We start from the raw sequence: 50960 nt of genomic DNA, 5'->3' as shown, positions 1-50960 counted from the left end.
TGTTTCTGAGAGAATGTTTTCGCTTCCTTTCTTGCGGATTTATAATTTTTTCTATAACTTGCCACTGTTTATCAGTAAGGTTAGTTGAGTATTGTTCCATAACTCTAATTGATTGACACTCATAAAGCTACAAATAAATCTCCAATTAACCTACTGATTTACAATATATTATTCATTGCAATAACATTTATCTTCAATAAATTTTAAACAGCTTCTGAGTCTTTTCTGTTTCGATAACTACGGGTTGTTCGTCACCACCGCTACGGCAACCGTCAGCTCTGCTACTGAAACAACAGGAACATTTGATGCCACAGTGCCCGACCATACGCGCATCATCCATTTTGTGGCCAACCAAAACATGTCGGAGTTTCCCGAAAATGCGTTCTCCGGAAAATCGGAGACAGAAGTAATGGCCCTGCTGCAAGGCTCGTCCGGAAAAATGATTTACTGGGCACGTTTTGCTTGCAACAAGGAGAATACTGGAGATAAAATAGACAAACAGTTGCAAGCAGCCGGTAATAGCATCCGGCTGATTCGTAACCATGCACGGATTTCCGTGAATGAAACGACTCAGAATAATGTTTTCACCGTGACCGGATTTAAAGTCTACAACACGAATGGTTTCGGTACCGTGGCTCCCTATCATCCGGAAAAAGGATTCGATTTCTCTTGGGATGAAATAAAGAGTGTCCCCTTCGTCACCCTTCCACTCAACCGTGCCAAGATGGATGACTTCCAGGATGTCACAACAGAGCTGAGCCAATATGTATTTGAATGTGAAAACAACCTTGACGATCCGGTCAGTGTAATCATTCGCGGACATCACCAAGGTGAAACACAAGACAGTTATTACCGCGTGATGCTGGTGGATGAAAATGGTGACCAGCTTCTGATATGCCGTAACCACCATTACATCGTAGGCGAGCTCTCCTACGGCCAGCCCACCTTTGGCGAAGCATTGGAAGCCGCTGCCACCAACAACGTATGGATAGCCATTTCCGACGAGGTGACCGCAGTGGAAGACAACAGCTACCGCCTTTCCGTGGCGCAGACTTCTTATGTTCTCGACAGCGAAGAGGCTACCGGTCAGGGTTATTCTCTTGCATATACTGTGGAGGCAAAGAACGGCACGCCACTTACCGATGCCGATAAGCCGGACATCACTTGGCTGGAAGGAAACACCGTGGCGCAGCCAAGGATAGTGAATGACTTCAATCCTGCCACCGGCGCGGGAACCGTTACCATCACCACTTATGCCCTGGGAGAGAATGTGCACCGCCTGGAAGGTACCCTGCTCGTAAAGAAAGGACGGCTGCAACGCAAAATCAAGGTCATCAAGATAAAGAAGCAGTCGTTTGTGCCTGCATGGATGGGGGCTCAGCTTTATGGCAAGATTACCGACCTCAGTAATCGCCCCAAGGCTACAGCCGTGTTCACCATTCCCGAAAGCTGTCCGGACGAACTCTTCCCCATGCGCGTGCTGATTTCGGCAAACGAACTTGATGTCCGCTCTGCTTCGGGCATGAAGCTCGACATCATCCGCAAAGGAGAACCCGGTTATGGAGAAGACAATGGCTGGGGATATAAGTATGTGTATACTGCAACCGCTTCGGGCGGGCAGCGGATTTACTTCGAGAGTATCCTTAATCAGGCGGAAATGGCTGAACGCAAAGTTGTCATCGAGGCAGCGCATTTCGAGCCTGTGGAACTGAAATTTCATTTCTCTGAGAAGAACAGAGCCATCACCATGCCTAAGTTGTCTCAGTATAATGCCGGAGCCGGCGGTAACGGTCCTAAGGACGAGCCTATCTACTATCGCATGGTTCCGCAGAAGAAGAAAGCCCGGGTAGTGTTCTATATGGAGTTGCATGAAATGGGTACTGACTACACACCTCAAAATGCTATCAATGCCGGTGAGTCCGATGAATTTTTAGTGTACAACAGTAATTTGTTTCATTACAACGACGATGAATATGCTGATGCCGGTCTTGGGTCTGCTGACAAGTTTGATTGTGAGTTCTTTCATGATGAGGCTACCGCGTGGTCGGATAAACAAGTTAATATGGGGCAGGTATGTATGTTTAAGGCGCGTAAGCCCAATATTACTCCCGAACTCGGAGATGGTGTGTATCAGATTTATATGTATACCACCAAAGCAAAGAGTGCGGAGACAGTCCGCATTGCTTCCAATCTGCCTACTTTGGACGCGGTATTGGAGAGAGACGGTAATACCACAGGAAGTGATATGGATGACGACGGCGTAATAATTGGACCTGGTAAATACAAGGGAAACACTTACCGTAGCACCATTTTTGAGCTTGCCAACTACAGTCCGTTCCGTTTTGCTGCGGGCGTCAACTGGAATAAGCAAGGATTTATTGAAGAAGGTACGGATGACGCCGCAACGGGCGATGTGCCCGAGAAGGTGACTGATTTGGAATGGAGTTATGAACCCGGCCGTGAAGTCGATATCGAGTTTGATATCACCAGTTTCAGGGGAATGAAGGATGTTAATGAACAGGAGTATGAGTCTGTCGATCCTTTCGGCCAACAGTTTGACATATTTATTGATGCTCCGATGCTGGAAATAGATGAGAACCGCTTAGGCAATCTTGGTGGTAAACTGAGAAAAGACTCCAAAGTGTCCGGTCGCTTTATTTATACCGTGGATGCCAATCGTGAGAAGGAACGCACTTATGGTCAGGCAGAAGCTTACCGGAAAGACGAAATGGGAGGAGTGGATCAGAGTGGTGAGCGCAAACGTCTTCCGTTCAAAGTGAAGAGTGCCGTGAGTGCCGGTGACATCACCGTTTCGTCCGATGAAGACATGGTAGTCTATTTTGCCAAGACATTCCGTGTAAGCAATCGCCCCATCTCGGGCTCATTACGCTACAAATTGGCCGATGGAATAGTGCAGGATGTACCTCAGCATACCTTTGTGCCTTTTGAACGTACCGGCAACAATAGCCGCATCGGTGCAATCACCGTTGTGGGGAACGGCAAATATGAATTGCGCTTGCGTAGAGAGTATGATTTCAACTGGTATACACATGAAGTGGAATTGCGTTGCGAGATTAGCGGAACTATCTATAGTGCAAAGGTTCGGAACCTGGCTACTTTGTTTAGTAATCCTGATATTGTCCTCGAACCGGTTTCGGCAGGCAACTAAAGTTTCTAAGTAATAGCTCTTGTTTTCAGGCACCCGTCGCGCAACAAGGACAGGTGCCTGAATATTTATGTTTCTCTTCTTAATCCCTATAAACACAGCTACTTATGAAAACGTTACATACCCTTTTCCTGGAGTCTCTATACTGTCTGGCAACCGCTTTTTGTCTGCAAGCCCGGGCGCAGCAGGCTTCCTCGTTCCGGTTGCCCGATGTGCCTGCCGTCCTTGCCACACCCGAAGAACGGGCCGCTTATTTGTCGTGCCACTATTGGGACCATTTCGATTTCTCCGATGTCTCTCTCATCGACCGCCCGGAAGTCACCGAGCAGGCTTTTGTCGACTTTATCGGCATCCTGCCTTATACCGACCGGGCGGACACTGCCCTGGAGACCTTGTTGCATCGTGCCTCTGTCGGGAAGAAAATGCTGCGCCATTTCATTTTGTTGGGCGACAAATACCTTTATGAACCCAACTCGCCCATGCACAACGAAGAATTGTACATCCTGATGCTGCGTGCCCTGCTGGCCAATCCCGCACTGGACGAAACCGAGAAAATACGTCCGCGCCACAGGCTGGAGACAGCACTGAAGAACCGGCCGGGACATACGGCTGCCGACTTCGGCTTTGTCTGCCGCGACGGCCGTCGGATGCAACTGAATACCGTCTGTGCCCCTTATCTTATTCTTTATTTCAACGACCCTGACTGTGATGATTGCCGCCGTGCCAAAGAGCGCCTTGTCACCTCGCAATCCTTGAACAGGCTGATGGATTCGGGTAGCCTCGCCCTGCTTTCGGTATGCGTAGGGGGCAAGACGGCCGCCTGGCAGCAAGCCGCCTTTCCTGCCCGCTGGATAGATGGCTATGACGAAGGACGGCAACTCACCCGCCGGCAGGTGTACGACCTGAAGGCGATGCCTACCCTATATTTGCTTGACAGCCGGAAACGGGTTATCCTTAAAGATACCTCTATCGACAAGATTGAAGAGTGCTTACGGCATTCTGTCCGATGATGTCCTCTGACTCCTGTAGATAAAAAAGCCGTGATATTTGTAGCGTTTCATTTGTTCGTTTCATAAATAAGTCGTTACTTTGCATAAATTTTAAAGAGACTATGCAATCGCAGGAAATGAGAAGCAAATATAACCTCCGTTCGAATGAATTTCATTCGGGGACCGTCGGTTTCTCTTTTTTCGAGGAAGATATTTTTAGTTCTTTGGTAATGCGTTAATCCTTTATTGGGTGACGCATTTTTTTTTGTGTCCGAACGTGAAGAAGAAAAATAATAGACAACAACAAGAGAATATGGAAAAGAATTTAAAGAAAGTGCTTGTCTTGGGCTCTGGTGCGCTCAAGATTGGTCAGGCCGGAGAGTTCGACTATTCCGGTTCGCAGGCGTTGAAGGCGTTGCGCGAAGAAGGTATCGGTTCTGTGTTGGTAAATCCTAATATTGCCACTATCCAGACATCGGAAGGTATTGCCGATCAAGTTTATTTCCTGCCGGTGACTCCCTATTTCGTGGAAGAAATCATCAAGAAGGAACGTCCCGACGGAATCCTGTTGGCTTTCGGCGGACAGACAGCATTGAACTGCGGTACGGAACTCTATCAAAACGGCATTCTTGAGAAATATGGCGTGCGTGTGCTGGGTACTTCCGTTGAGGCAATCATGTATACCGAAGACCGTGACCTCTTTGTGAAGAAGCTGGATGAGATTCCGATGAAGACTCCGAAAAGCCAGGCTGTGGAAGGCATGGAAGATGCGCTGAAGGCAGCCCGCGAAATAGGCTATCCGGTTATGGTGCGCTCGGCGTATGCTCTGGGTGGACTGGGAAGTGGCATCTGTCCGGATGAAGAATCCTTCATTAAACTGGCCGAAAGCTCTTTCGCTTTTTCTCAGCAGATATTGGTAGAAGAGTCTTTGAAGGGGTGGAAAGAAATTGAGTTCGAGGTAATCCGCGATGCCAACGACCACTGCTTCACGGTGGCAAGCATGGAAAACTTCGACCCGCTGGGTATCCATACGGGCGAGTCTATCGTAGTGGCTCCTACTTGTTCGCTGACCGACGAGCAGGTGAAGATGTTGCAGGAACTTTCTACCAAATGTATCCGCCACCTGGGCATTGTGGGCGAATGTAACATCCAGTATGCGTTCAATGCCGAAACAAACGACTATCGTGTCATCGAGGTGAACGCACGATTGTCCCGTTCTTCTGCATTGGCTTCCAAGGCTACCGGTTATCCGCTGGCATTTGTGGCTGCCAAGATTGCTTTGGGCTATACGCTCGACCAGATTGGCGAAATGGGAACTCCAAATTCTGCATATGTTGCTCCGCAGCTTGATTATCTGATTTGCAAGATTCCGCGTTGGGACTTGACGAAGTTCGTAGGCGTCAGCCGTGAAATCGGCTCCAGCATGAAGTCTGTGGGCGAAATCATGTCTATCGGCCGCTCTTTCGAAGAAATCATTCAGAAGGGGCTGCGTATGATTGGCCAAGGAATGCATGGTTTCGTGGGAAATGAAGGCGTGGAATTCGAAGACCTGGATTATGAACTGTCTCACCCTACTGACCTGCGTGTCTTTGCCATTGCTGAGGCTCTGGAAAAGGGATATGCCATCGACCGTATCTTTGAACTGACCAAGATTGATCCTTGGTTCTTGGGCAAGCTGAAGAACATCGTAGACTACAAGCAGAAACTTTCTCAATATAATAAGGTGGAAGACATCCCTGCCGACGTGCTGCGTGAAGCAAAAGTGCTTGGCTTCTCCGACTTCCAGATTGCCCGCTTCGTGTTGAATCCGCAAGGCAATATGGAGAAGGAAAACCTTGCCGTACGCGCCCGTCGTAAGGAGTTGGGCATCCTGCCTGCCGTGAAGCGCATCAATACGGTGGCTTCCGAGCATCCGGAACTGACAAACTACCTCTACATGACGTATGCGGTTCAGGGCTACGATGTGAACTATTACAAGAATGAAAAGTCTGTGGTCGTACTTGGCTCGGGCGCTTACCGCATCGGTTCGTCCGTAGAGTTTGACTGGTGTTCGGTGAATGCCGTTCAGACGGCCCGCAAGCTGGGTTACAAGTCCATTATGATTAACTATAACCCCGAAACCGTTTCTACGGACTACGACATGTGCGACCGTCTGTACTTTGACGAGCTCTCCTTCGAACGCGTGCTCGACGTTATCGACTTGGAGCAGCCGCGCGGTGTCATCGTGTCAGTGGGCGGACAGATTCCAAACAACCTGGCAATGAAGCTTCACCGCCAGTCCGTTCCCGTGCTGGGTACTTCTCCCATCTCCATCGACCGTGCGGAAAACCGCAACAAGTTTTCTGCTATGCTCGACCAACTTGGCATCGATCAGCCGGCTTGGCAGGAACTCACCAGCCTGGAAGATGTGAAAGGCTTTGTGGAGAAGGTAGGATATCCGGTACTGGTACGTCCGTCTTACGTACTCTCCGGTGCTGCGATGAACGTATGCTATGACGAAGAAGAATTGGAAAACTTCTTGAAGATGGCTGCTGAGGTATCTAAGGAATATCCGGTGGTTGTATCCCAGTTCTTGCAGAATACCAAGGAGATTGAGTTCGATGCTGTTGCCCAAAACGGTGAGGTGGTAGAATATGCCATCTCCGAGCACGTGGAGTTTGCCGGTGTGCACTCCGGTGATGCTACGTTGGTATTCCCGGCACAGAAGATTTACTTTGCAACGGCACGTCGCATCAAGAAAATCAGCCGTCAGATTGCGAAGGAACTCAATATCTCCGGTCCTTTCAATATACAGTTCCTGGCACGCAACAACGAGGTGAAGGTTATCGAGTGTAATCTCCGTGCGTCGCGCAGCTTCCCGTTCGTATCGAAGGTGCTGAAGCGCAACTTCATCGAGACTGCTACTCGCATTATGCTGGATGCTCCTTATACACAACCGGATAAGTCGGCATTCGACATCGACCGTATCGGTGTGAAGGCAAGCCAGTTCTCTTTCTCCCGTCTGCACAAGGCAGACCCGGTATTGGGTGTAGACATGTCATCTACCGGTGAGGTGGGCTGTATTGGAGACGATTTCTCCGAGGCGTTGCTGAATGCCATGATTGCTACCGGATTCAGAATCCCTCGTCGCGAGAAGGGAGTGATGTTCTCCTCCGGAGCCATGAAGTCTAAGGTCGATTTGCTGGATGCCAGCCGCATGCTCTTTGCCAAAGGTTATAAGATTTATGCTACGGCAGGTACTGCCGCTTTCCTTAATGCTCACGGCGTGACGACAGAAGCTGTTTACTGGCCGGATGAACGCCCGGATGCGGAAAACAATGTGATGACGATGATTGCCGACCATGCCTTCGACTTGATTGTCAACATTCCGAAGAATCATACGAAACGCGAGCTGACCAATGGCTACAAGATTCGTCGCGGTGCCATTGACCACAATATTCCGTTGATTACCAATGCTCGCCTGGCAAGTGCCTTTATCGAGGCATTCTGCGAAATGAAGCTGGAAGATATTCAGATTAAGAGCTGGCAGGAGTACAAATAAATTGTTTGTTCTGTAAAACGATTGCAAGAGCGGAAAGCCGAAGGGGTTTCCGCTCTTTTGTTATACTGGGCTTATTTCCCTGTCTTGGCTTAGGGTTGAGTCTCTGTATGAAGCAAAAGAAGAAACTTTATCCGATAGCATAGCCGTTGGCAATCCGGCAAAGGTAATCCGGAAAATGAAGCAAAAAAAATAATAGTATAAGTATTTGAAAATCAGGGTATATTATTAATTGGCTAAAAAAATATCGAAAAATATTATGCAAAAGTTTTGGTAATATCAAAATAAGCTGTATCTTTGCATCGCTTTTGAAACGGAAGTGTACGGGCGTTTAGCTCAGCTGGTTCAGAGCATCTGCCTTACAAGCAGAGGGTCGGCGGTTCGAATCCGTCAACGCCCACCAAAATCCAAAACACTTTCGTTCATCAAAAGGGCGTTTAGCTCAGCTGGTTCAGAGCATCTGCCTTACAAGCAGAGGGTCGGCGGTTCGAATCCGTCAACGCCCACTGGAAATTTTGTTCGAAAGTGGTCTTGCAAGCGATTGTAAGGCCATTTTTTTTATCCATTGACTTCCTTTTCTTAAAATCTTTATCCTTTATGTCTTGTTACTCAGAAAAAAGCAGTAATTTTGCAATCCGATAATTATCATCATAAATACGACGTATGAAACTTGATTTACTTACCGCAATCTCTCCGATTGACGGTCGATACAGAGGCAAAACGGATGTTTTGTCTGCCTATTTCTCAGAATTTGCACTGATTAAATACCGTGTACAGGTTGAAGTGGAGTACTTTATCACGCTGTGTGAGTTGCCTTTGCCGCAGTTGAAAGGGGTGGATAAAGGTGTTTTCGAAACCTTGAGAAACATTTATCGTAATTTTTCTGAAGCCGACGCACAACGCATTAAGGACATTGAGAGCGTGACGAACCATGATGTGAAGGCTGTGGAGTATTTCTTGAAAGAAGAGTTTGACAAATTGGGTGGTATGGACGACTATAAGGAGTTCATCCATTTCGGCTTGACTTCACAAGACATCAACAATACGTCTGTTCCTTTGTCTGTAAAGGAAGCGCTGGAGCAAGTGTATTATCCCCAAATAGAGGAACTGATAGCGCAACTCCGCACTTATGCGGAAGAGTGGGCTGCTATTCCCATGCTTGCCAAGACGCACGGACAACCGGCTTCGCCTACCCGTTTGGGTAAGGAAATAATGGTGTTTGTCTACCGTCTGGAACGCCAGCTGGCAACGCTGAAGGCTTGTCCAGTGACAGCAAAGTTCGGTGGCGCTACGGGTAATTATAATGCCCATCATGTGGCTTATCCGGAATATGACTGGAAGGTGTTCGGCGATAAGTTCGTTTCCGAAAAACTTGGTTTGGAACGCGAGGAGTATACTACCCAGATATCCAATTACGATAATCTGTCTGCTATTTTTGATGCCATGAAGCGCATCAATACGGTGATGATTGATATGAACCGTGATTTCTGGCAATATATATCTATGGAATACTTCAAGCAGAAGATTAAAGCCGGTGAAGTGGGCTCCAGTGCGATGCCGCACAAGGTGAACCCGATTGACTTTGAAAATGCGGAAGGAAACTTGGGCATGGCGAATGCCATTCTTGAACACTTGGCGGTGAAACTGCCGGTTTCCCGTTTGCAGCGTGACTTGACGGACTCTACTGTAGTCCGAAATGTGGGTATGCCGTTCGGGCATATCATTATTGCCATACAAAGTTCCTTGAAGGGCTTGCGCAAGCTGCTGCTGAACGAGCCGGCTATCTACCGTGACCTGGACAACTGCTGGAGTGTGGTGGCCGAAGCTATCCAGACCATCCTGCGCCGTGAGGCTTATCCGCATCCCTATGAAGCGTTGAAAGCGCTGACTCGTACCAATCAGGCCATTACGGAAGTGTCCATCAAGGAATTTATAGAAGGGCTGAGTGTAAGTGAAGAGATAAAGAAAGAATTGCGGGTGATTACTCCCCATACTTATACGGGAATTTAAGTAACCACAGAGGTGTGCCGGATGAATTTTAACTTTTTAGTCCGGCAATTGTTATAGAAACATATAAAATTCAAGGTATAATAGAGACAATGAATGGCCGTGAGGCCAAGGTTTAATTTTATTCGAATAAAAAACAATGAGTACAGAAAACGAAATTTGGCGTGATGCTTCTTTCTCAGAGGAGAACTCAGGTGCCGGCCGCGATGGTAACCAATTCAGCAAGGAGGGTGGCTACAGCCGCCCGGCTTACAACCGTGATAATGGCGACCGTCCTTATCGCCCTAGATTTAACAGTGAGAACGGTGATCGTTCGCAGCGTCCTTATAACAGTGACCGTCCTTATCGTCCGCGCTTTAATGTCGGTGCAGACAATGGTGACCGTCCGCAGCGTCCTCGTTACAATAACGATAATGGCGACCGTCCCTATCGTCCGCGCTATAACAGCGAAGGCGGTGACCGTCCGCAACGTCCTTATGGAAACAATTCGGGCGACCGTCCCTATCGTCCGCGCTATAGCAGCGAAGGTGGCGACCGTCCGCAACGCTCTTATAACAGTGACCGTCCGCAGCGCCCGCGCTATGGCAATGAAGGTGTTGACCGTCCGCAACGTCCTTATAACAGCGACCGCTCCTACAACAGCGACCGCTCTTATAATACAGACCGTCCCTATCGTCCGCGCTATAACAGCGAAGATGGCGACCGTCCGCAGCGTCCTCGCTACAATAATGAAGGTGGTGATCGTCCTTATCGTCCGCGCTTCAATTCGGGTGGTGGAAGACCGGGTGGATACGGTAATAGAGACAGCTATAGCCGTCCTATCCGTCGTTCAGCCGATTATGATCCCAATGCTAAGTACAGCAAGAAGAAACAGATAGAATATAAGGAGCAGTTTGTAGACCCGAACGAGCCTATCCGTCTGAACAAATTCCTGGCTAATGCCGGTGTCTGTTCCCGTCGCGAGGCTGATGAATTCATCACTGCCGGAGTTGTTTCTGTAAATGGAGAGGTGGTGACGGAATTGGGAACCAAGATTAAGCGTGGCGATGAAGTGAAGTTCCATGACCAGACGGTCAGCATCGAACGTAAGATTTACGTCCTGCTGAACAAGCCGAAAGATACAGTGACTACTTCGGATGATCCTCAAGCACGTCGTACGGTGATGGATTTGGTGAAAGGCGCTTGCAATGAACGTATCTATCCGGTAGGTCGTCTGGACCGCAATACTACAGGCGTATTGCTGCTGACAAATGATGGTGACCTGGCCTCTAAGCTGACGCATCCCAAGTATCTGAAAAAGAAAATATATCATGTGCATTTGGATAAGAATCTGACAAAAGCCGATATGGAGCAGATTGCAGCCGGTATCCAATTGGATGACGGGGAAATTCGTGCAGATGCCATCAGTTATACGGATGACTTTAAGAAAGATGATGTCGGCATCGAAATTCACTCTGGTAAGAACCGTATCGTACGTCGTATTTTCGAGTCGCTGGGATACAAGGTGATGAAGCTGGATCGTGTTTATTTTGCCGGTTTAACCAAGAAAGGCCTGCGCCGCGGTGAATGGCGTTATCTCACGGAACAAGAGGTGAACTTCCTGCGCATGGGATCTTTTGAGTAATATATATAATAAGGTATAATAACTGTTTTATGGAAAAGATTAGTAGAACAAAGATTATTGACCTGCTGAAGTGTGAGGATTTTGGCGCTATGGTCAATGTGAAGGGATGGGTTCGTACCCGCAGAGGTAGTAAGCAAGTAAACTTTATCGCGCTGAATGACGGTTCTACAATAAATAATGTGCAGATTGTAGTGGATTTGGGCAACTTCGATGAAGAGATGCTGAAAGAGATCACTACCGGTGCTTGTTTGAGTGTAAACGGTGTGCTGACGGAATCTGTCGGTTCCGGCCAGAAGGCCGAAGTACAAGCCCGCGAAATCGAAGTGCTGGGAACTTGCGATAACACGTATCCGTTGCAGAAGAAAGGTCATTCCATGGAGTTCCTTCGTGAAATAGCTCATCTGCGTCCCCGTACCAATACGTTCGGTGCGGTGTTCCGTATTCGTCATAACATGGCAATTGCCATCCACAAGTTCTTTCATGACAGAGGATTCTTTTATTTCCATACCCCAATCATCACGGCTTCCGATTGTGAGGGTGCCGGACAGATGTTCCAGGTGACTACGAAGAATCTGTATGACTTGAAGAAAGATGAGAACGGTTCCATTATTTATGACGACGACTTTTTCGGGAAGCAGGCCAGTCTGACGGTTTCCGGGCAGTTGGAAGGTGAACTTGCTGCTACTGCATTGGGAGCCATCTATACATTCGGTCCTACATTCCGTGCCGAGAACTCCAATACTCCCCGCCACTTGGCGGAGTTCTGGATGATTGAGCCGGAGGTGGCGTTCAATGATATTACGGACAATATGGACTTGGCGGAAGATTTCATCAAGTATTGCGTGCGGTGGGCTTTGGACAATTGTGCCGATGACGTGAAGTTCCTCAATGACATGTTCGACAAAGGGTTGATTGAGCGTCTGCAAGGTGTCTTGAAAGAAAGCTTCGTGCGCCTGCCTTATACGGAAGGTATCAAGATACTGGAAGAGGCTGTTGCCAAAGGACATAAGTTTGAATTTCCGGTATACTGGGGAGTTGACTTGGCTTCCGAACATGAGCGCTATCTGGTGGAAGACTACTTCAAGCGTCCGGTTATCCTGACTGACTACCCGAAGGAAATCAAGGCGTTCTATATGAAACAGAACGAAGACGGCAAGACCGTGCGTGCCATGGATGTGCTCTTCCCGAAGATTGGAGAAATCATTGGCGGTTCCGAGCGTGAATCGGATTACAACAAGCTGATGACGCGCATTGACGAACTTCACATCCCGATGAAGGATATGTGGTGGTATCTCGATACCCGTAAGTTCGGTACGTGTCCCCACTCCGGGTTCGGTTTGGGCTTTGAGCGTCTGTTGCTGTTCGTGACGGGCATGACGAATATCCGTGATGTCATACCGTTCCCGCGTACGCCGCGTAACGCTGAGTTTTAGTTCTCGGAACATACGGATTATATAAGACCGCACAAACATTTTGTTGTTTGTGCGGCTTTTTTTTGTATCTAAAAGTGTTACAATCTCGAAATAAATCTTTATATTTGTGTCTGATGGAATGGCATAACGTTAACCAATATCATACGAATATGAAACGAAACTATTTCTTTACCATGCTGGCGGCGGTGCTGTTTGCGGTAGTGGAATCCAATGCGCAGGAGAGTGTAAAGTTTAAGCCTGCAGATTTGGCAGGAATTTGGCAGTTATGTCATTATGTGTCCGAAATCCCGGATGTGCCCGGGATATTGAAACCGAGTAATACCTTTAAGGTGCTAAGCGATGATGGTCGCATTGTTAATTTTACGATTATTCCGGGCAAGGATGCCATCATTACGGGATATGGCACTTATCAACAGCTGACGGATAATTCTTATAAAGAAAGCATCGAGAAAAACATCCATCTGCCCATGCTGGACCATAAAGACAATATCTTGGAATTTGAAATAGGGGATGATGGGGTGATGTATCTGAAGTATTTTATAGCCAAGGATTTGAATGGGAATGAACTGAATACATGGTTTCATGAAACATGGAAGCGGATAGATATGCCTTCGAAATTCCCTGAAGACATTGTACGCTGATGCTTTTACCCCTTTTCGCGTTTCTTTCTCAATATAACTTTAAAAGCCTTTTATGACGGCATCGGCCGGTGAAAGGCTTATCCTAAGAGTTGTCCTACGGAGATTCTTCCGTTTCTCCGCAGGATAACCTTGTCTATTGTATATCAGCCAAGTGGCTCTCTAAAAAAAAGTGGAAAACTTTTGCCAGTTCTAAGAAAAACCGTACCTTTGCAAGCCGATTATTATCTCAAAAGGATAAGCATTTAATTCATAGTGAGTTAATCTTTCATTGTCCGGGATGATTGGCTTGCGGTGAAGAGAAACATTTAGTAGTAACATTTAAAAAACAATTAAGAGTGGATACTTTAAGTTACAAGACCATTTCTGCAAACAAGGCTACAGTGACTAAAGAATGGGTCATTGTTGACGCTACAGACCAGGTGTTGGGCCGTCTGGGCGCAAAAGTTGCGAAACTGTTGAGAGGAAAGTATAAACCTAACTTTACTCCTCACGTAGATTGTGGCGATAATGTAATCATTATCAATGCCGACAAAGTAAAATTAACCGGTAACAAGTGGAATGACAAGGTATATCTGTCATATACAGGTTATCCCGGCGGTCAGAGAGAAATCACTCCTGCTCGTTTGCAGGCAAAACCGAACGGTGATGACAAGTTGCTGAGAAAAGTAGTAAAGGGTATGTTGCCTAAAAACAAGTTGGGCGCACAATTGCTGGGTAATATGTATGTATATGCCGGCAGCGAGCACAAACACGAGGCACAGAACCCGAAAATGATTGATATTAACGTACTTAAATAAGAGATAATGGAAGTAGTAAATGCATTAGGCAGACGTAAAAGTGCAATTGCACGTATTTTCGTAAGCGAAGGTACCGGAAAGATTACTATTAATAAGAGAGACCTCGCAGAGTACTTTCCATCAAGCATTCTTCAGTATGTAGTTAAACAGCCGTTGAACAAGCTGGGTGTTGCTGAAAAGTACGACATCAAAGTTAATCTCTGCGGTGGCGGTTTCACCGGACAGTCTCAGGCTTTGCGTTTGGCAATTGCCCGCGCACTGGTGAAAATCAATGCTGAGGACAAGGCTGCTCTCCGTTCTGAAGGCTTCATGACTCGTGATCCTCGTTCTGTTGAACGTAAGAAACCGGGACAACCGAAAGCACGTCGTAGATTCCAGTTCAGTAAACGTTAAGAGTTGGAGAACGGTTGGGGCGGACAGGTTGCTTAATTCTCAACTTTCACCTCTCAACTCTCAACTGAAAAAGCGTTTAGTATCTAAACTACCGGGACTCTTCAGATTCAGACTACCCGGCGGTTGGTTTAGAAGAAACAAAAAAGAAAGTAAACGATTAATTTAAAAGAAAATGTCTAGAACAAATTTTGATACATTATTGGAAGCCGGTTGCCACTTCGGTCACTTGAAAAGAAAGTGGAACCCTGCAATGGCTCCTTACATCTTCATGGAGCGCAATGGTATTCATATCATTGACCTCAACAAGACGGTTGCTAAAATTGACGAAGCTGCTGAAGCTTTGAAGCAAATCGCTAAATCAGGAAAGAAAGTCCTGTTTGTTGCTACTAAAAAACAAGCTAAGCAGGTGGTTGCCGACAAGGCTGCATCTGTAAATATGCCTTATGTAATCGAGCGTTGGCCGGGTGGTATGTTGACTAACTTCCCGACTATCCGTAAGGCTGTGAAGAAGATGGCTACCATCGACAAGTTGACTAACGACGGTACCTATTCAAACCTCTCCAAAAGAGAGATTCTTCAGATTTCACGTCAACGTGCAAAATTGGACAAGACTTTAGGCTCTATCGCTGACCTGACTCGTCTGCCGTCTGCCCTGTTCGTTATCGACGTGATGAAGGAAAACATCGCAGTTCGTGAAGCTAACCGTCTGGGTATTCCCGTATTCGGTATCGTTGATACAAACTCCGATCCTACAAACATCGATTTCGTAATCCCGGCAAATGATGATGCTACTAAGTCTGTAGAGGTGATTCTTGATGCTTGCTGCGCTGCTATGCAGGAAGGTCTGGAAGAACGTAAGGCTGAAAAGGTAGATATGGAAGCTGCCGGTGAAGCTCCTGCAAACAAAGGCAAGAAGAAAGCTACAAAAGCAAGACTCGACAAGTCCGATGAGGAAGCAATCAATGCTGCTAAGGCTGCTGCTTTCATGAAGGAAGAAGAAGAGGCTTAATCATACTGTTGAGAGTTGAGAATTGAAAGTTGAGAGTTACTTTACAGCAATTCTCAATTCTCTATTCTCAGCTCTCAATTACTTTATAAAGATATTATTAACAATTAAAATAGAAAGATATTATGGCTGTAAGTATGGCTGATATAACCAAGCTCCGCAAGATGACCGGTGCTGGTATGATGGATTGCAAGAATGCTTTGACGGAAGCTGAAGGCGATTTCGACAAGGCAATGGAAATTATCCGTAAGAAGGGACAAGCTGTTGCAGCTAAGCGTTCAGACCGCGAGGCTTCTGAAGGCTGTGTGCTGGCTAAGACTACGGGTGACTTTGCCGTTGTCATCGCTCTGAAGTGCGAAACTGACTTTGTGGCTCAGAATGCTGATTTCGTGAAACTGACTCAAGATATTCTAGACCTTGCCGTAGCTAACAAGTGCAAGACTTTGGACGAAGTAAAAGCTCTGCCGATGGGTAACGGTACTGTACAGGATGCAGTAACGGATCGTAGCGGTATCACTGGCGAGAAGATGGAGTTGGATGGTTACATGACTGTAGAAGGCGCAAGCACTGTAGTCTATAACCACATGAACAGAAACGGTCTCTGCACCATCGTTGCTTTCAACAAGGCTGTTGAAGAAGGATTGGCTAAGCAGGTTGCCATGCAGATTGCTGCTATGAGTCCGATTGCAGTAGACGAAGACGGCGTATCTGAAGAAATCAAACAGAAGGAAATTGATGTTGCTATCGAAAAGACAAAAGCTGAACAAGTACAGAAGGCTGTTGAAGTTGCTTTGAAAAAGGCTGGTATCAATCCGGCTCACGTGGACAGCGAAGACCACATGGAAAGCAACATGGCTAAAGGCTGGATTACTGCTGAAGACGTGGCAAAGGCAAAGGAAATCATTGCTACTGTTTCTGCCGAGAAGGCTGCAAACCTGCCCGAACAAATGATTCAGAATATTGCTAAGGGTCGTCTTGGCAAGTTCTTGAAGGAAGTTTGCTTGCTGAACCAGGAAGACATCATGGACGGTAAGAAGACAGTTAGAGAAGTATTGAAGGAAGCTGATCCTGAATTGAAGGTTGTTGACTTCAAGCGTTTTACTTTGCGTGCTGAATAATTCCGCTTAGAAACGATTTAATAAAAAGAAGTGACCGTATTGGGAGTAAATCCTGAACGGTCACTTTTTTTGTGTCTTTTCGGTTGTTTTGAAGCGGAGGATATGCTTGAGTTCATCCCACGGGTTTGGTCTGCGTGTATCCTTCTGATTTCAGCAGTTCGATGACTCTCTGCTTGAAGTCGCCTTGCACGATGATTTCTCCATCTTTGGCACTTCCGCCTACTCCACATTTGCTTTTCAGCAATTTGCCCAGTTCTTTCAAGTCATTATCGGTGCCCACGAAGCCAGTGACAAGGGTGACGACTTTGCCACCCCGGTTCTTGCGGTCCAGTTGTACGCGCAAGCGTTGTTGTGTGTGGGGAAGGGTAGTTTCCTCCTTGTCGTCGCTCATCTCATAGTTGTAGTCCGGATTGGTGGAATAGACTATATTCAACCGGTCTTTCCAATCATTATTTTTCATATTTCTTTCTTTTAGACTTTCCAAAAGTACAATATTGTGTGGAATTATGCAATTAGAAATTATGTTAAGCTTTTGTTGCATCCGTATCACGGATTAGAAAAAAGCATTACTTTTGTCAATCACAATATTGAGAACTTAAATAAGAAACTATGAGCAGTACGTTACAGAAAAAAGAAACCATGAAGGTGCCGGAGCCTACCTTGCGCCGACTTCCGTGGTATCTTTCCAATGTAAAGTTGCTGAAACAAAAGGGGGAGCGATTCGTATCATCCACCCAGATTTCCAAGGAAATCAATATTGATGCTTCACAGATTGCCAAAGACCTTTCGTATGTCAATATCTCGGGGCGTACGCGTGTGGGTTATGAAGTGGATACACTGATAGCTGTACTGGAGGATTTTTTGGGATTTACAAATATGCACAAAGCCTTTCTGTTTGGTGTAGGAAGTTTGGGAGGTGCCTTGCTGCGCGACTCGGGTCTGAGCCATTTCGGCTTGGAGATTGTGGCTGCCTTCGATGTGAAGCCCGAACTGGTGGGTACTACGTTGAGCGGCATTCCCATTTACCATTCGAATGAGTTCAAGCAGAAGATGCAGGAGTACGATGTCAATATAGGCGTGCTGACGGTACCTATTGAAATAGCCCAGCAGATAACGGATTCCATGGTAGAGGGCGGCATCAAGGCCGTATGGAACTTCACTCCGTTCCGTATCCGTGTTCCTGAGAATATTGTTGTGCAGAATACTTCCCTTTATGCCCATCTGGCTGTAATGTTTAACAGACTGAACTTTAACGAAATCAAGTAATGAAGATTATTGCTGTAGGAATGAACTATGCTCTGCACAACAAGGAGCTGGGACATACACACGAGAATAATGAACCGGTTATTTTCTTGAAACCCGATTCGGCCATTCTGAAAGATGGCAAGCCTTTCTTTATCCCCGACTTTTCTGATGAGGTGCATTACGAGACGGAAGTGGTCGTACGCATCTGCCGTTTGGGAAAGAACATTGCACCCCGTTTTGCGCATCGCTATTACGATGCGGTGACGGTGGGCATCGACTTCACAGCACGCGACTTGCAACGTAAGTTCCGTGAGGCGGGTAATCCGTGGGAGCTTTGCAAAGGTTTCGACAATTCGGCAGCTATCGGCACCTTTGTCCCTTTGGAACAAGTGGGCGGCAATGTACAGAATTTGGACTTCCATTTGACGATTGATGATAAGGAGGTGCAACGCGGTCATACATCGGATATGCTTTTTCAGGTAGATGAAATCATTGCTTATGTCAGCCGCTTCATGACCTTGAAAATCGGTGACTTGCTGTTCACGGGTACCCCTGTGGGAGTAGGTCCCGTCAGCATCGGCCAGCATTTGCAGGGCTATCTTGGGGAAGAGAAAGTACTTGACTTCAATATCCGCTGAGCAGCATTCGGGATTTTTGTCCGTAAACCTCTATGTTAGCTTACTAAACTTCTGCTTTATAAAGCTAAAGTACCCTTTTACTAATTTCGTCCAAACATCTTTTGTCCAAAGAACTTTGTAATCAACGGGTAAATGTTTACTTTTGTGATGTAATCTTGAACTATAGACAGAGAAACCGTACTGCATGAAACGTTTGTTTGCCATCCTTTTCGCTTTGTTTTGCACTATGCCTTTATTCTGCCAAGATAGAGAGGTGGATTCATTGCTTCGGGTGCTTGATGCATCTGTGCAGGGGCGTGAACGATATACACTGGAACGTCAGTCTCAAATTAATGCCTTGCAGTGCCAGCTGAAGGCTACCCGTTCCGATGCGGAATTACTGGAAATCTACCAGGAGTTGTTCGGCAAATACAGCGCCTACCGCATGGACTCTGCCTTGTGGGCAGCAAATCGTTGCGTGGAAGTAGCCCAGCGTATGTCCGTAGCATCGCATCTCTACTCTGCCCGTATGCGTGTGGCAGAGGTGATGATTGGTACAGGAATGTATAAGGAAGGACTGGAAATTTTGGAAGACATTCCCCAGGAGGAACTGGGTGCGATAGATATGTTCTACTACTATAATCTTTATCATAAAGTGTACACGCTGATGGCATCCTATGCTTTTTCAGAAGAATTGCAGGCGTCATACTCCCGGCTGGCATATCAGTACAAAGACTCCATTCTGCGTGTGAAGCGTCCCGATTCGCAAGGCTATCAACTGACTTTGGGCGACAAACTACTGTATGAGGGTAAGTATGACGAAGCCATAGGTGTTTTGGAGGGTTGCTATGATATCCATAGCCAGAAGGACTTCAGCCTTGCCATTCCTTCTGTTGCATTGGCAAGCGTTTATGGTGCCAAAGGAGACCACAAGCAGGAAAAGAAATATCTTACCATCTCGGCAATAGCCGACGTGCAAAGCGGAACAAAGGAATACATTTCGCTTTGGAAACTTGCCAACCTGCTCTATGGCGAGGGCGACATAGAACGTGCGTATACCTATATGGAATGCTCCATGCAAGATGCTACCTTCTGTAATGCTCGCTACCGTACGATGGAGATTTCGGGGATGTTGCCCGTCATCAACTCCACCTACGAGGCCAAGTTGCATGAGGAAAAAGAACAGCTGGTCACCTTATTTATATGGATATCCATCCTGGCGGCAGTATTGCTGGTGGCCTTGGTCTATATTTATCATCAGATGAAGCGCCTTTCCCTTGCCAGAAAGACCATGGATGACATGAACAAGGAATTGAAGCACATCAACGGTGACTTGCAGGAACTGAATGCTCGGTTGCAGGAGTCGAACCGTGTGAAGGAGGAGTACATCGGCTACGTCCTCAACATGTGTTCCGTCTATATAGACAAGCAGGAAGAATTCCGCAAGATGCTGGCAAGGAAAGTGAAGGCCGGGCAGCTGGACGACCTGGTGAAAACCATCCACTCCACCACCTTTGTCACCGGCGAGTTGAAAGAATTCTTCCATACGTTCGACAGCGTCTTCCTGAAACTCTATCCTAAGTTTGTGAACGACTTTAATAACCTTTTGCAGGAGAACGAGCGCATCTATCCTAAAGAGGGCGAACTGCTGACTCCGGAACTCCGTGTGTTTGCCTTGATTCGGTTGGGAATTTCAGATAGCGGAAAGATTGCCACCTTCCTGCATTACTCTTCGCAGACCGTATATAATTACCGCTTGAAAGTGCGGAGCAAATCCTTCCTTTCTAAAGAAGATTTCTTGAATATGGTGCAGAAAATAGGGTAAAACTCCTCCTATGCCCTTTATGTGAATCTACTTTCTTACTTTCTGCTGATTTTCACAATATGTTGTTTTTTAAGGTTTTATAGATAAAGCTAATCTGCTTGCGTCTACTTTAAGCTTCTACCCGCCTTTTTCGCGGGACAGTTAATCATATACCTTTGCAACATCGACAAAAGATTAAAGTTAACTGTAGTTTTTTGATAAGTATTAGTTAAGAAGATTGGGTATAAGGATTGCATGGAACCGGGCGTGCTTGGTTCCTTTTCTTGGCAAACATTATTTTTATTAACTATATATTGTATTATATGAAAAGCATGCTTAAAATCGCAAAGAGTATTCTCCCGTTGCTGGGATTACTCTTGTCTTTGTCACTTTCGGCACAAGATGTTGCAGTGAAAGGACATGTGAAAGACCACACAGGCGAACCACTGATTGGGGCTAACATCTTGATAAAGGGTACCTCTGTGGGAACTATCTCTGATGTGGACGGTAACTTTACTTTGAAAGCTGCCGTCAATGATATTCTCTCCATTACATGTATCGGTTTTAAGGGCCAGGAACTGACGGTTACCGGCAGCAATACACCGCTCGTCATCACTTTGCAGGAAGACACGGAGATGCTGGACGAAGTCGTTGTAATCGGTTACGGTCAAGTGAAGAAAGGAGATGTCACTGGTTCTCTGCTAACTGTGAAGCCGGACGAGCTGAACAAAGGAAAGCAATTGACTGCCGAAGACGCTCTGGTGGGTAAGGTTGCCGGTGTGAACATTGTACCGGGCAGTGGTGCTCCGGGCAGCGGCGGCACCATCCGTATCCGTATGGGAGCTTCTTTGTCAGCAGACAACGACCCACTGATAGTTATCGACGGTGTGCCTGTCAGCAATGCCTCCATCAGCTCTATCAACCCGAATGACATTGCTTCGTTTACGGTATTGAAAGATGCTTCGGCAACAGCCATCTACGGTTCGCGTGCCTCCAACGGTGTCATCATTATCACTACGAAGAAAGGAAACACCGACGGTGTTTCACGTCCCTCTTTCAGCTACAGTGCCAACGTGACGGTGGGCAATGTGTATAAGAAACTGGATGTACTTTCCGCTTCCGAATATCGCGAAGCCTTTGCCAAGTATGCCAATGCTCCGGAGGCTTTCAAGCTGGGTGATGTCAATACCGACTGGCAGGATGAAATCTACCGCGTGGCAATGGGTACAGACCACAACCTCTCCATAACTGGTGCTTTGAAGAATATGCCTTACCGCGTGTCCGTGGGCTATACCAACCAGAACGGTACGTTGAAAAACAACAACTACCAGCGCCTCAATGCCAGTATCGGTTTGTCGCCCAAGTTCTTCGACAAGCATCTCTCTGTTGACATCAATATCAAGGGTAGCATCGAGGACGAAAAGCCGGTTTCCACCAGTGTCATCGGAAGTGCCGTAGGTTTCGACCCTACACGCCCTGTATATCAGAACTATGACGGTAATGTAGGTTTGGGGTACTATATGTGGATGGGTGCAAGTAATACCCCCATCACGCTAGCTGCCTCAAACCCCGTCTCCGACTTGGAACTTGCCGACAAGCAGAACAAGACCAAACGCTCCATCGGTAATATTGCCCTCGATTATAAAATACACGGTTTTGAAGACTTTCGACTGAACCTGAACATGGGGTATGATTTCCTGACGGAAGACAAACACGATAACATGCCTGACTTGGCCCCCGCCATGTACACCGGCAACGAACAGGATGGTACCGGAAAGCGTTATACATATCATAACGACAAACGCAATACACTACTCGACTTCTATGCCAACTATGCCAAAGACTTCAACGACCATAACCTCAATGCCATGGCTGGTTACGGCTGGCAACGTTTCTGGTACAAGAACCATGATACCACTACCGACACCAAGGGTGAGGATCTTACCTCTCCCAAGCACGAGGAAGCTGAACTCTACCTGCTCTCCTTCTACGGTCGATTGAACTACTCTTGGAAACAGCGTTATATGCTGACTGCTACGTTACGTGCCGATGCTTCTTCTCGCTTCTCGCCCGAGACCCGTTGGGGCTACTTCCCTTCCGTAGCCGCTGCATGGCGTGTGAACGATGAGGCTTTCTTGGCAGACAACAAAGTAGTGTCCGACCTAAAACTCCGTTTGAGCTATGGTCAGACCGGCCAGCAGTCCATCGGTTCCTACTACCAGCATTTGTCCACCTATACTGCATCTTACGATGAGTCCAGATACTTGTTCGGTAACAAGTGGTACACCACCTACCGCCCCAACGGCTACGATCCCAACATTAAATGGGAGACTACGGAAACTTACAACATCGGTATCGACTACGGTTTCTTGAACAACCGCATCTCGGGTACGATTGACTACTACTGGCGTAACACGAAAGACCTGCTGAACGACATTTTTGTACCTGCCGGCAGTAACTTCACCAACCGTATCGAAACCAACATCGGTGATATGGAAAGCAAAGGTCTTGAAATCGGTGTGAACTTGGTTCCCATCCAGACCAAAGATTGGGAATGGAACATCAGCGGTAACTTCACTTGGAATGCCTCAAAGATTACCAAGCTGAACACCATCGACAACGAGAGCAACTACGTAAAGACAGGTAACGCCGGAGGTACAGGCCGCTATCTGCAAGTACACATGGTAGGAGAGACTCCGAATACCTACTATCTACTGAAGCAAGCTTATGACGAAAACGGACAGCCGCTGGACGGTAAATACATTGCCAAAGACGGCTCCATCACTTCTAGCGAAGAAGACTCTAACAAGTACGTCACCGGTAAGAGTTCCAAGGCCCCTTACTATTGCGGTTTGTCCACCCGTCTGTCCTACAAGAATTGGGATTTGGGCATCAACGGACACGGTAGCTTCGGTTTCTATGTCTATAACTATGTGGCTGCTTCCAACTCCTTGGATGCACTCTATGGCAGCAACGGCGTTTCCAGCAACATCCTGCGTTCTACGCTCGAAAACAAGTTTACGCAAGACCGCCAGTTCACCGACCATTTCCTGGAGAGAGGCAACTTCTTCCGTATAGACAATATCACCATCGGTCATACGTTCAATAAACTGTGGAACGACGGGACATCGCTCCGTCTCTCCTTCGCCGTACAGAATGTATGCACTTTGAGCGGATACTCCGGTCTCGATCCGGAGCTTTATGACGGAATCGATAAAAACATCTATCAGCGTCCGCGTACGTTCATGCTGGGAGTTAACCTTAATTTTTAATGACTAAAAACAGATACATGATTATGAAAGCTAGATATTTCAAATTAGTAACAGTATGTTTGCTGGCCGTGTCACTTTTTGCTTCTTGCCTGGGCGACCTGGATACATTGCCGCTGGATGATAACGAACTGACAGGTGAGATGGTGTACTCTACTCCCGAGGGCTATATCGGCATGATTGCCAAGTGTTATGCTGCCCTGATACAGACAGGGCAGAAGGGTGGTGACGGAGGAGACGGTGATGTGTCGGGCATCGATGAAGGATATTCCGGTTATACTCGTGCCTTGTTCTACTTGCAGGAAGCTTGTACGGACGAAATCGTATTCCAGTCCGGTGGCAGCAAGGGTGTACGTGCCATGCTTTACTTGAATTGGGATGCTTCTACCGAGATTGTGGGTTATCCTTATTACCGTCTTTTCATGACCATCAACTATTGCAACGAGTTCCTGCGTGAATGTACAGAGGGCAAATTGCAGGAGAGAGGTGTGTATGAAGCCTTGAAAGACGAGTATCAATACTATTGTGCCGAAGCCCGCTTCATCCGTGCTTATAGTTACAGCATGCTCTGCGACCTTTACGGTTCTACACCCTTCGTGGACGAAACGATGGAAGTAGGTGACATGCCCGAGCAAGCCACTCGCGAGGAAATCTACAACTTTGTGGTGTCCGAACTGGAAGAATTGACCACCCTGCTGAAAGAACCCAAAAAGAACGAATATGCCCGTGTGGACCGTGTAGCAGCCTGGTTCTTGCTGTCACGTGTTTACTTGAATGCCGAAACTTGGGTAGGAAAGAATGAATACACAAACGCATACAAATATGCCAAAAAGGTAATTACGGAAGGTAATTATCCGCTGGCCTCCGATTATCGCCACATCTTCCTGGCAGACAATGAAACTTGTTCCGAAATCATCTGGCCCTTGGTGCAGGATGCAGACTATGCGCAAGGCAGCGCAGGTACTAACTTCTTGATTAAGGCGTTGATGAATGGAGATATGGGCAACTATATCCGGATAGGTGTGAACGGCACCTGGGGCAATGCCCGCGTAAAGACACAGCTGGTGGACATGTTCGAAGAAGCAGACCAGACTTTTGTGGCAGACGACATCTGGGGGAACGGCAAGAAAGACAAGCGTGCCCAATTCTTCTCTATCGGCCACACCAAGGAAACGTGGGTAGAAGGCAAGGAATTCCAGAGCGACTTTAATAACGGCTACGCCTGCATCAAGTGGAGAAACGTGCGCAAAGATGGCAGCGAACTGGAACCGGGCGGCACGAAGTATTCCTCTGTCGATTATCCGATATTCCGTACGGCAGATGCTTACTTGATGGCGGCTGAGGCTATTCTGCGCGGTGCCGAAGGCGGTTCGCGTACTGAAGCGTTGGAGTATGTGAATGAAATCAGAGACCGTGCCTACTTGTCCGGCAAATACGGTAATGGCGTATCGGGACGCATCAGCGACAGCCGGTTGAATCTTGATTTCCTTTTGGATGAACGTGCCCGCGAGTTGCACATGGAGCTGGTTCGCCGCACGGACCTGATTCGTTTTGGTAAGTTCACCAAGGGATATAACTGGGACTGGAAAGGTAGTGACAATGGCGTGGCAGGTTCTTACATGGGTAAGGATGTGGACGACAAATACAACCTCTTCCCCATTCCGCAGGACGAGTTTACCACCAATCCTAATTTGACACAAAATCCTGATTTCTTGAACTGAAGAGCTTTATTATCCTATGAATTTTAGATTGAAACGAACCGTTTTTTCTACCATTCTTTTTGCCGCATCGGCTGTGCATACATCGTCGTATGCACAAGCCACGCGCGAAGAAATCTTCGATAACATTGCCGTTACCGGAGGAGTGTATTATGCCTATCCGGCACCGGGTGTACAGACCAAGGCACCGGAGGGTTACGAGCCTTTCTATATCAGTCACTTCGGACGTCATGGCTCGCGCTGGCTGATTTCTGACGAGGAGTATATCCGTGTGATGGAAGTGTTTGAAAAGGCACATCAGGCAGGTAAACTTACTCCGCTGGGCGAAGATGTGCGCAAGCGGTTGGCTATTGTCTGGGCAGATGCCGAAGGACGCGGTGGAGACTTGAGCCCAGTGGGCGTGGATCAGCAGCGCGGTATTGCCGAACGTATGTATCAGGCATTTCCCGAAGTCTTTAAAGGTGCGCCGGAGATGTCGGCATGTGCTACACTCGTAATACGTTGCGTACTCAGTATGGATGCCTTCTGCGAACGTCTGAAGGAATTCAATCCCCAGCTGAAGATTGAGCGTGAATCCAGCAACAAATACATGCCTTACTTGAACTTTCATACGCAGGAAGCCATGAAGTTCACTTCGCACAAGGGCCCTTGGTACGAGGAGTTCCGCAAATTCGAGAAGAGCCATGTTCGTCCCGAACGTCTGATGAACTCACTTTTCTCCGATAAAGAGTTTGTCCATAAACGTGTGAATCCGGAGGAACTGATGCGCGGTCTTTATGCGATAGCCTCGGACATGCAGGACGTGGAGCAGGAAGTATCGTTCTATGATATTTTTGAGAAGCAGGAGTTGTTCGACATCTGGCAGATACACAACTACAAGAACTACGTGTGCGACGGTCCCTCGCCCATGACCAACGGACTGATGGTGGCAAACGCCAAACCGACTCTGGAGAACATCATTGACGCTGCCGACGAGGCTATTGCTTCGGGTAGAAACTCGGCTACTTTCCGCTTTGCACATGATGGAAACATTATCCCCCTGGCAGGATTGATGAAGTTGGAGAACTGCTATAACGAGGAGGCCGACCCCGATAAGTTCTATCAGGCGTGGTGCAACTACAAGGTTGCGCCGATGGCAGGAAATATACAGCTGGTGTTCTTCCGCAAGAAAGGCTCGCCGGAAGATGTGATTGTAAAACTGTTGCTGCACGAGCATGAAGTAAGTATCCCGGTGAAGACGGATATGGCTCCTTTCTATCACTGGCAAGATGTGAGAGCTTTTTATAAAGGAATTGTAGACAGCCTGCCCGACAGACCGTAACATATTCTTCATACTCCATACCGATTGCACGGTTTACGTTCGATTTTCTTTCCACAAGGGGAGCAAAAAACGGCGTAATCCGTGCAATTTGTGTCTTGTTCCTTCTCTTGTTCCTATTTTTTCCGTACTTTCGTATCAACTTAAAGAAGTAACGATATGAAGATACGTGTAGGTTTCGGCTTTGATGTCCACCAACTGGTGGCAGGGCGCGAGCTTTGGCTGGGCGGTATCCGCCTGGAACATGAAAAGGGATTGTTGGGGCACTCGGATGCAGACGTGCTCATCCATACTATCTGTGACGCATTGCTGGGAGCGGCGAATATGCGCGACATCGGCTATCATTTTCCCGATACTGCCGGTGAGTTCAAGAATATAGACAGCAAGATTCTGTTAAAGAAAACAATAGAACTGATAGCTGCTAAAGGCTATTTGGTGGGTAATATTGATGCTACCATCTGCGCTGAGCGGCCTAAGTTGAAGTCCTATATTCCCGAAATGCAACGTACGCTTGCCGCGGTGATGGGAATAGACGAGGATGACATCTCCATCAAGGCCACCACCACGGAGAAACTCGGCTTTACGGGCAGGGAGGAAGGTATATCCGCCTATGCCACTGTATTGATAGTGAAGGAATGACATGAAATAATATCAACTCAATTTAATCATCCACTTATATGAAGAGAATCTCCTTGACCTTTTGTCTTGCACTCTTGTCCTTCTTGTTCTGCCCGGCACAAGTATCGCCTTTGCAGTTCGACAAGAACGGAGAGTTTAAAATCGTCCAGTTTACGGACGTCCACTTCAAGTATCGCAATCCGGCTTCGGACATCGCTTTGAAGCGTATCGGTGAAGTGCTTGATGCCGAGCGTCCCGATCTGGTAGTCTTTACCGGTGATGTAGTCTATGCCGCACCTGCCGATACAGCCATGCGTAAGGTGCTTTCCTATGCTGCAGACCGTAAGATTCCTTTTGTCGTAACCTTTGGCAACCACGACAACGAGCAGGGAAAGACACGTGCCGAACTCTATGACGTCATCCGCTCCATCCCCTTCAATATTCAGCCCGACCGTGGCGGAGTGGAATCGCCCGACTGTGTCCTCACCCTGAAGTCCTCGGACGGCAAGAAGGATGCAGCCCTGCTTTACTGTCTGGATTCCCATTCCTACTCCAAACTGCCCGACGTAAAGGGATACGACTGGCTCACTTTCGACCAGGTGAACTGGTACCGTCGGCAGAGTGCCGCTTATAAAGCAAAGAACGGCGGACAACCTTTGCCTGCACTGGCATTCTTCCACATTCCTTTGCCGGAATATAACGAGGCCGCTTCCGACGAGAACGCCATACTGATAGGTACCCGCATGGAAAAGGCGTGTGCCCCGGTACTGAATACGGGCATGTTCACTGCCATGAAAGAGGCCGGTGACGTAATGGGGATGTTCGTCGGACACGATCATGACAACGATTATGCCGTAATGTGGAAGGGTATTCTGCTGGCTTACGGCCGTTTCACCGGTGGAAATACCGAGTACAACCACCTTCCCAACGGTGCACGTGTCATTGTGATGAAGGAAGGCGCCCGTACTTTCACTACCTGGATTCGTCTGAAAGGTGGCGAAATCGTTGATAAGACGGTCTACCCCGACAGCTATGTGAAGGACGACTGGCGTAAGCGCCCGTTGGTGACGGAATAGGTCTGCCCCGCGAGGGTGGTTTCCTGATAGCCCGAAGTCTATGCCCCTTCGCTGCAAGCATTACTCTTCTTACTGTACGAGATGCCCATCTCATACTGCATGAGATGTACATCTCGAACAGTGTGAGATGGGCATCTCGTGCAGTAAGAGCAATAGCCCTCCTTCTTTTCACCTCCGGTGTTCTCTTTCCTCCCCTCTATTCTTTCTGTCCGGATGTGGCAGCCTTACCGTCATTCACCTTTGGCTTTATTCATTTTGATGCAAACAGTTGCCGTGTCGGCTGATTTTATTAATTTTGCCGGAAGAAAAAAGAATGCCTTATGGACAGGATAAGAACCGGATTAGCCGCTTACGGAATGTCGGGACGTGTTTTTCATGCTCCCTTCATCTCCGTCAGCCCCCATTTTGAATTGACTGCCATTACGGAGCGCAGCAAGGAACTCTCCCGCGGGAAGTATCCCGACGCATGTATTGTGAGGAGCTTTGATGCGCTTATCGGACTGGAAGGGCTGGATTTGGTTGTTATCAACACACCGGACGGCACCCATTATGAATATGCCCGCCGTGCCCTCGAAGCAGGCAAGCATGTGATTGTGGAAAAACCTTTCACCACTACTGTAGCGGAAGCAGAGGAACTTGTGGCGCTTGCCGCGAGCCGGGGGCTGACCCTGAGCGTTTACCAGAACCGGCGATGGGATGGCGATTTCTTGACAGTCAGTCAAATACTGTCCGAAGGCTTGCTGGGGCATCTGGTGGAGTTTGAATCTACCTTTCCCCGTTACCGTAATTTCGTCAGGCCGGATACTTGGAAGGAGACCGGAAAGGATGGCGGTGGACTGACCTATAACCTGGGTGCTCACGTCATAGACCAGGCTGTGCAACTCTTCGGGATGCCCGAAGCTGTTTTCGCGGATATTGCCACGTTGCGCAAGGACGGCAAGGTGGACGATTATTTCATTATCCATTTGTTGCGTCCCTCGAAAGCGCCCGAAGTGAGGATAACACTGAAGTCCAGTTATCTGATGTGCGCGAACGAACCCCGTTTCGTTCTTCATGGCAGGGAAGGGTCTTACGTGAAGTATGGTCTCGACCCTCAGGAAGCGGCCTTGACCGAGGGGCTGCTGCCCGGCACTCCACACTGGGGCGAGGAAGACAAATCTTTCTGGGGACTGCTTCATACCGAAAGGGACGGCAAAGTCGTGCGTGAACCGTATCCGAGCCTTCCCGGTGATTATGCAGCCTTTTACGACAATATCTATCAGCATATCCGTTGCGGCAAACCGTTGCAGAGCGACGCCCGGGAGGTGGTCGGAGTCATCCGACTGATAGAGGCAGCCTGGGAGAGCAGCCGTATGCGGCGTGTGGTTCGTATCTGAGAAAGCCCTTTACTTGGCAGCGCCTTGCAGCTTGACATGGGTCAGCCGGGTATATTTGGTGCTTCCTATTAAATAGGTACGTGCTATGCGTGCCGATGCTATTGCCATGATTTCCCCTGTTTGGTAGGCGTGTTCCACGGCGGGCAGCCGGCATGATTTCCGGCTTGCCGTGCGTGCGTTTATCCGGATGCTGACGAAGTTGCCGACAGAGTCTCTCAGTTTCAACACTTGGCACACGTAGAAATACGGAGTGGTTCCTTTGAGTTGTGTCTTGTACGGATTGTCCTCCAGTCGTACGCTGAGCACGGTCAGTGTCAGGTTCTTCACTTTCTCCCCTTCCTTTCCCAGAAAATGTCCACCGGTGGTCTGGTACGTCTTTCTCCGTTGTATGTCGAGGTAAACCGAATGGTAAATCTTGGCAATCTGTACAAAACGTTCCTGCTTGGGGATGCGTGGTTGAAACTTGAAAGCTATCCACGCAAGGTAGGCGGGATCTATACGGAGGATTTCGTGCAGGAAGTGCCCACGGTATTTTCCTATGGGGATGATGTCGTCTCCTTTGCTCTGCATTCTTTTGGCGTTGTATTCCACAAGCAGCAGGCTGCGCGGCGAGTAGAAGCATAACGTGCTTGCCATCCGCAGCGTTTCGTGAATGTCGGTAGAAAGGTCGCAAATGTAGAAGATGGATTGTCTTTCGGGCAGTGGAGAGTAAACCCATAAAGTATATTGGGGATGTTCCGGCCGGGGCAGTACGACAAGATAAGCGCCCGCTTCCTTGTAAGGGGCTCTCCCTTGATTGTATGCATTCAACTTACTATACAGTAAGTCTTGTTCAGTCTGCGGTATACCGGGTATGATTGGATTTGCCATAGCTCGGAATAATTTATTTCAAATATACCTTTTTGGAATGAAAAAAGCAAGGGGAAGCCAAAAAATATCATAAATGTGTGTTGGTTATTTCCATGCGGCCTTGTTCTGTACCTGCCCTTTCACCATGTTGTTAGGAAAACTTACTTTTTCGAGTAAAGAGTGTTTCATTCAGTAATATTTTCTATATTTGCATTTCAATCTTTCCATTGTTTTTTATAAATGTTGGCTAATGTTTTGTGACGGTATTGCATAACCTTAAATGAAAACCTGATGGTACACTTATATAGATATATCATTTTAATAATCTGTCTTTGCACTACCCAAATGGTTTCCGCATACGGATTGAGATTTCGTGGCGCGGCCAGCCCTATCGATGAAAGAACATCCTATGACGTGTTTGCCCACAGTTCTCCCTCTTTCAAGGACTACTTCGACTTGGAGTTCAACATGGCCCTGTATTCTACCGAGAGTGTCGGCTATGTATTGCGGGTTAAAGGAGCCGACGAAGGACAGATTTTCAATCTTTTCTTTGATTTTCGTGGCGATGACATCTTGTTCCGTCTGAACCAGGAGGGGAAGTGTGTGTTGATAGCCTTGCCTGTCAGTAAGGCGGAGGCGATGAAATCCCATTGGTTCAAGGTAAAGATAGCTTTCAACCTGAAGCAGGATGAGATTACTCTCAAAATTCACAATCAAGAAAAGGTATGCAAAGGTGTGCTGCTCTCTGATGAGTTCAGTCCGAAAATAGTGTTCGGTAAGAGCGATCACATCATTGACGTTCCGGAGATAGCTATTGATAAGGTGGCTGTGAATGCCGATCGTACTTACACATTTCCCTTGGATGAGGCGGACGGAGAATCGGTCTGCAACCGGGAAGGTATTCTTTATGGAAAGGTGGAGAATCCGATATGGTTGATTAACGAGGCCTGCCACTGGAGGAAAGAGGGGGGCTTTGCATCGGCATCGGAAGCAGGCTCTTGCTACAATGCCGACCGAAACGAGATTTATTATTTTAACCGTGATTCGTTGTTCGTCTACAATATGGAGACGGGAAGCACTTCTGCCAAGGCTTTTGCCGAACGGTGCCCCGTGAAGCTGTTTCTTGCCGGCAGTTTCTTCGATAGTGGCAGTGAAAGGCTCTATGCCTACGAGGTGTATGCCGAGAATGGAGAAACGGAGCCTATGATAGCGAGTTTGGATTTGCAGACGTTGAGCTGGAGGGTGGAGAGCTACAGTCGGCTGGACATGCAATTGCATCATCACTGCTCCTATTATGATGCAGTTCGCAAACGTTACACCATCTTCGGCGGCTTCGGCAATATGTACTACAGCAATAAGTTCTATATGTTCAATGCGGAGGAGGGACGTTGGGAAACGCAGGGTTCTCTGTCCGGCGATTTTCTTTGTCCGCGCTATTTCTCTTCGGCCGGTTATCTGGACCGTAATCATTCTGTCTATGTTTTCGGCGGTATGGGCAATGAATCGGGCGACCAGGTGGTAGGCCGTCGCTATTTTCACGACCTTTATAAAGTGGATTTGCAAGAAATGCGTGTGCAGAAACTTTGGGACATTTCAGAAGGACAACCTAATGTGGTTCCGGTGCAGGATATGGTTATACTGAATGACTCTTGTTTCTATGTTTTGCGTTATCCCGAAAGTGTGTCCAACTCGTTTTTGCATCTCTACCGTTTTTCTGTAGAAGACGGCAGTTTTCATATATTGGGTGATTCCATTTCCATTTACTCCGATAAAATTACCACGAACGCTCGTCTTTATTACAACGAGCGCCAAAGCAGGCTTTTTGTGACCGTGCAGGAAACAAGCGACGACGTGTCTTCCAGATTTTCCGTCTATTCTCTGCTCTTCCCGCCGGTTTCTCTTGACAAATATACTGCACATAACGGTGGAGGAAATGTTTCACATGCGTGGCTTGTACTGGTAGCCGCGGTTGTGGCTGTAGCTGGCGGCAGCGTATGGATGTACAAGTGGCGTCGAAACTCCGGCAAGGGCGAGGATAGCGAAACCGCGAGAGGCGACAAGGAGCAACTTCCTGATGCTTCTGATGCAAAGGTAGAGAAGATGGCGGCAGATACGGGAGTTGCCAATTCGGTGTATTTGTTCGGTGATTTTTCTGTTTTCGACCGGAACGGACGCAATATTTCTTATATGTTTTCCTTGCGTATCAAGCAGATATTCTGTCTCATTTTGCGTTATAGCGATGCCGACGGAATTTCTTCCAAGCAACTGAGCGATTTGATATGGCCCGACAAGCCAAAGGACAAAGTGAAAAACTCGCGTGGAGTAGCCATCAATCACCTGCGCAAAATTCTAAAAGAATTGGATGGCATAGAACTGGTTTACGAAAAAGGATGTTTCCGCTTCACGCTGTCCTCCGGTTTTTATTGCGACTACTTGCGCTTTATGGCGATAGTTGCCGAAAACCGGATAGAGGAATGCCGGCAAGAGTTTTTGCATATCGTAGGGCGTGGCAAGTTTGTAGGTTTTATGGACGGTCCGTTGTTCGACGGTTTCAAGCAAGATGTGGAGTGCCGTTTGGAGGTGTTTGTCTTGCAACTGATGAAGAAGGCTTTCGAGGCACAGGATTATTCGGAAGCTGTGAGCTTGGCCGAAGCGGAATTCAATATCGACCCGGTGAACGAGACGGCTTTGTACTGTTGCATCAAGTCACTTTTCATGCTCAAGCATGAGAATGCCGCTATTGGCACTTACCAGAGATTCGTGGCGGAATACAAAAAATACACGGGGGAGGATTATCCTCATCCTTTCAGTCTTTACTGGAGTTAGTTTCCCGGCACGTTGCATCCGGTGCTTCCAGTCTTTTCTCTTTTTGTTCTTCGGTCTGCCTCTTTCAGCTTGTCCGATAACTCTTGTCATGTTACATCTATGGCTGATAACTGTTTGCAAAGCAAAAAACTTTTGACTTCAGTTGCATATTCAGGGTACCTCAGTTGTATACTTGGGGTGCCTTAGTCATATACAGAGATAGGACTATTATGAGACTTTTGATAATCAATTCTTTAAGAATTAAGGCTCCGGCATTGATAAAAGGAGACAAATGGACTGTTGGAAATGGGAATTTGGTAGAGCGTGCGATAATTGCTTGACTTGCGTTGCCCATTTCAAAACAAGAAGAGCCGAATGAATCCTTTTCTTTCCTTTCTTTTATGGGTTAAAATGGCCCGGATTAATGCTTTTTTTATCCCATTATACTCAAATTAACCCTAAAATTAACCCATAAGAAATCAAATTTGTAGTCGAAGGGGCGGTTTATAATGCCCTGAGGCTGATGTGGTCGATTGGCATCGGCTCCTTTGTTGTATTAACTTCTAATAATAATTAAACTATGAAACAGGCAAAAAAACTGAAAGTCTTCGGACTAATGACCATGCTTATAAGTATGGTGTTCATGGTAAGCTCCTGCTCGGATGACGATACGGACGGAGGGGGGGTATCTTATGGCAAGGTGACGGGCGTTGTCACTGACGATTTATCTTCTCCCCTTGAAGGGGTAACGGTTCAGGTCGATGGTTCCGGTATAACGGCTACACCGGACGGTCCGCGGGCCACGACAAATTCACAGGGTGTATATACACTCGAAAACATTTCAATAGGTACACATATAATTACATTTACGAAAGCCGATTATCAGACGGTAAGTGTTACCGTCGTAGCTGGAAAATTCAATGAAGAACAAGTAGCCGAAGTCAGTCCTAAGATGGAGTATGCAGCTGCAAAAATCAAAGGAAAAGTGACCGATGCAGGAAAGGGTAGTGCTCCGTTGGAAGGAGTGACAGTCAGCATCAGCTCCACGCAGACTACCACCACCGGAAGCGACGGTACGTTTGAAATCGGCAACTTGCCACTGGCCGACTATACCGTTACCTTCACGAAAGAGGGTTATGCTTCTATCGTGAAGAAAGTGGTTATGGCCGACTTTACGGATGGCATTGCTACTACAGACGTGCGCATGGGGGGAACGGAAATCCTGCGCGGACTGACCATCGACGACTTGAAAGCTGCCGAAAAATGGTATTATAACGAATACCGCGGTGGACGAAACGCCGAAAGCTATCCCCACTGGGACTGGGCTTGCAACTACATGTGTACGATGGACTTCCGTGGCGACTGGGAAGAGCAGAACGAAGGTACCACTCTCCGTATCCGCAACAATGAGGCCGACCGTAGCAATCCGGCAGATATGGAAGTGTTCGATTCATTTGTCTTCGGTAGCAAGCTCATTACACCCGACAACTACATTATGACACTCCAAATCCGTACGCACAATGCTGATGACGCTGCTCCGGCTTACTATGGTGTGCAGGTGGTAGACTTGTCTGAGGCCGATCCGAAAGCCAAGATGATTGGCGATGTCAGAACCTATGCTTCCGGTGATTACGGTTCAGTCCCGGTAGACCTGAGCGAATACATCGGTAAGGAAATCATCATCGCCATCGGTACTTTCCGCGCCCAGACAGGCGACTATTGGAAACAGCTGGTATTGCGCCGCATCTCGTTTGCCACAGAGGTGGTTAAAGGCTGGGGCTGGTTGCCGGGTACCGAAATAGCAAAGCTGGAAGGTTGGAAGATGACGCACGAGATGGTACGCTCCACCATGCCGCATATCAAGTCGCAGTTTACCGGTATCAATCCCATTGAAGGAAACCGCGATAACTATGTGGACGCTTATCGTGCTTGGCGCGAGGTAGACCACGTATGTGCCGAGTGGTCGTATATGCCGTTGACCAAAGACCCCGAAGTATTCCCTTCCGAGGGTTATCTGATTAAGACACGCGGTGGAAACGCTGTAAGCACTACCGTGCCCGAATCTTACTTCTATGCCAAGTTTTCCATTGCTTCCGGACGCAACAAGCTGACGCTGAAGACGCGTAACTTCAGCGCCACCAACGCCACCTTCTTCAAGGTGACAGCCATTCGTATGGACGGAACTGTTACCCACTTGGCACCTGTCTCTAATACAGCTCGGTTTGCCGAAGCGGCTGCCGACGGTTGCTGGAAGTTTATCCACGAGGCCGGAGGAAAGGGCGATTCGGAAGGATATGCCGATTTCGTTTACGATTTGTCTCAGTTCAACGGAGAAGACGTGATGTTGACCATCGGCATCTTTAAGGGCGAAGCGAATGACGATGAGAACAAGCTGGTGATGCGTGGCATAACAATGGAATAACAAACTACTGATATTTAATTATTCTTGAAGCTTTCCCCTCATTTCTTTCCGCATCTTATGGAAGAAGGAGGAGGGAAGGCTGAGGAAACTAATAGTATGTATGAACAGAATGAAAAAATTATTTACTTTACTGACTTTGCTTTTATGGACGTTAGTGGCTTGCAGCAACGATTCGGCCGCTGATGAAAAGCCGGGTAGTGGGGAGACGGATATTCCTGCGGGTAATCTTCCTATGCAGAACGTGGCGCGTGCCATAGAGCTGATTGACAATGCCGTGGAGTGCTATTTCAGGGGTACGGGCATGGCTATGTCACGTTATTACAATCCTTATACCGGCAATCGTTCCAGCGAGTTGGGCAGTGTGTGGATGTACACCAGTTCCATTGAGGCTGTAAACGCTGCGATGAAAGCCATGAAGACCGGACAGGCAAAGGGAGAAACGGCTCTTTATGATTCTCACTTTAATCGTTACAAGGAACTTCTGACTCAACTTTATGATAATTTGGAGTATTATGCAGGTACTTTCACGCTGACCTCTTATACGCAGACCAAGCAGTGGACGGTATACGGCGTAGACCGTGGTTCCGATAAAGGAGCTGCTCAGGTGGAAGGCGTACTCAATGTTTACGACGACCAGATGTGGCTGATACGCGAACTGCTGGAATCCTATCACATCACCGGTGAGCAGCGCTACCTGGATAAGGCGGAATACCTGGCAGAGTATGTGCTCGATGGCTGGGACTGCACGCTCGACGAGCAGGGCAGACAGCTGGGAGGCATCACCTGGGGCCCCGGTTATCTCTCCAAGCACTCTTGCAGCAATGGCCCTATGGTCAGCCCGCTGGTATGGCTACACGAGATTTATAAAGGAAAGTCCGATGAAGTAACCTACGGCTACGTGGATACGGACAACAGCCGCAAGCTGCGTACAGAGAAGAAGGCCGATTACTACCTGAACTTTGCCAAGGCCATTTACGACTGGCAGAAAGCACATCTGTTGCGCCCTGATGGCGTGTACGACGATATGATGGGTGGAGCTGAATCGCCTGAGATAGAATATGTCACCATTGACGGTCTACGCTATCGGAAAGGCACCAAGCTGCGCGACCGCGTAGGTCCCGCCATCACTTACAACAGCGGTACGATGCTTTCCGGTGCAGCCGACCTCTATCGGGCAACCAGCGATGCCGCTTACCGCACGGACTTGGCTGCATTGACCGACAAGAGCTTTGCCTATTTTGCCAAGGAGGACGCCTCCAAGCCGGGGTGCTACGCCTTCGACATCAGCGGCTTCCGCAACTGGTTCAATGGCGTGCTGATGCGCGGATATGTGGATGCCTCTGCGGCGCACACCGCTGCATCGGGCTGTATCGCGGCTTTCCAGCACAACTTGGATTATGCCTACGATAACTACCTCTACAAACAGATGCTTCCTACCAATTTGCTGGTGGGCTGGAACAAAGCCGAGAAGAGCAAGAACAATGTGGAAGCAATGTTCACTTTTGCTTTTGCAGCCGAGTATGCAGTGTTGGCGAATTATGAATGGAGCAAAAATTAATTTAAAAAATAATGGACTATGAAAGATTTTAGCAAGATGCGACAAGGACTGGCTTGCGTGGTGATGGCATTGCTTATGATGCTGATTCCGACAGGCGTTTTCGCACAGAACTCTATTTCCGTTTCGGGAGTAGTGATAGACGATACCAACGAGCCGGTTATCGGAGCGGCCGTTATGGTGAAAGGCACCACTGTCGGTGTGATTACCGACATTGATGGCCGTTACACCATCAACGCTCCTGCCGATGGTGTCCTCAGCTTCTCCTACGTGGGATTGAAAAGCAAGGAAGAGAAAGTGAACGGACGTACCACCATTAACGTTGTGATGCACACCGACTCCCAGATGATAGATGAGGTGGTGGTTATCGGTTACGGTACGCAACGCCGTGGTTCGGTAACGGGTGCCGTTGCCGGCGTAAAGGGTAAGGATATGATTCAGACCAAGAACGAAAACCCACAGAATATGTTGACTGGACGTGTGGCAGGTCTTCGTGTATGGCAGAAGAGTTCCGAACCCGGTACGTTCAATAACAGTTTCGATGTGCGTGGTATGGGTACGCCGCTGGTGGTTATCGACGGTATTCCCCGCAGTGTGGAAGAGTTCCAACGCTTGAATGCTCAGGACATCGAGGACATCTCCGTATTGAAAGATGCCTCTGCTGCCATCTACGGTGTGCGTGCCGCCAACGGTGTGGTACTGGTGACCACCAAGAAGGGAGCGGCCGGCAAGACCGAATTCTCTTACAACGGTTCTTACACCTTCCAGCAACCCTCGCGTATGCCTGAGTTGTGTAATCCTTTTGAATCAATGACGCTCTTCAACGAAATGTCTATGAACAACATCAACGGTGGTTCGTGGGTATTCGGCGAAGATGCCTTCGAGGCATACCGCAACGGCACACGTCGTACGACGGACTGGAACGACCTGATTATCTCCAACGTGGCTCCTCAGACACAACACGACATCAGCATCTCCGGTGGTACCGAAAAGACGAAGTTCTACATCAGCATGGGGTACTTCTATCAGGAAGGCATCTTCCGTTCCGGCGACTTGAATTACAACAAGTTCAACTTGCGTTCCAATATCTCCACCGAGATTACCAAGGGGATAAAGTTCGAACTGGGTGTGAGCGCTGTTTCCGACGAACGTAATACGCCTTTCTCAAGTGCGCAGGACATCATTCGCAACTACTGGCGTCAGGGTGTACTCTATCCTGCGTTCGCCGACCTCGAAGGAACGATGTTGAACTACAACGGTCTGGATATGGAACAGAACACCGTGGCTATGATGACGTCCGATGTATCCGGTTACAAGAAGTATAAACAGAAATATTTCCAGTCTTCGGCTACCGTATCAGTAGACTTCGGTGAATATACACCGATATTGAAAGGCTTGACTGCCAAGGCTATGTTCAGCTACGACTACCGTGCCGACAACAACGAGGCTTTCCGCAAAGAGTACTATCAGTATGCTTACGACGAGCAGACCGGTGCTTACAACCAGAAGGTCTACAACGAAAGTTCGCCCAGCAATATGCGTCGCGAGTTTTATGACAAGTCTCAGATGCTGGGGCAGTTTACCGTGAACTACAACCGCACTTTCAACGATGTTCACCACGTAGGCGGTGTAGTTGGTTGGGAAGTCCAGAAGCGCAACGGTGATAACTTCTACGCCATTCGCGACTTGGCATTCTCTATGCCTTATCTGCTGGCGGGAGTGACCGAAGGTCAGATTGGTGCTATGCAGACAGGTGGTGGCGACCTCTACGAACAAGCCAACGAAGCCTTGATAGGTCGTGTCAACTACTCGTTTGCCGACCGCTACCTGCTGGAAGCACAGTTCCGTTACGACGGTTCCAGCAAGTTTGCCAAAGGACATCAATGGGGTTTCTTCCCCTCCGTATCGGCAGGTTGGAGAATTTCCGAAGAACCTTTCTTCAAGAGTATCGATGCTCTGAAATTTGTCAATCAGTTGAAGTTGCGTGCCAGCTATGGTGTACTTGGTGATGACGGTGACTTGAATTACGACTGGGCGATGGGATATACCTATCCTGCGACAAGTTCCAATATGGCTAATGGTGACTATGCTTCTTACTCACCGGGTTATGTCTTCGGCGGCAAATTTATCAGTGCGGCCAGTCCGATGGCGCTGCCCAATGAGGACATCACGTGGTTCAAGTCCAAGACGTTCGATATCGGTTTCGACTTTGAGGCTTGGAACGGTATGCTGGGTGTTTCATTCGACTACTTCAACCGTTTGCGTACCGGTCGTTTTGCCCGTCGTTCCGGTGCCTTGCCTACCGTGGTTGGTGCCACTGCTCCGCGCGAGAATCTGGACAGCGACCGTCAGTTCGGTATGGAATTGGAATTGACACACCGTCATAAGATTGGTCAGGTGGCCTACAACCTGAAAGGTATTGCTACCGTTACCCGTCAGAAGTACCTGACTGCTTCGGAGAAGGGACCTTGGGCGAACTCCTACGACCGCTGGCGCAACGATAACCTGACACACCGTTACCAAGGTGTGCAGTTTGGATATACTTCTGCCGGACGTTATACCAGCTGGAACGATATCTGGAGCTATAATGCTTTCAAGGAACGCGACATTCTGCCGGGCGATTATAAATATGAAGACTGGAACGGTGACGGCGAAATCAACGGCCAAGACGAACACCCGTTTGCCTTCGACCAGACTCCGTGGTTGCAATTCAGTTTGAATGCCGGTCTGCAATGGAAGAACTTCGACTTCAATATGTTGTTGCAAGGTTCTGCACTGGGCTCTATGGAATACAAGGAACCGCTGCACGAAATCTGGGGTAAGAACGGTGGTGGCGCATTGACTCAATTCCTCGACCGCTGGCATCCGCTGGATCCGAAAGCCGATCCATACGATCCTGCTACGGTTTGGACTTCCGGTCACTACGCTTACACAGGCCGCTGGGCAAAAAACAATTCAGCCTTCAACCGCGTAAGCACTGCTTACCTCCGCTTGAAGAGCATCGAACTGGGTTACACTTTCCCGAAATTGAAACAGATTCCCAATGCCAGCCTGCGCGTCTATGCCAATGCTTACAACCTGCTCACTTTCACAGGTGTGAAGTTTGTAGACCCTGAACATCCCGATGATGACCTGGGCCGTATGTATCCGTTGAACAAGACCTATACACTGGGCGTTTCGCTCTCATTCTAAATAACCAATGATATAAATCTAAAAAGAACAATAAATATGAAACATAAACTGATATCCGCGATGTTGTGTATGACCCTCGCCACTTCCTGTGTCGATATGGACATTGCACCCAAGAATATCGTGACTTCCGAGTCGTTGCTTTCCAATGAATCGGGAATGGACATCTATATGGCACGTATGTATAGCAATATGCCGTGGGAAGACTTTAAATATATGGCTCAATGGGGATTGAATTTCAGCGGCTGGCTGAATGCTATCGGTATCGAGGGCACCGGCGAAGCTATGAACCGCGATGGTATCTGCCGTGCGTTTACCGGTGAAGACAATGCTTATTGGGGAAGAGCTTTTGAATTGTTGCGCGACGCCAACTACCTGATTGAGAACCTGCCGAAGTACCAAGGTTCCTACGCCGAGATTGCCTACAATCACTATTTGGGTGAAGCTTATTACGTGCGTGCCACGGTCTTCTACGCCATGGCTCGTCGTTTCGGTGGTATCCCTTTGGTGACAAAGGTCATCCAGTACCCCGGGGACGGTAATCTGGAAGTGCCCCGTGCCAGTGAGGAAGAAACTTGGGACCGGATTCTGGAAGATTATGACAAGGCCATCGAACTGATGATGGCTACCAGCCCCAAGAGCGGTTACAGCAACAAGTATGTAGCGTTGGCTTTCAAATCCGAAGCAATGCTCTATGCAGGTAGCGTGGCTAAGTACAACGAAACAGTAACCGGCCGTCTGACCGGTCTGGGTGCCAAGACCGGCGTGCGTGTCATCGGATTTGATGAAGGCCGTTGGCAAGAGGCTTCCAAGAAATACTTTGCCGAGGCTTATAAGGCTGCTTCCGAAGTAATCAAGAGTGGTGTGTACTCACTTTACAAGAAGAAATGGGCTGCCAACGACCCGGAAGCACAATACCAGAATATGGTGGATATGTTCTCCGATCTTAACGGTAATCCGGAGAATATCTATGTAAAGGAATACGTCTATCCTACCAGTACCCATGCTTACGACTCTTACAACCTGCCGCGTACTTTCAAGGCTCCGTTGAACTGCGGTGTCTGCCCGACAGCCGACTTTGTAGAGTTGTTCGACGGTTTCGACCGCTATGCCGACGGTACGCTGAAGGTAACAACCGGTAATTCGAACACCGAGGGCAACTATATTATGTATGACGAACCGATGGATTATTACAAGAATGCCGAACCGCGTCTGCGTGCATATGTCATCTTCCCCGGTGATATGTTCAAAGGCAAGGAGATTGAGATTTATGCCGGTGTTTACACAGGTTCTGCACCGATCAAACCGCTCTTTAATGATTATTCGTATGGCTCGGCTACTGTTAAGTACAACCACCTGAGTGCTTATACTGAAAAGCCCAAGACGCTCTATCTGAGTACCGGTGCTAACGACCAGCAGGAAATCGTGACGTTGGCGAATGGCTCTACAATGACGGCTGCCGGTGAAAACGGTCCTTTCTATAATGATGGCGGTAGCGCAATGACCGGTCTGTTGTCTCGTAAATGGTTGAATCCCGACCCTGCATTCGTGCCCCGCGAAGGTAACAGTGCACAGCCTTTCATCTTGATGCGTTATGCCGAAGTATTGTTGAACGCTGCTGAGGCTGCTGTGGAACTCTCGCTGGCAGGTGCTTCCTCACCGGACGGTACCGATATGTTGGGCGTGGCTACGCAGGCAGTCAACGACATTCGCGAACGTGCCGGTGCCAAGTTGCTGGCTTCTTCACTGAACGGTACGGTAAACAGCCGTGACATCGTTCGCAAGGAGCGCCGTAAAGAGTTGGCGTTTGAAAACAAGATCAAGTGGGATTTACGCCGCTGGCGTGTAAACCACTATGAAGGTCGCGACGGATTCTGGGGCGAACAATGCGACAAGGACCGTTTCAGCAATACGACTCGTTATCGTTTCCGTGGTATCTATCCGTTCTACTCGACAGCTACTGGCAAGTGGTTCTTCGATGTTTGCTTCAACTACACTACGGCAGGTGACAAGGACTTCGGTTATACTCCGTTGGACTATTACTTTGAAATCCCGGGCGGTGAGGTATCGAAGAGTAACGTAATCGATCAGCAGCCTAACCGATAAAAACTAATTAGACAATTAAAAACTTAAAAGTATGAGAAAGACAATATTTTATAGCTTATTCAGCACCCTGTTTCTGTTGACCTCGTGCAGTATGTTTGAAATAGACAACTATGATGAGCCTGCCGAAACGATTTGGGGCGAGGTGGTTGATGAAGCCACAGGCAAGCGTGTACTGACCGATCAGGGCAGTGAGGGTATCCGTGTCCGTCTGACCGAATTGAGCTGGGGCGACAACGTACAGCACAATCCCGACTTCTTCTGCATGATGGACGGTACGTTCCGGAATACAAAGATTTTCAAGGGTGAGTACAACGTCCGTGTCGATGGTCCCTTCATTCCCTTGGTACGTGAAAACACGGACGGTACTTTGCTTTACGACGGTTCCGTCAATACGGAAATCAGTGGTACGACGAAGCTGAAATTTGAAGTACAGCCTTTCCTGAATGTGGAGATTGTGGGTAATCCGCAGGTAAGCAACGGAGTTATCAAGGCACAGGTACGCGTGACTCGCGGTGTGTCAGATGACATCTTCCGTGAGAAAATCCAGCCGATGGGCAACTGGAAGGACGAATACCTGAACGTAACCGATATACAGCTTTTTGTCAGCTATTCAAGCACCGTGGGCTATCGGGCACGTGACGAACGTTGGTCAAGCAGCATCAACTACGACGGCAAGAGCTTTGAGGAGTTGCTGGGCAAGGAAGTTACCATTCAGTCGAACGGTAGTGTACCCTCGGGGCGCAAGGTGTTTATACGCGCAGCTGCACGTATCAACTACGATACGCCTGTGGGTAGTGGTGTTCGCAGATGGAACTACAGCGAACCGATGGAGGTGCTGATTCCTTAATCAGACAAGCTCGTATAGTAGCGTGTGCCGAAAAGACTGGTACAATAGAGTTTTTTAGATGCGTCTAAAAAATGCGATACAGTGTTTTCGACACACACTTTCTGTCTATGTGAAGCCATTGTTGCAGATAATGGCAAGAGCAAGAATCCAAATTTCATAAAAAAACAGAAATTGATATGAAGCAAAAACATCTTTTGATGAGTCTGGCTATCTTGGCAACGGGCATTCCTGCGAGTGCTCAGACCCGGAATAGTGTGAAAACTACTTTTCAAACCTCACGCGAGTGGAAGCCTGCCATCGACAATAGGGCTGATGCCGTGATGGTGTATGGAGTAGGGGGAAATCCCTCGGACAAGTCACGCAAGCTCTCTTTCGAGGAACGTGTGAAATCCTGGAAAGATCGTGGATATACCATTCATTTTATGACCGGCATTGCCTGGGGCGAATACCAGGACTACTTCACCGGACAGTGGGACGGGAAATATCATTTGGACGAGGGACAGGTCACGCAGGCCGGAGACACGATATGGCACGGTCATATGGTGCCCTATATCGTACCATCGGAGAATTTTTTAAGTTATCTGAAAGAGAGACATGTGAAGAGGGTAATCGATGCCGGTGTGGACGCCATCTTCATGGAGGAACCTGAATTCTGGGCAAGAGCCGGTTATAGTGAGTCCTTTAAGAAGGAATGGAAAAACTACTATGGCTTCGACTGGAGACCGCAACATGAGTCTCCGGAAAATACTTACTTGTCGAGCAAACTCAAGTATTACTTGTACTATCGTGCGCTGAATGAAGTCTTCACCTTTGCCAAGGAATATGGTAAAGCAAAGGGATGGACGTGAAGTGCTACGTTCCCACCCACTCGCTGGTGAACTATTCGCAATGGCAGATTGTCAGTCCGGAAGCAAGTCTTGCTTCACTTCCTTGCGTGGACGGTTACATAGCCCAGGTATGGACCGGAACTTCGCGTGAGCCGAATTTCTTTGACGGTCGCAAACGTGAGCGTGTGTTTGAGACTGCCTATCTGGAGTATGGCTCCATGGAGTCGATGACTGCTCCCACCGGTCGTAAGATGTTCTTCCTGACCGACCCTATTGAAGACTGGCCGCGTGACTGGGCAGATTATAAGAAGAATTATCAGGCCACCTTTACGGCACAATTGCTCTATCCCAACATAGCCGATTACGAAGTGATGCCTTGGCCGGAACGTATCTACGAAGGACTATACCGTACAAGTGCCAATAGCGATAAGAAAGAACGCATTCCCCGTTTCTATTCCACACAGATGCAAGTGATGATTAATGCCTTGAACCGTATGCCTCTGACCGATAAGAAACTGACCGGAAGCGAAGGATTCAGCGTACTGATGGCGAATTCCTTGATGTTCCAGCGTTTCCCTACGCACAACGGATATGAAGATCCGCAACTTGCCAACTTCTACGGTCAGGCGTTGCCTTTACTCAAACGGGGCGTGCCCGTCAAGACCGTCCACATTGAGAACCTTGGCTATAAAGAAGCGCTGGCTGACACAAAAGTGTTGCTGATGACTTATGCGAACATGAAACCGCTTGAGTCCGAAGCGCACAGCCGCATTGCCGATTGGGTGAAGAAGGGCGGGGTGCTGATTTACAGTGGGACGGACAACGACCCATTTCAGAATGTAAGAGAATGGTGGAATACCAACGGGCATAACTATGCAACTCCTTCCGCACATCTTTTTGAGCAGATGGGACTCCCTGCCAGACCGGAACAGGGAGAATACAGTTACGGTAAGGGAACCGTATGTATTGTCCGTACCGACCCTAAAGATTATGTCCTGCATGAAGGCGGTGACAAAGATTTTTTGTATCTTGCAGCCCGAATGTACGAGCAGAATGCCAAAGCGGGGAAACTGGAATTCAAAAATAATTTCTATCTGCAAAGGGGGGATTACGACTTGGTTGCTGTGCTTGAAGAGAGCGTGAGCGACGAGCCGTTTACTGTGGAAGGATGTTTGATTGACCTTTTCGACCCTCAATTACCGATATGCACTTCCAAGCGGATAAATCCGGGTGAACAAGCCTTGTTGCTGAATGTGGAGCGCGTGGCCGGTAAGAAGAAGCCTCAGGTTCTGGCTTCGGCAAGTCGGGAAGAACAGGAAGAACGCGGAAAAGGCCGGTACTCCTATGTGGCGAAAAGTCCTGCCGAGACTTCAAACGTATCGCGGGTGCTGTTGCCCCGTTGTCCTAAGAGTGTGACAGTTGACGGCAGAGAAGTATTCGATGCCGAGCGTTGGCATGCAGCAAGCCATACCTATTTGATAGAATTTGAGAATAATCCTGACGGAGTGTCAGTGAAGTTTTGCTGGTAATCTCGGCCCTTTTATTTTTTTAAGTGTAACAACATAAACAATTACTTTATATAACCAATATGAGAAAAAAGCTTTTATACACCTTGTTGGCATCATGCCTTTTTGCATGCAGTGACAAGGGTACGTCTTACGACGTCATAAAGAATGACTTGAGAGCACCTGCCTACCCGCTTGTAACTATCGACCCTTATGCCAGTGCATGGTCTATGAGTGACAACCTTTACGACAGCCCCGTGCGGCATTGGACGGGTAAGGATTTCCCGCTGGTTGGCGTGTTGAAGGTGGACGGTGTTTCCTACCGTTTCATGGGAACCGAGGAATTGGAGATGAATGCCATCGTTCCTACCTCGCAGCAAGGGGACTGGACGGGCCGGTATACCACGGAGAAGCCTGCGGGCGATTGGACTTCTGCCGTTTACGACGATTCCAAATGGAAGTCGGACCGCGGTGCCTTTGGTACTAAAGAAAATGAGCCTACGGCCAAGACTCAATGGGGAACCCGCAATATCTGGGTGCGCCGTACGGTAACTATCGACCATGATTTGGCCGGTATTCCTGTCTATCTGGAATTCTCCAACGATGACGATGCCGTGTTCTATATCAACGGAGTGAAGATATACAGTACCGGAACCACATGCAACAAGAACAAAGTTGTGAAACTTTCCGATGAGGCTTTAGCAGCCTTGAAGCAAGGGGATAACATCATTGCCGCGGAATGTATCAATCCTGTTGGTAACGGCTTGCTCGACTTCGGCCTGCAGATTCCGAAACATCTGGAAACCGTGTTTGGCAAAACTGCCGTGCAGACCTCTGCCGACGTGCAGCCCATGCAGACACACTACGCTTTTACTTGTGGTGATGTCGACCTGAAAGTCACCTTTACGGCACCTCTCTTCATGGAAGACCTGAAGCTGCTGAGCCGTCCCGTGAATTACCTTACTTATAGTGTTGCTGCCCGTGACGGCAAGGAACATGAGGTGGAGGTGTATTTTGAGGCTTCTCCGCGCTGGGCGCTCGACCAACCTTACCAGCAATCAGCAAGCAAGGGATATGAAGCAGACGGACTGCTCTACCTGAAGAGTGGAAGTAAGGAACAGGACATCCTGGCAAAGCAGGGTGATGACCTTCGCATTGACTGGGGATATTTCTACATGGTTGCCGGCAAGGAAAACACTGCATGCAGTGTCGGCAACAGTACCGAACTGCGCAAGAACTTCGTGAACGGAACCATGAACTCAGCTTCGCTCGAGGGAGAGGATAGCAATGGAAACATGGCTTTGGTGCGTAGCTATGGCAAAGTGAAGAATATCACCGACAAGATAATGCTTGGATATGACGACATTTATTCCATCCAATACTTCAGTACAAACTTGCGTCCTTACTGGAACTCGAAAGGCGACCGCACCATCGAGGCGGAAATGCTGGCTGCCTATAATGAGTATGACAAATTGCTGGCACGTTGCTATGCCTTCGATAAGAAGTTGATGGAAGATGCTTCGGCGGCAGGAGGCAAGGAATATGCCGACCTTTGCGCGTTGGCCTACCGTCAGTCCATTGCCGCCCACAAACTGGTGGAAGCCCCCAACGGTGACCTGTTGTGGCTGTCGAAGGAGAACAACAGCAACGGCTGTATCAACACCGTAGACCTGACTTACCCCTCGGCTCCCCTTTATCTGATTTATAATCCTGAACTGGAGAAAGGCATGATGAACGGTATCTTCCATTATAGTGAAAGCGGTAAATGGACCAAGCCCTTCGCTGCCCATGATTTGGGAACTTATCCTCTTGCCAACGGGCAGGTATACGGAGGCGACATGCCGGTGGAAGAGAGTGGAAATATGCTGATTCTTACGGCTGCCATTGCTGCTGTAGAAGGCAATGCCGACTATGCTGCCAAGCATTGGGAAGTTCTCACCACCTGGACCGATTATCTGGTGGAAAAGGGACTCGACCCTGAAAACCAACTCTGTACCGATGACTTTGCCGGACACTTTGCCCATAACACCAATCTCTCCATCAAGGCAATTCTAGGAGTAGCCTCTTATGGCCGGTTGGCCGAAATGCTCGGCAAGAAGGATGTTGCCGAAAGCTATACGATGAAGGCCCGCAAGATGGCAGCCGAATGGGGGCGCATGGCCAACGACGGTGACCATTATCGTCTGACCTTTGACAAGCCGGGCACCTGGAGCCAGAAGTACAATTTGGTTTGGGACAAATTGCTCGGATTGAACATCTTCGACAGCAAAATTGCAGAAATGGAGATACCTTATTACCTGACCAAGCAGAATATCTATGGTTTGCCCCTGGACAGTCGTGAGACTTACACCAAGACCGACTGGATCATGTGGACTGCCACTATGGCTCCTGACTTGGCCACTTTCCGTGAATTCATCGTTCCTATGCATAAGTTCATGAACGAAACGATAGACCGCGTTCCTATGTCCGACTGGGTGTTTACCGACAAGCCCAACTGGCGTGGTTTCAAGGCGCGTTCGGTAGTAGGGGGATATTACATGAAGATGCTTGAGGCTAAATTGATGCAGAAATAACAATGATAAAACTTATGTATATGAAACGATTTTTTGCATGGGGAGCCGCTTTCCTACTTGCAGGAGGCATGCAGGCGGCTTCACTGCCGGATGACGGAGAGAATACTCCGGTTGACTATGTCAGCACTTTGGTGGGAACACAGTCCAAACATGCTCTTTCTACCGGAAACACGTATCCGGCTGTAGCTATGCCTTGGGGTATGAATTTCTGGACTCCGCAGACCGGAACCATGGGCGACGGATGGGCCTATACTTACGATGCCGACAAGATTCGCGGCTTCAAGCAGACACATCAGCCCAGTCCGTGGATTAACGACTACGGGCAGTTTGCCATCATGCCCGTCACCGGAAAGGTGGCTTTCGACCAGGACGAGCGTGCCAGTTGGTTTTCTCACAAAGCCGAGACTGCCACTCCTTATTATTATAAGGTATATCTTGCCGACCATGACGTGACAACAGAGTTTGCTCCTACCGAGCGTGCCGCTGCTTTCCGCTTTACTTTCCCTGAAACGGAAGAAGCCTATGTGGTGGTCGATGCCATGGACAATGGTTCTTTTGTGAAAATCATTCCGGCTGAACAGAAAATCATAGGCTACACCACCAAGAACAGTGGTGGCGTGCCTGAAAACTTCAAGAACTACTTTGTATTGCAGTTCGATAAGCCTTTTACTTATACTGCTGCCGTGAAGGATGGAAAGATTGACTCCCGCACCACCGAGGCAGGCGCCAATCATGCCGGTGGCATCATCGGTTTCCACACCAGCCGTGGCGAGCAGGTGAATGTACGTGTGGCTTCTTCATTCATCAGTCACGAGCAGGCCGAGCTGAACTTGAAGGAACTGGGCGGCCGGACGCTTGAGGAGGTGGCGAAGGCCGGGCGTGACGAGTGGAACCGTGTGCTGGGCCGCATTGAAGTGCAGGATGCCGACCTTGACCGTCTGCGTACTTTTTACTCTTGTTTCTACCGTTCGGTACTTTTCCCGCGCAGTTTCTATGAGATAGATGCGCAAGGTCAGGTAATGCATTATAGCCCTTACAATGGCGAGGTGTTGCCCGGATATATGTTTACCGACACCGGTTTCTGGGATACTTTCCGTTGTCTTTTCCCCTTCCTCAACCTGATGTATCCGTCCATGAATGCCAAGATGCAGGAAGGATTGGCCAACACTTACAAAGAGAGTGGTTTCTTGCCCGAATGGGCCAGTCCGGGACACCGTGGCTGCATGGTGGGCAACAATTCCGCCTCTGTGGTGGCGGATGCCTGGCTGAAAGGGCTGCGTGGCTACGACATCGAGACATTATGGGAAGCTGTGAAGAGCGGTACGGAGAATGTGCATCCCAATGTTCCCTCTACCGGACGCTTGGGACATGAATATTACAACAAGCTGGGTTATGTGCCCTATAATGTGGGTATCAACGAAAATGCAGCCCGTACGCTGGAGTATGCCTATGACGATTGGTGCATCTACCAGTTGGGACTTTCGCTTGGCAAGTCGAAGAAAGAACTGGCCCCTTTTGCGAAACGCGCGCTGAACTACCGGAATCTTTTCGACCCTGCCTGCAAGCTGATGCGCGGCAAGAATGAAGACGGTACGTTCCAATCGCCGTTCAACCCTTTGAAGTGGGGTGATGCCTTCACCGAAGGAAACAGCTGGCACTATTCGTGGTCGGTTTTCCACGATCCGCAAGGACTCATTGATCTGATGGGAGGCAAGGATTCCTTCAACCAAATGATGGATTCCGTGTTTGTGTTGCCGCCTGTGTTCGACGAAAGCTATTATGGCAGTGTCATCCACGAAATCCGGGAGATGCAGATTATGAACATGGGCAATTATGCTCACGGCAACCAGCCCATACAGCACATGATTTACCTCTATAACTATTCTTCCCAGCCGTGGAAGGCGCAGTACTGGCTGCGTGAGGTTATGGAGCGCATGTACAATGCCAATCCCGACGGCTATTGCGGTGATGAGGACAACGGTCAGACATCTGCCTGGTACGTGTTTTCTGCTTTGGGATTCTATCCCGTCTGTCCGGGTACGGACCAGTATGTGCTGGGTGCCCCTTTCTTCCGTTCTGTGCGTCTGCACTTGGAAAATGGCAAGACTGTGACGATTGAAGCTCCTGAGAATAGTCGTGCCAACCGCTACGTGCAGAAACTCACAGTGGACGGTGTTGACTATACACGCAACTATCTGACACATGAGCAACTGATGAACGGTTCCTCACTGCGCTTCACTATGGACAATGTGCCCAACAAACAGCGTGGGGCAGGAGAGGAGGATGCTCCTTACTCCTTCTCGAAAACACTTAAACAGAAGAAGTGATTTCAAAGCCAAAACCATAGCAATTAATGATGAGGGTGTGCCGAATGTCTGACGGAGTAATAGCTGAAAACATTCTGACACATTTACATTTGCAGTATTAAATATCACAACAAAATATAAGTGTATATTTGAAAAGTAGAGTTGCAGTGAACTAACTTTGACACTAGTCTTAAATGACTATAGGCTGAATCAGACTGCAACT

30 protein-coding genes, 2 tRNA genes and 1 pseudogene are annotated in these 50960 nt (G+C 48.3%); 31 read left to right on the top strand and 2 right to left on the bottom strand.

Going from position 1 to position 50960, the window contains the following annotated elements:
- The first annotated feature begins 244 nt into the window (after positions 1-244).
- From HU824_RS12580 to tsf, 13 genes are all read left to right on the top strand, one after another.
- Positions 245-3169 (top strand): hypothetical protein, encoded by a 2925-nt coding sequence (locus tag HU824_RS12580; RefSeq protein WP_176469018.1) that lies wholly within the window; start codon positions 245-247, stop codon positions 3167-3169.
- Between the two features lie 104 nt (positions 3170-3273).
- Positions 3274-4176 (top strand): DUF5106 domain-containing protein, encoded by a 903-nt coding sequence (locus HU824_RS12575; RefSeq protein WP_176469017.1) that lies wholly within the window; start codon positions 3274-3276, stop codon positions 4174-4176.
- Between the two features lie 292 nt (positions 4177-4468).
- Complete coding sequence (gene carB / locus HU824_RS12570; RefSeq protein ID WP_176469016.1) at positions 4469-7696, top strand: carbamoyl-phosphate synthase (glutamine-hydrolyzing) large subunit; 3228 nt, start codon at positions 4469-4471, stop codon at positions 7694-7696.
- Positions 7697-8018: 322 nt separating this feature from the next.
- Positions 8019-8096: transfer RNA gene (locus tag HU824_RS12565), tRNA-Val, on the top strand.
- 28 nt (positions 8097-8124) lie between these two features.
- Positions 8125-8199, top strand: a tRNA-Val gene (locus HU824_RS12560).
- 157 nt (positions 8200-8356) lie between these two features.
- Complete coding sequence (purB, locus tag HU824_RS12555) at positions 8357-9703, top strand: adenylosuccinate lyase (protein WP_176469015.1); 1347 nt, start codon at positions 8357-8359, stop codon at positions 9701-9703.
- 136 nt (positions 9704-9839) lie between these two features.
- Positions 9840-11324, top strand: a complete 1485-nt coding sequence (locus HU824_RS12550) for a pseudouridine synthase (protein ID WP_176469014.1) — start codon at positions 9840-9842, stop codon at positions 11322-11324.
- A 29-nt stretch (positions 11325-11353) separates the two neighbouring features.
- Entirely contained in the window at positions 11354-12757 is a 1404-nt protein-coding gene (asnS, locus tag HU824_RS12545) for an asparagine--tRNA ligase (RefSeq protein ID WP_176469013.1), read from the top strand.
- Between the two features lie 149 nt (positions 12758-12906).
- Positions 12907-13398, top strand: coding sequence for a DUF4488 domain-containing protein (locus HU824_RS12540; RefSeq protein ID WP_176469012.1), 492 nt, complete (start codon positions 12907-12909; stop codon positions 13396-13398).
- 335 nt (positions 13399-13733) lie between these two features.
- The gene (gene rplM / locus HU824_RS12535) at positions 13734-14195 is read left to right on the top strand and encodes a 50S ribosomal protein L13 (protein ID WP_176469011.1); all 462 of its coding nucleotides are present in this window, start codon (positions 13734-13736) and stop codon (positions 14193-14195) included.
- A 6-nt stretch (positions 14196-14201) separates the two neighbouring features.
- On the top strand, positions 14202-14588 hold the full coding sequence (gene rpsI / locus HU824_RS12530; RefSeq protein ID WP_005829603.1) for a 30S ribosomal protein S9: 387 nt from the start codon (positions 14202-14204) through the stop codon (positions 14586-14588).
- Between the two features lie 172 nt (positions 14589-14760).
- Positions 14761-15597 carry a 30S ribosomal protein S2 gene (gene rpsB / locus HU824_RS12525; protein ID WP_136010324.1) on the top strand — a complete coding sequence of 279 codons (837 nt, stop codon included), beginning with the start codon at positions 14761-14763 and terminating at the stop codon, positions 15595-15597.
- A gap of 122 nt (positions 15598-15719) precedes the next feature.
- The gene (gene tsf, locus HU824_RS12520; protein WP_176469010.1) at positions 15720-16712 is read left to right on the top strand and encodes a translation elongation factor Ts; all 993 of its coding nucleotides are present in this window, start codon (positions 15720-15722) and stop codon (positions 16710-16712) included.
- Positions 16713-16824: 112 nt separating this feature from the next.
- Here tsf and HU824_RS12515 read toward each other — a convergent pair whose 3' ends face one another.
- Positions 16825-17172, bottom strand: coding sequence for a translation initiation factor (locus HU824_RS12515; protein WP_136010326.1), 348 nt, complete (start codon positions 17170-17172; stop codon positions 16825-16827).
- 149 nt (positions 17173-17321) lie between these two features.
- Here HU824_RS12515 and HU824_RS12510 point away from each other — a divergent pair, with 149 nt between their 5' ends.
- From HU824_RS12510 to HU824_RS12470, 9 genes are all read left to right on the top strand, one after another.
- Positions 17322-17978: a redox-sensing transcriptional repressor Rex gene (locus HU824_RS12510; RefSeq protein ID WP_176469009.1), complete on the top strand. Its 657-nt coding sequence runs from the start codon at positions 17322-17324 to the stop codon at positions 17976-17978.
- Positions 17978-18595: a fumarylacetoacetate hydrolase family protein gene (locus HU824_RS12505; RefSeq protein ID WP_136010328.1), complete on the top strand. Its 618-nt coding sequence runs from the start codon at positions 17978-17980 to the stop codon at positions 18593-18595. Before HU824_RS12510 ends, HU824_RS12505 begins: the two co-directional genes overlap by 1 nt.
- Positions 18596-18779: 184 nt before the next feature.
- Positions 18780-20399, top strand: coding sequence for a DUF6377 domain-containing protein (locus tag HU824_RS12500; RefSeq protein WP_136010329.1), 1620 nt, complete (start codon positions 18780-18782; stop codon positions 20397-20399).
- 302 nt (positions 20400-20701) lie between these two features.
- Positions 20702-23650: a TonB-dependent receptor gene (locus HU824_RS12495; RefSeq protein WP_176469008.1), complete on the top strand. Its 2949-nt coding sequence runs from the start codon at positions 20702-20704 to the stop codon at positions 23648-23650.
- A gap of 23 nt (positions 23651-23673) precedes the next feature.
- Positions 23674-25368: a RagB/SusD family nutrient uptake outer membrane protein gene (locus HU824_RS12490; RefSeq protein WP_136010331.1), complete on the top strand. Its 1695-nt coding sequence runs from the start codon at positions 23674-23676 to the stop codon at positions 25366-25368.
- A 16-nt stretch (positions 25369-25384) separates the two neighbouring features.
- Positions 25385-26686: a histidine-type phosphatase gene (locus HU824_RS12485; RefSeq protein ID WP_176469007.1), complete on the top strand. Its 1302-nt coding sequence runs from the start codon at positions 25385-25387 to the stop codon at positions 26684-26686.
- A 156-nt stretch (positions 26687-26842) separates the two neighbouring features.
- Positions 26843-27322 carry a 2-C-methyl-D-erythritol 2,4-cyclodiphosphate synthase gene (gene ispF, locus HU824_RS12480; RefSeq protein ID WP_005833434.1) on the top strand — a complete coding sequence of 160 codons (480 nt, stop codon included), beginning with the start codon at positions 26843-26845 and terminating at the stop codon, positions 27320-27322.
- Positions 27323-27360: 38 nt separating this feature from the next.
- A complete protein-coding gene (locus HU824_RS12475; RefSeq protein WP_176469006.1) occupies positions 27361-28377 on the top strand; it encodes a metallophosphoesterase family protein in 1017 nt (338 codons plus the stop codon).
- Between the two features lie 320 nt (positions 28378-28697).
- Complete coding sequence (locus HU824_RS12470; RefSeq protein WP_176469005.1) at positions 28698-29753, top strand: Gfo/Idh/MocA family oxidoreductase; 1056 nt, start codon at positions 28698-28700, stop codon at positions 29751-29753.
- A 9-nt stretch (positions 29754-29762) separates the two neighbouring features.
- Here HU824_RS12470 and HU824_RS12465 read toward each other — a convergent pair whose 3' ends face one another.
- Positions 29763-30623: a hypothetical protein gene (locus tag HU824_RS12465; RefSeq protein ID WP_176469004.1), complete on the bottom strand. Its 861-nt coding sequence runs from the start codon at positions 30621-30623 to the stop codon at positions 29763-29765.
- A 342-nt stretch (positions 30624-30965) separates the two neighbouring features.
- Here HU824_RS12465 and HU824_RS12460 point away from each other — a divergent pair, with 342 nt between their 5' ends.
- The 9 genes and pseudogenes from HU824_RS12460 (at position 30966) to HU824_RS12420 (ending at position 50758) form a co-directional block, all read left to right on the top strand.
- Positions 30966-33428: a hypothetical protein gene (locus HU824_RS12460; RefSeq protein ID WP_255260512.1), complete on the top strand. Its 2463-nt coding sequence runs from the start codon at positions 30966-30968 to the stop codon at positions 33426-33428.
- A 559-nt stretch (positions 33429-33987) separates the two neighbouring features.
- Entirely contained in the window at positions 33988-35829 is a 1842-nt protein-coding gene (locus HU824_RS12455) for a collagen binding domain-containing protein (protein ID WP_176469002.1), read from the top strand.
- Positions 35830-35929: 100 nt separating this feature from the next.
- The gene (locus HU824_RS12450) at positions 35930-37387 is read left to right on the top strand and encodes a glycoside hydrolase family 76 protein (RefSeq protein ID WP_176469001.1); all 1458 of its coding nucleotides are present in this window, start codon (positions 35930-35932) and stop codon (positions 37385-37387) included.
- Between the two features lie 18 nt (positions 37388-37405).
- Positions 37406-40576: a TonB-dependent receptor gene (locus HU824_RS12445; RefSeq protein WP_176469000.1), complete on the top strand. Its 3171-nt coding sequence runs from the start codon at positions 37406-37408 to the stop codon at positions 40574-40576.
- Between the two features lie 36 nt (positions 40577-40612).
- On the top strand, positions 40613-42679 hold the full coding sequence (locus tag HU824_RS12440; RefSeq protein WP_136010340.1) for a RagB/SusD family nutrient uptake outer membrane protein: 2067 nt from the start codon (positions 40613-40615) through the stop codon (positions 42677-42679).
- Positions 42680-42710: 31 nt separating this feature from the next.
- On the top strand, positions 42711-43526 hold the full coding sequence (locus HU824_RS12435) for a DUF3823 domain-containing protein (protein ID WP_176468999.1): 816 nt from the start codon (positions 42711-42713) through the stop codon (positions 43524-43526).
- Between the two features lie 176 nt (positions 43527-43702).
- Positions 43703-45882: pseudogene (locus HU824_RS12430) on the top strand (hypothetical protein).
- Positions 45883-45941: 59 nt separating this feature from the next.
- Complete coding sequence (locus HU824_RS12425; protein WP_176468998.1) at positions 45942-48431, top strand: glutaminase domain-containing protein; 2490 nt, start codon at positions 45942-45944, stop codon at positions 48429-48431.
- A 68-nt stretch (positions 48432-48499) separates the two neighbouring features.
- Positions 48500-50758, top strand: a complete 2259-nt coding sequence (locus tag HU824_RS12420) for a GH92 family glycosyl hydrolase (protein WP_255260513.1) — start codon at positions 48500-48502, stop codon at positions 50756-50758.
- Positions 50759-50960: the final 202 nt, after the last annotated feature.

Source organism: Bacteroides sp. L10-4, from assembly GCF_013373675.1.
Taxonomy (GTDB): Bacteria; Bacteroidota; Bacteroidia; order Bacteroidales; family Bacteroidaceae; genus Bacteroides; species Bacteroides muris.
The sequence above is the reverse complement of the archived record's forward strand: the minus strand, read 5'-3'. Positions and strand labels throughout refer to the sequence as shown.

Bases quoted from the DNA above. Each gene is read 5' to 3' on its own strand.
- tsf (WP_176469010.1), top strand. From the start codon at position 15,720: ATGGCTGTAAGTATGGCTGATATAACCAAGCTCCGCAAGATGACCGGT.
- HU824_RS12435 (WP_176468999.1), top strand. From the start codon at position 42,711: ATGAGAAAGACAATATTTTATAGCTTATTCAGCACCCTGTTTCTGTTG.
- ispF (WP_005833434.1), top strand. From the start codon at position 26,843: ATGAAGATACGTGTAGGTTTCGGCTTTGATGTCCACCAACTGGTGGCA.
- purB (WP_176469015.1), top strand. From the start codon at position 8,357: ATGAAACTTGATTTACTTACCGCAATCTCTCCGATTGACGGTCGATAC.
- HU824_RS12470 (WP_176469005.1), top strand. From the start codon at position 28,698: ATGGACAGGATAAGAACCGGATTAGCCGCTTACGGAATGTCGGGACGT.
- HU824_RS12510 (WP_176469009.1), top strand. From the start codon at position 17,322: ATGAGCAGTACGTTACAGAAAAAAGAAACCATGAAGGTGCCGGAGCCT.
- HU824_RS12440 (WP_136010340.1), top strand. From the start codon at position 40,613: ATGAAACATAAACTGATATCCGCGATGTTGTGTATGACCCTCGCCACT.
- HU824_RS12505 (WP_136010328.1), top strand. From the start codon at position 17,978: ATGAAGATTATTGCTGTAGGAATGAACTATGCTCTGCACAACAAGGAG.
- HU824_RS12465 (WP_176469004.1), bottom strand. From the start codon at position 30,623: ATGGCAAATCCAATCATACCCGGTATACCGCAGACTGAACAAGACTTA.
- asnS (WP_176469013.1), top strand. From the start codon at position 11,354: ATGGAAAAGATTAGTAGAACAAAGATTATTGACCTGCTGAAGTGTGAG.
- HU824_RS12425 (WP_176468998.1), top strand. From the start codon at position 45,942: ATGAGAAAAAAGCTTTTATACACCTTGTTGGCATCATGCCTTTTTGCA.
- HU824_RS12550 (WP_176469014.1), top strand. From the start codon at position 9,840: ATGAGTACAGAAAACGAAATTTGGCGTGATGCTTCTTTCTCAGAGGAG.
- HU824_RS12540 (WP_176469012.1), top strand. From the start codon at position 12,907: ATGAAACGAAACTATTTCTTTACCATGCTGGCGGCGGTGCTGTTTGCG.
- HU824_RS12575 (WP_176469017.1), top strand. From the start codon at position 3,274: ATGAAAACGTTACATACCCTTTTCCTGGAGTCTCTATACTGTCTGGCA.
- rpsI (WP_005829603.1), top strand. From the start codon at position 14,202: ATGGAAGTAGTAAATGCATTAGGCAGACGTAAAAGTGCAATTGCACGT.
- HU824_RS12445 (WP_176469000.1), top strand. From the start codon at position 37,406: ATGAAAGATTTTAGCAAGATGCGACAAGGACTGGCTTGCGTGGTGATG.
- rpsB (WP_136010324.1), top strand. From the start codon at position 14,761: ATGTCTAGAACAAATTTTGATACATTATTGGAAGCCGGTTGCCACTTC.
- HU824_RS12490 (WP_136010331.1), top strand. From the start codon at position 23,674: ATGAAAGCTAGATATTTCAAATTAGTAACAGTATGTTTGCTGGCCGTG.
- HU824_RS12475 (WP_176469006.1), top strand. From the start codon at position 27,361: ATGAAGAGAATCTCCTTGACCTTTTGTCTTGCACTCTTGTCCTTCTTG.
- carB (WP_176469016.1), top strand. From the start codon at position 4,469: ATGGAAAAGAATTTAAAGAAAGTGCTTGTCTTGGGCTCTGGTGCGCTC.
- HU824_RS12500 (WP_136010329.1), top strand. From the start codon at position 18,780: ATGAAACGTTTGTTTGCCATCCTTTTCGCTTTGTTTTGCACTATGCCT.
- HU824_RS12455 (WP_176469002.1), top strand. From the start codon at position 33,988: ATGAAACAGGCAAAAAAACTGAAAGTCTTCGGACTAATGACCATGCTT.
- HU824_RS12515 (WP_136010326.1), bottom strand. From the start codon at position 17,172: ATGAAAAATAATGATTGGAAAGACCGGTTGAATATAGTCTATTCCACC.
- HU824_RS12420 (WP_255260513.1), top strand. From the start codon at position 48,500: ATGCAGGCGGCTTCACTGCCGGATGACGGAGAGAATACTCCGGTTGAC.
- HU824_RS12450 (WP_176469001.1), top strand. From the start codon at position 35,930: ATGAACAGAATGAAAAAATTATTTACTTTACTGACTTTGCTTTTATGG.
- HU824_RS12495 (WP_176469008.1), top strand. From the start codon at position 20,702: ATGAAAAGCATGCTTAAAATCGCAAAGAGTATTCTCCCGTTGCTGGGA.
- HU824_RS12485 (WP_176469007.1), top strand. From the start codon at position 25,385: ATGAATTTTAGATTGAAACGAACCGTTTTTTCTACCATTCTTTTTGCC.